General features: G+C 35.9%; 64 protein-coding genes and 2 pseudogenes (1 of these 66 cut by a window edge). 49 read left to right on the top strand and 17 right to left on the bottom strand.

Annotated elements, in window-relative coordinates; genetic code table 11:
- The 7 genes from ACFSCX_RS18185 to ACFSCX_RS18155 all read left to right on the top strand — a co-directional run.
- Positions 1-3382, top strand: partial view of a dynamin family protein gene (locus tag ACFSCX_RS18185; RefSeq protein WP_377929662.1) — the 3' portion only. The gene continues 281 nt to the left of window position 1, outside the view; 3382 of the gene's 3663 nt are visible here — the last part of the coding sequence; the start codon falls outside the window, past its left edge; the stop codon is at positions 3380-3382.
- Positions 3383-3396: 14 nt separating this feature from the next.
- Positions 3397-3591: a hypothetical protein gene (locus ACFSCX_RS18180; RefSeq protein ID WP_377929661.1), complete on the top strand. Its 195-nt coding sequence runs from the start codon at positions 3397-3399 to the stop codon at positions 3589-3591.
- Positions 3588-3854, top strand: coding sequence for a YpbS family protein (locus tag ACFSCX_RS18175; protein WP_377929660.1), 267 nt, complete (start codon positions 3588-3590; stop codon positions 3852-3854). The genes ACFSCX_RS18180 and ACFSCX_RS18175 overlap by 4 nt, the downstream gene beginning before the upstream one ends.
- 1 nt (position 3855) lies before the next feature.
- Positions 3856-4686, top strand: a complete 831-nt coding sequence (locus tag ACFSCX_RS18170) for a sulfurtransferase (RefSeq protein WP_377929659.1) — start codon at positions 3856-3858, stop codon at positions 4684-4686.
- Positions 4687-4828: 142 nt separating this feature from the next.
- Complete coding sequence (locus ACFSCX_RS18165) at positions 4829-4957, top strand: hypothetical protein (RefSeq protein ID WP_377929658.1); 129 nt, start codon at positions 4829-4831, stop codon at positions 4955-4957.
- A gap of 187 nt (positions 4958-5144) precedes the next feature.
- Positions 5145-5750, top strand: a complete 606-nt coding sequence (locus ACFSCX_RS18160) for a hypothetical protein (protein ID WP_377929657.1) — start codon at positions 5145-5147, stop codon at positions 5748-5750.
- A gap of 171 nt (positions 5751-5921) precedes the next feature.
- On the top strand, positions 5922-6794 hold the full coding sequence (locus ACFSCX_RS18155; RefSeq protein WP_377929656.1) for a 5'-3' exonuclease: 873 nt from the start codon (positions 5922-5924) through the stop codon (positions 6792-6794).
- Between the two features lie 19 nt (positions 6795-6813).
- On the opposite strand, the gene sspL is transcribed toward ACFSCX_RS18155, so the two are convergent.
- Positions 6814-6942 carry a small, acid-soluble spore protein L gene (sspL, locus tag ACFSCX_RS18150; RefSeq protein WP_377929655.1) on the bottom strand — a complete coding sequence of 43 codons (129 nt, stop codon included), beginning with the start codon at positions 6940-6942 and terminating at the stop codon, positions 6814-6816.
- A 103-nt stretch (positions 6943-7045) separates the two neighbouring features.
- Here sspL and ACFSCX_RS18145 point away from each other — a divergent pair, with 103 nt between their 5' ends.
- Together ACFSCX_RS18145 and ACFSCX_RS18140 are read left to right on the top strand one after the other, a co-directional pair.
- A complete protein-coding gene (locus tag ACFSCX_RS18145) occupies positions 7046-7507 on the top strand; it encodes a divergent PAP2 family protein (protein WP_377929654.1) in 462 nt (153 codons plus the stop codon).
- A gap of 70 nt (positions 7508-7577) precedes the next feature.
- Positions 7578-7856 carry a DUF6123 family protein gene (locus ACFSCX_RS18140; protein WP_377929824.1) on the top strand — a complete coding sequence of 93 codons (279 nt, stop codon included), beginning with the start codon at positions 7578-7580 and terminating at the stop codon, positions 7854-7856.
- A 54-nt stretch (positions 7857-7910) separates the two neighbouring features.
- On the opposite strand, the gene ACFSCX_RS18135 is transcribed toward ACFSCX_RS18140, so the two are convergent.
- Both ACFSCX_RS18135 and ACFSCX_RS18130 read right to left on the bottom strand, forming a co-directional pair.
- On the bottom strand, positions 7911-8828 hold the full coding sequence (locus tag ACFSCX_RS18135) for a DMT family transporter (RefSeq protein WP_377929653.1): 918 nt from the start codon (positions 8826-8828) through the stop codon (positions 7911-7913).
- A 17-nt stretch (positions 8829-8845) separates the two neighbouring features.
- On the bottom strand, positions 8846-9235 hold the full coding sequence (locus tag ACFSCX_RS18130) for a reverse transcriptase-like protein (protein WP_377929652.1): 390 nt from the start codon (positions 9233-9235) through the stop codon (positions 8846-8848).
- A 155-nt stretch (positions 9236-9390) separates the two neighbouring features.
- Here ACFSCX_RS18130 and ACFSCX_RS18125 point away from each other — a divergent pair, with 155 nt between their 5' ends.
- Positions 9391-10050 carry a ribonuclease H family protein gene (locus ACFSCX_RS18125; protein WP_377929651.1) on the top strand — a complete coding sequence of 220 codons (660 nt, stop codon included), beginning with the start codon at positions 9391-9393 and terminating at the stop codon, positions 10048-10050.
- A gap of 18 nt (positions 10051-10068) precedes the next feature.
- Positions 10069-10245: a zinc-finger domain-containing protein gene (locus ACFSCX_RS18120; protein WP_377929650.1), complete on the top strand. Its 177-nt coding sequence runs from the start codon at positions 10069-10071 to the stop codon at positions 10243-10245.
- Positions 10246-10271: 26 nt separating this feature from the next.
- Here the strand turns inward: ACFSCX_RS18120 and ACFSCX_RS18115 are convergent, their stop codons facing one another.
- Positions 10272-10520 (bottom strand): DUF2564 family protein, encoded by a 249-nt coding sequence (locus ACFSCX_RS18115; protein WP_377929649.1) that lies wholly within the window; start codon positions 10518-10520, stop codon positions 10272-10274.
- A 161-nt stretch (positions 10521-10681) separates the two neighbouring features.
- Between ACFSCX_RS18115 and ACFSCX_RS18110 the strand changes: the two genes are divergently transcribed.
- A complete protein-coding gene (locus ACFSCX_RS18110; protein WP_377929648.1) occupies positions 10682-10933 on the top strand; it encodes a hypothetical protein in 252 nt (83 codons plus the stop codon).
- A gap of 23 nt (positions 10934-10956) precedes the next feature.
- Here the strand turns inward: ACFSCX_RS18110 and ACFSCX_RS18105 are convergent, their stop codons facing one another.
- Positions 10957-12060 carry an MGDG synthase family glycosyltransferase gene (locus tag ACFSCX_RS18105; RefSeq protein ID WP_377929647.1) on the bottom strand — a complete coding sequence of 368 codons (1104 nt, stop codon included), beginning with the start codon at positions 12058-12060 and terminating at the stop codon, positions 10957-10959.
- Between the two features lie 156 nt (positions 12061-12216).
- Between ACFSCX_RS18105 and ACFSCX_RS18100 the strand changes: the two genes are divergently transcribed.
- Together ACFSCX_RS18100 and ACFSCX_RS18095 are read left to right on the top strand one after the other, a co-directional pair.
- Positions 12217-12783: a YkoP family protein gene (locus tag ACFSCX_RS18100; protein WP_377929646.1), complete on the top strand. Its 567-nt coding sequence runs from the start codon at positions 12217-12219 to the stop codon at positions 12781-12783.
- Between the two features lie 71 nt (positions 12784-12854).
- Positions 12855-13703 carry a metallophosphoesterase gene (locus ACFSCX_RS18095; RefSeq protein WP_377929645.1) on the top strand — a complete coding sequence of 283 codons (849 nt, stop codon included), beginning with the start codon at positions 12855-12857 and terminating at the stop codon, positions 13701-13703.
- 578 nt (positions 13704-14281) lie between these two features.
- Here the strand turns inward: ACFSCX_RS18095 and ACFSCX_RS18090 are convergent.
- Both ACFSCX_RS18090 and ACFSCX_RS18085 read right to left on the bottom strand, forming a co-directional pair.
- On the bottom strand, positions 14282-14437 hold the full coding sequence (locus tag ACFSCX_RS18090) for a hypothetical protein (protein WP_377929644.1): 156 nt from the start codon (positions 14435-14437) through the stop codon (positions 14282-14284).
- A gap of 12 nt (positions 14438-14449) precedes the next feature.
- Positions 14450-14674 (bottom strand): DUF3892 domain-containing protein, encoded by a 225-nt coding sequence (locus ACFSCX_RS18085; protein ID WP_377929643.1) that lies wholly within the window; start codon positions 14672-14674, stop codon positions 14450-14452.
- A 120-nt stretch (positions 14675-14794) separates the two neighbouring features.
- Between ACFSCX_RS18085 and ACFSCX_RS18080 the strand changes: the two genes are divergently transcribed.
- On the top strand, positions 14795-15484 hold the full coding sequence (locus tag ACFSCX_RS18080) for a class I SAM-dependent methyltransferase (protein ID WP_377929642.1): 690 nt from the start codon (positions 14795-14797) through the stop codon (positions 15482-15484).
- Positions 15485-15525: 41 nt separating this feature from the next.
- On the opposite strand, the gene ACFSCX_RS18075 is transcribed toward ACFSCX_RS18080, so the two are convergent.
- Together ACFSCX_RS18075 and ACFSCX_RS18070 are read right to left on the bottom strand one after the other, a co-directional pair.
- Entirely contained in the window at positions 15526-16494 is a 969-nt protein-coding gene (locus ACFSCX_RS18075; RefSeq protein ID WP_377929641.1) for a metal-dependent hydrolase, read from the bottom strand.
- Positions 16495-16539: 45 nt separating this feature from the next.
- A complete protein-coding gene (locus ACFSCX_RS18070) occupies positions 16540-17691 on the bottom strand; it encodes a diglucosyl diacylglycerol synthase (protein WP_377929640.1) in 1152 nt (383 codons plus the stop codon).
- 245 nt (positions 17692-17936) lie between these two features.
- Here ACFSCX_RS18070 and ACFSCX_RS18065 point away from each other — a divergent pair, with 245 nt between their 5' ends.
- The 12 genes from ACFSCX_RS18065 to ACFSCX_RS18010 all read left to right on the top strand — a co-directional run bounded on the left by ACFSCX_RS18065 (position 17937) and on the right by ACFSCX_RS18010 (position 29693).
- Positions 17937-19619: a formate--tetrahydrofolate ligase gene (locus tag ACFSCX_RS18065; RefSeq protein WP_377929639.1), complete on the top strand. Its 1683-nt coding sequence runs from the start codon at positions 17937-17939 to the stop codon at positions 19617-19619.
- A 13-nt stretch (positions 19620-19632) separates the two neighbouring features.
- On the top strand, positions 19633-20148 hold the full coding sequence (locus ACFSCX_RS18060; RefSeq protein WP_377929638.1) for a hypothetical protein: 516 nt from the start codon (positions 19633-19635) through the stop codon (positions 20146-20148).
- A 17-nt stretch (positions 20149-20165) separates the two neighbouring features.
- Positions 20166-21395, top strand: a complete 1230-nt coding sequence (locus ACFSCX_RS18055) for a DEAD/DEAH box helicase (protein ID WP_377929637.1) — start codon at positions 20166-20168, stop codon at positions 21393-21395.
- A gap of 44 nt (positions 21396-21439) precedes the next feature.
- Positions 21440-21916, top strand: a complete 477-nt coding sequence (locus ACFSCX_RS18050) for a glutathione peroxidase (RefSeq protein ID WP_377929636.1) — start codon at positions 21440-21442, stop codon at positions 21914-21916.
- A gap of 315 nt (positions 21917-22231) precedes the next feature.
- The gene (locus ACFSCX_RS18045) at positions 22232-25315 is read left to right on the top strand and encodes a GNAT family N-acetyltransferase (protein ID WP_377929635.1); all 3084 of its coding nucleotides are present in this window, start codon (positions 22232-22234) and stop codon (positions 25313-25315) included.
- 2 nt (positions 25316-25317) lie between these two features.
- Positions 25318-26175 carry an amidohydrolase family protein gene (locus tag ACFSCX_RS18040; RefSeq protein ID WP_377929634.1) on the top strand — a complete coding sequence of 286 codons (858 nt, stop codon included), beginning with the start codon at positions 25318-25320 and terminating at the stop codon, positions 26173-26175.
- A 5-nt stretch (positions 26176-26180) separates the two neighbouring features.
- A complete protein-coding gene (locus ACFSCX_RS18035; RefSeq protein WP_377929633.1) occupies positions 26181-26405 on the top strand; it encodes a tetratricopeptide repeat protein in 225 nt (74 codons plus the stop codon).
- A 50-nt stretch (positions 26406-26455) separates the two neighbouring features.
- Entirely contained in the window at positions 26456-26662 is a 207-nt protein-coding gene (locus tag ACFSCX_RS18030; RefSeq protein ID WP_377929823.1) for a hypothetical protein, read from the top strand.
- Between the two features lie 267 nt (positions 26663-26929).
- Positions 26930-28201, top strand: coding sequence for a helix-turn-helix domain-containing protein (locus ACFSCX_RS18025; RefSeq protein WP_377929632.1), 1272 nt, complete (start codon positions 26930-26932; stop codon positions 28199-28201).
- A 21-nt stretch (positions 28202-28222) separates the two neighbouring features.
- Positions 28223-28405, top strand: a complete 183-nt coding sequence (locus ACFSCX_RS18020) for a hypothetical protein (protein ID WP_377929631.1) — start codon at positions 28223-28225, stop codon at positions 28403-28405.
- A 131-nt stretch (positions 28406-28536) separates the two neighbouring features.
- Positions 28537-29379, top strand: a complete 843-nt coding sequence (locus ACFSCX_RS18015; RefSeq protein ID WP_377929630.1) for a DegV family protein — start codon at positions 28537-28539, stop codon at positions 29377-29379.
- 14 nt (positions 29380-29393) lie between these two features.
- Positions 29394-29693, top strand: coding sequence for a hypothetical protein (locus ACFSCX_RS18010; protein ID WP_377929629.1), 300 nt, complete (start codon positions 29394-29396; stop codon positions 29691-29693).
- 3 nt (positions 29694-29696) lie between these two features.
- Here ACFSCX_RS18010 and ACFSCX_RS18005 read toward each other — a convergent pair whose 3' ends face one another.
- Positions 29697-29939, bottom strand: a complete 243-nt coding sequence (locus tag ACFSCX_RS18005) for a hypothetical protein (RefSeq protein ID WP_377929628.1) — start codon at positions 29937-29939, stop codon at positions 29697-29699.
- A gap of 57 nt (positions 29940-29996) precedes the next feature.
- Positions 29997-30221: a hypothetical protein gene (locus ACFSCX_RS18000; RefSeq protein ID WP_377929627.1), complete on the bottom strand. Its 225-nt coding sequence runs from the start codon at positions 30219-30221 to the stop codon at positions 29997-29999.
- A 135-nt stretch (positions 30222-30356) separates the two neighbouring features.
- Here ACFSCX_RS18000 and ACFSCX_RS17995 point away from each other — a divergent pair, with 135 nt between their 5' ends.
- The 6 genes from ACFSCX_RS17995 (at position 30357) to ACFSCX_RS17970 (ending at position 35690) form a co-directional block, all read left to right on the top strand.
- Positions 30357-30998, top strand: coding sequence for an HD domain-containing protein (locus ACFSCX_RS17995; protein WP_377929626.1), 642 nt, complete (start codon positions 30357-30359; stop codon positions 30996-30998).
- Complete coding sequence (locus ACFSCX_RS17990; protein ID WP_377929625.1) at positions 30995-32890, top strand: ABC-F family ATP-binding cassette domain-containing protein; 1896 nt, start codon at positions 30995-30997, stop codon at positions 32888-32890. The genes ACFSCX_RS17995 and ACFSCX_RS17990 overlap by 4 nt, the downstream gene beginning before the upstream one ends.
- 55 nt (positions 32891-32945) lie before the next feature.
- Entirely contained in the window at positions 32946-33548 is a 603-nt protein-coding gene (gene mobA / locus ACFSCX_RS17985) for a molybdenum cofactor guanylyltransferase (protein WP_377929624.1), read from the top strand.
- 634 nt (positions 33549-34182) lie between these two features.
- Positions 34183-34689, top strand: a complete 507-nt coding sequence (locus tag ACFSCX_RS17980) for a CBO0543 family protein (RefSeq protein WP_377929623.1) — start codon at positions 34183-34185, stop codon at positions 34687-34689.
- Between the two features lie 158 nt (positions 34690-34847).
- The gene (locus ACFSCX_RS17975) at positions 34848-35006 is read left to right on the top strand and encodes a hypothetical protein (protein WP_377929622.1); all 159 of its coding nucleotides are present in this window, start codon (positions 34848-34850) and stop codon (positions 35004-35006) included.
- Between the two features lie 180 nt (positions 35007-35186).
- Positions 35187-35690, top strand: a complete 504-nt coding sequence (locus ACFSCX_RS17970; RefSeq protein ID WP_377929621.1) for a hypothetical protein — start codon at positions 35187-35189, stop codon at positions 35688-35690.
- A gap of 203 nt (positions 35691-35893) precedes the next feature.
- On the opposite strand, the gene ACFSCX_RS17965 is transcribed toward ACFSCX_RS17970, so the two are convergent.
- From ACFSCX_RS17965 to ACFSCX_RS17955, 3 genes are all read right to left on the bottom strand, one after another.
- Entirely contained in the window at positions 35894-36172 is a 279-nt protein-coding gene (locus tag ACFSCX_RS17965) for a hypothetical protein (protein ID WP_377929620.1), read from the bottom strand.
- 132 nt (positions 36173-36304) lie between these two features.
- A complete protein-coding gene (locus ACFSCX_RS17960) occupies positions 36305-37009 on the bottom strand; it encodes an ABC transporter ATP-binding protein (RefSeq protein ID WP_377929619.1) in 705 nt (234 codons plus the stop codon).
- Between the two features lie 25 nt (positions 37010-37034).
- Positions 37035-38504, bottom strand: coding sequence for an ABC transporter permease (locus ACFSCX_RS17955; protein ID WP_377929618.1), 1470 nt, complete (start codon positions 38502-38504; stop codon positions 37035-37037).
- Positions 38505-39160: 656 nt separating this feature from the next.
- Here ACFSCX_RS17955 and ACFSCX_RS17950 point away from each other — a divergent pair.
- Entirely contained in the window at positions 39161-39304 is a 144-nt protein-coding gene (locus ACFSCX_RS17950) for a hypothetical protein (RefSeq protein ID WP_377929617.1), read from the top strand.
- A gap of 126 nt (positions 39305-39430) precedes the next feature.
- Positions 39431-40330, top strand: a complete 900-nt coding sequence (locus tag ACFSCX_RS17945; RefSeq protein ID WP_377929616.1) for a collagenase — start codon at positions 39431-39433, stop codon at positions 40328-40330.
- Positions 40331-40546: 216 nt separating this feature from the next.
- Here the strand turns inward: ACFSCX_RS17945 and ACFSCX_RS17940 are convergent.
- Positions 40547-40675: pseudogene (locus ACFSCX_RS17940) on the bottom strand (chromate transporter); the annotation flags it as partial.
- A gap of 152 nt (positions 40676-40827) precedes the next feature.
- Here ACFSCX_RS17940 and ACFSCX_RS17935 point away from each other — a divergent pair.
- From ACFSCX_RS17935 to ACFSCX_RS17890, 10 genes and pseudogenes are all read left to right on the top strand, one after another.
- Positions 40828-41076: pseudogene (locus ACFSCX_RS17935) on the top strand (chromate transporter); the annotation flags it as partial.
- A 273-nt stretch (positions 41077-41349) separates the two neighbouring features.
- Entirely contained in the window at positions 41350-41880 is a 531-nt protein-coding gene (locus ACFSCX_RS17930; protein ID WP_377929615.1) for a hypothetical protein, read from the top strand.
- A gap of 590 nt (positions 41881-42470) precedes the next feature.
- A complete protein-coding gene (locus tag ACFSCX_RS17925; RefSeq protein ID WP_377929822.1) occupies positions 42471-43094 on the top strand; it encodes a TetR/AcrR family transcriptional regulator in 624 nt (207 codons plus the stop codon).
- Between the two features lie 3 nt (positions 43095-43097).
- Positions 43098-44006 (top strand): ABC transporter ATP-binding protein, encoded by a 909-nt coding sequence (locus ACFSCX_RS17920; protein WP_377929614.1) that lies wholly within the window; start codon positions 43098-43100, stop codon positions 44004-44006.
- Positions 44006-45607, top strand: coding sequence for an ABC transporter permease (locus tag ACFSCX_RS17915; protein WP_377929613.1), 1602 nt, complete (start codon positions 44006-44008; stop codon positions 45605-45607). Before ACFSCX_RS17920 ends, ACFSCX_RS17915 begins: the two co-directional genes overlap by 1 nt.
- A gap of 748 nt (positions 45608-46355) precedes the next feature.
- A complete protein-coding gene (locus ACFSCX_RS17910) occupies positions 46356-46928 on the top strand; it encodes an RNA polymerase sigma factor (RefSeq protein ID WP_377929612.1) in 573 nt (190 codons plus the stop codon).
- Positions 46906-47721, top strand: coding sequence for a hypothetical protein (locus tag ACFSCX_RS17905; RefSeq protein ID WP_377929611.1), 816 nt, complete (start codon positions 46906-46908; stop codon positions 47719-47721). The genes ACFSCX_RS17910 and ACFSCX_RS17905 overlap by 23 nt, the downstream gene beginning before the upstream one ends.
- Positions 47705-48589, top strand: a complete 885-nt coding sequence (locus ACFSCX_RS17900; RefSeq protein ID WP_377929610.1) for an ABC transporter ATP-binding protein — start codon at positions 47705-47707, stop codon at positions 48587-48589. Before ACFSCX_RS17905 ends, ACFSCX_RS17900 begins: the two co-directional genes overlap by 17 nt.
- Positions 48576-49682 (top strand): hypothetical protein, encoded by a 1107-nt coding sequence (locus ACFSCX_RS17895; protein ID WP_377929609.1) that lies wholly within the window; start codon positions 48576-48578, stop codon positions 49680-49682. Before ACFSCX_RS17900 ends, ACFSCX_RS17895 begins: the two co-directional genes overlap by 14 nt.
- A 193-nt stretch (positions 49683-49875) precedes the next feature.
- On the top strand, positions 49876-50112 hold the full coding sequence (locus ACFSCX_RS17890) for a hypothetical protein (protein WP_377929608.1): 237 nt from the start codon (positions 49876-49878) through the stop codon (positions 50110-50112).
- Between the two features lie 73 nt (positions 50113-50185).
- Here ACFSCX_RS17890 and ACFSCX_RS17885 read toward each other — a convergent pair whose 3' ends face one another.
- The gene (locus ACFSCX_RS17885; protein ID WP_377929607.1) at positions 50186-50812 is read right to left on the bottom strand and encodes a TetR/AcrR family transcriptional regulator; all 627 of its coding nucleotides are present in this window, start codon (positions 50810-50812) and stop codon (positions 50186-50188) included.
- A 157-nt stretch (positions 50813-50969) separates the two neighbouring features.
- On the opposite strand from ACFSCX_RS17885, the gene ACFSCX_RS17880 reads away from it, so the two are divergent.
- Entirely contained in the window at positions 50970-53195 is a 2226-nt protein-coding gene (locus ACFSCX_RS17880) for an MMPL family transporter (protein WP_377929821.1), read from the top strand.
- 480 nt (positions 53196-53675) lie between these two features.
- Positions 53676-54602 (top strand): aminoglycoside phosphotransferase family protein, encoded by a 927-nt coding sequence (locus tag ACFSCX_RS17875; RefSeq protein WP_377929606.1) that lies wholly within the window; start codon positions 53676-53678, stop codon positions 54600-54602.
- A gap of 146 nt (positions 54603-54748) precedes the next feature.
- Here the strand turns inward: ACFSCX_RS17875 and ACFSCX_RS17870 are convergent, their stop codons facing one another.
- Positions 54749-55747, bottom strand: a complete 999-nt coding sequence (locus ACFSCX_RS17870) for a C40 family peptidase (RefSeq protein WP_377929605.1) — start codon at positions 55745-55747, stop codon at positions 54749-54751.
- A gap of 209 nt (positions 55748-55956) precedes the next feature.
- Here ACFSCX_RS17870 and ACFSCX_RS17865 point away from each other — a divergent pair, with 209 nt between their 5' ends.
- Both ACFSCX_RS17865 and ACFSCX_RS17860 read left to right on the top strand, forming a co-directional pair.
- Complete coding sequence (locus tag ACFSCX_RS17865) at positions 55957-57072, top strand: conserved virulence factor C family protein (RefSeq protein ID WP_377929604.1); 1116 nt, start codon at positions 55957-55959, stop codon at positions 57070-57072.
- 70 nt (positions 57073-57142) lie between these two features.
- Entirely contained in the window at positions 57143-57580 is a 438-nt protein-coding gene (locus ACFSCX_RS17860) for a BrxA/BrxB family bacilliredoxin (protein WP_377929603.1), read from the top strand.
- The last annotated feature ends 91 nt before the right edge of the window (positions 57581-57671 follow it).

Here is a 57671-nt window from a genome sequence, read left to right as displayed (position 1 = left end):
GATTGCAAGAGTATACCTTTTCAATGGGGAAGTGTTGGAATTTCCGGCACCTTATGATTTGAATGAAATCAAGAAATTTTGCATGGATGGAGACGAAGTGGAATGGATTGAGATTAGTACAGCATCCTCTTACATTCCAGATGGAGTAACCATCTTAGATACTCCTGGAATTGACTCAGTCGATGATGCACATAGAGTTGCCACTGAATCTGCGCTTCACCTGGCAGATATCATTCTCTATATGATGGACTATAATCATGTTCAATCAGAAGTAAGCTTTCATTTTACAAAGAAGCTACAAGAAATGAACAAGCCCATTTATTTGGTTATTAATCAAATTGATAAGCATCAAGATTCAGAGCTTCCTTTTAACGAATTTCAACAAGGTGTTATTCGTTCATTTAGCGATTGGGGAGTTCATCCTGAAGGTATATTTTATACAAGCTTAAAAGATGAAACCAGTCCAAATAACCAGCTAAGTGATTTGAAATCTCTATTATCCTTAAAGTGGGAAAATCGTGATGAGGCTCTATTAGAGGGCGTGCAACATTCAGCTTCAACCTTAATAATGGAGCATATACAACGGCATGCTGAAGAAAGAACTACTGATTCAGAAAAGTGGTTAGAAAAAATAGCTCATTTAACAAAAGAACAAATAGACGAGCTGTCTAAAACAGTATCTTCTCTCCAGAAACATATTGTTGAAAAACGAGCAACTGTTGAAGAGGCTAAAATTTGGTTTAATAAAGAGTTAACAAAACTACTAGAAAGTGCTTATGTCATGCCATTCCAAACACGCGAGTTGGCAAAATTATTCCTAGAATCCATTCAGCCAGAGTTTAAAGTCGGATTTATATTTTCTAAGCAAAAGACAGAGACAGAAAGACAAGACCGATTACAAGCATTTTATGAAGATTTAATGGAAAAAGTAGAATCTCAAATTAATTGGCATGTAAAGGACCTTTTATCCACTTTCTTATCTAACTATGATTTAGAAGGAACATTTAGTACAGAACTTCATGATTTAAAGGTAGAAATGACGAAAGCAGATTTACACAATCTCGTAAAAACAGGTGCAAAAGTAACAGGAGACACCGTACTTCATTTTACAAACGATGTAGCAAATGAATGTAAGAAGCGATATAAGCATGAAGCTCACAAAATACTTGATACCTGGCTTGATTTTCTTCAGAAAAAAGTGGAAGCTGAGCTGCACGAATCAGAACAAGAGCTAAAAAAGTATGATGAGTATGTAGACGCTGTTCACTACTTAAATAATGTGAGAAGTGAATTAACCTCTCTAGAGAATCGCCTAAAAACGATACTGATGGAAGGACCCATGTCTGATGTACAGGAGGTAAAGCAATCACTACTTCATGCATTCAACGAAAAGAAGGCTACACAAGTCGTAGGGAAATATGAAGTCAAGAAAGAAAAGCCTAAAGCTCCCATTGCTTTAGAGGATAAACAGAATTCTTCAACTTTAACAAGAAATGTTGATCCGATGAAAATGGTTGAAAAAATTGAAGTGGTAACCTCGTCACTTAGAGGGTTAAAAGGTACTCAAACAATTGTTCAGCAATTAACCGATAAGGCAAATCGTTTAAAACATCAATCATTTACCATTGCATTGTTCGGGGCATTTAGTGCGGGCAAATCATCCTTTGCAAATGCATTAATGGGAACAAAATTATTACCTGTATCCCCAAATCCAACAACTGCAACCATTAATAAAATCAAGCCGGTAACAGATGAAATTCCGCATGGAACTGTGAAAGTCCAAGTAAAAGATCAAGAGCAGCTAGAAAAAGATTTACAATTCTCATTAAAATTCTTTGATCTTGCCTTCCACTCTATGCCAGAAGCTCTTAAGCTGATTGAAAAAGTATTACACCTGACAGACATTGAGCCACGTCAAAAACCACATTACAGTTTTTTAAAGGCTGTTCATAATGGTTATCATCAAATGAAAGACCATCTCGGTCAGCTATTATTTGTCGGTCTTGAAAAATTTGAAGAATTCGTGGCAAATGAAGAAAAATCATGTTTTGTGGAGTGGATAGATGTCCATTATGATTGTCCCCTAACGAAGCAAGGAATTACATTAGTTGATACCCCAGGGGCAGATTCTATAAATGCTAGACATACAGGGGTAGCCTTTGAGTATATTAAAAATGCTGATGCTATTCTCTTTGTAACCTATTATAATCATGCCTTCTCAAAGGCTGATCGAGAGTTCCTTATCCAGTTAGGACGTGTGAAGGATGCGTTCGAACTTGATAAAATGTTCTTTATGATCAATGCTGCTGATTTGGCCGCTTCTGAAGATGAGTTATTTCTTGTTACAGATTATGTAACAGATCAGCTTATGAGTTATGGTATACGTAACCCAAGGATTTATCCATTATCTAGTCAGCTTGCCTTAAAGGAAAAAGAAGGGGAGCCAATACATCATTCCGTATTAAAAAGCTCTGGGATAGCTCAATTTGAAACAGAGTTTAAGGATTTTATTAAGTATGAGTTAACGGAGCTTACTGTCGCTTCCGCAAGGTTAGATTTAAAGCGTGTAGAGCATATCATTAGTGAATATATTGAAACGGCTTTAATCGGTAATGAACAAAAAGAGCAACGAAAAGAAAAGTTAGAACAAGATTTTTCTCATATATTAGAATTGATACAGTCTATGTCGACTCAATCGTATGAACGTGCACTTGAGAAAGAAACAAAAGAGCTTGTGTATTACGTAAAGCAGCGAATATTTTTACGTTTTACCGACATGTTTACTGAATCGTTCCATCCATCAGTTTTATCTGATGAATCAAAGAACATTAAAAAAGCATTATCTCAATGCTTAGAGGAATTATTAGAATTTGTAGCATTTGATTTAGCACAGGAATTGCGTGCGACTAGTGTTCGATTGGAAGGCTTCATAAATAAACAGCTAACATCCATTCATCATTATACAAACGAAGAGATTTTAAAGTACCATGAATCATTGCAGCTTTCTTTCGTCGAGGGCGAAAAAATTAAGACACTCGATATACGAAGTGCTCTTCCGAATATAAATCGTGATCCTATTAACAAGGTGTTATCTTCCTTTAAAAATCCAAAGTCTTTCTTTGAAAAGAATGGGAAGAAACAAATGAGAGACGACCTCGAATCTGCTCTACAAAAGCCAGTTACTGACTATTTAGAAGAACGATCTCTAGAAATGGCACAATTTTATAAGGAAGAGTTCTTGAATAAAGTTAAAAACTGGCGAAATCATGGAGAGATAGAAGTTCAACACTATTTTGAAGGTCTTTTTGATATTTTATCTGAGAAAATGGATATTGAAGAGCTCAGAGGAATTCAAAGTAAAGTTTCAAGACTCATCCAATAAAGGGGGAAATGGATATGAACCCTTTTCATGCATGCGCAACTTGCATTCATTATCGTGTGGAAAAAAGTGAAAACTCATCTATTTTTACTTGCTCCCGTTTAGGATATGAAACAAAACCAAATTTTAAATTTAACTGTTGGACACCGAAGGATAACGTATATAAATTAATGGTAAAAAGAGGCATTATAAAGGAAGGAGAATCAATATGAGTGTTCATAAGGAAATAAGTGCTCATTCAAGAAAGCAGCATGCAATCTTAAAGGACTTTCTAAAGCTTGACGCATTGAGAGAAAGTTATATTGAAGAGGCTGTTGGAAGATGTAAGCAAGGATTAGCGTTTTCAACAACGAAAATTAATGAAGTGACAAACAAAATCAATGAGCTCGCCAAACAAGGTGTTGTACCGCAGCGTCAGTTAGTGACTGAAGAGATGATCATAGAATATGTAGAACGTGTAAAAGCAGGAAGCTAAGATGAAGTATATTAAATCAATGGATTGGCTGCTGTCCCATAGAAATGATGAGAGCGTTAGAATTGTCGATTGTCGATTTCAATTAGGAAAAAAGGATGCAGGTTATCAAAGCTATCTTGATGACCATATTGAAAATGCTGTTTACTTAGACCTTGAAAAGGATTTATCAGGTCAGGTTAAGGAGCATGGAGGAAGGCACCCTCTTCCCAATCTAAAAGAGCTTTCTCAAAAATTGGGAGAACTAGGAATTAGTAAGGATATTACGGTTATTGCCTATGATGATCAAAATGGCGCGATGGCATCGAGATTATGGTGGCTGCTTCAATATATCGGACATTCCCAATCGTTTGTCCTAAACGGAAGCTATTCCTTGTGGAAGGATAGGGGATATCCCACTAGCAATCAAATTCCTTCGTTCCAAAAGCATGAATTTATTCCGGTTATACAACCACAGTTACTCGCTAGTGTTTCAAACGTTCAAGGTAGTATAAACTCAAAGGACATCAACATCATTGATTCAAGAGAAGAAAGACGCTATTTAGGAATAGAAGAACCGATTGATCCTGTTGCAGGTCATATACCAGGCGCTAAGCATGCTTTTTGGCTAGATGGTTTTGAGCAAAATGGGTTATGGAAAGATACAGCTTCACAGCAATCAAGATTTTCAAATGTAGAAAAAGAGAAGCCAATCATTGTCTATTGTGGTTCAGGTGTAACTGCTTGTCCAAATGTATTAGCTCTTAAGGAAGCTGGCTTTGAGGATGTGAAGCTTTATATAGGGAGCTGGAGTGATTGGATTAGTTATCCTGATAACCCTATTGAAAAAGAATGAAGAGCTTTTTGGGGAAAATAGCCAAGTAAAGGCGAGACAAGAACCTTATTCACGATAAGGTTTTTTGTCTTTTTTCACCATTCATAATTCGTTCTTCAACAACTCAAACTATAAGGGTAAATAGCAAAAGGAGTTGAATATAATGGGTAGAACGAAGAATGCGAATGCAAATGCACAACGAAATGATAATGTGAAAAAAGGAAATGGACGTGAATTTGCTTCTTATGCAGAAGTTGAAGCTGAAAAAGCGAATGCTAAGGAAAAGCGTTAACTTTATCAACCTCCTGCAATGTTTGTGATTGGATGAATAAGAACAGATGATAACACGGCATTTGTGGGGGAAATTGTACAGAACTGGTCTTGCCGGTGGGCAAGGCTTTTTTTATTTGTAAAAAAATACTGACTATTCCCATTTATCTGTTAAAATGAAAGTAATGAATTTGGAGGAGGATATGGAAATGTATGGGTATACCATTACAAAGCGGAAACAATTTGATAGTACAAAATTCTTAATTTCACTTTCATTTATTTTAATATTATCGTGTTCATTTCTTCCGTTTGTGACCATTTATTCCTATCAAGATATTTTTATTAATCAAGGAGAATCTTGGTTCTTTGGAACACCTAATCAAAATTATCTATATTTTGCGGGTGCATTAATTTACTTTTCAATTTTAATCTTTGTATTCTTATTTTATCGAAATCGAAATTTAATGAATGATAAAAAGGTAAGGAAATTTCCATTTATTATATTATCACTTCCTGGATTTCTGCTCATGTTTATGACGTGTTACCATTTTTATTATTTTAATGATGAAGGGATCTATGTGAGTCCATTCTCACAACTCCATGTCAACCATTACGCATGGGATGAAGTGGTGGATGCTACTCAAATGCAAGAGGTGAGAAACGGAGTTATGTATGAAGCTGATCTTATGTTTACGTTTGAGAACGGTGATATTTTTAAACTCCCCGTTGATAGCGAGGTAAGGCTACACAAGAAACAAATCTATCAAAAGTTAAGGAAGCAAGGTATTGAGGTAAGGCGTGTTATTTCCCAGTAAGAGCAACATACATTAATGGATCTAACTATCATTTTTCTAAAGACCAAAAAAAGCAAAGTACCGAACGTCTAAGTGACGAGGTGAGCTTTGTTTTTCTTATTTTAATTGGACAACCTGCTTTAAGCATTTATGGTATAATAATGAAGCATTAATTTTGTAAGGAGTGTTAGTATGAATGATAAAAAGAATAGCATCCTACTTGTTGATGGGATGGCACTTTTATTTCGAGCATTTTATGCTACAGCGATTAATAACTACTTTATGATAAATAGTAAAGGAATTCCAACTAATGGTGTTCACGGCTTTGTCAAACACCTTTTCTCAGCCATTGATCACTTTAACCCAACACATGTAATTTGTTGCTGGGATATGGGAAGTAAGACTTTTCGAACTGAACAGTTTCCTGAATATAAGGCGAATCGTTCTGAGCCACCTGTCGAATTAATTCCTCAGTTTGATTTAGTTAAAGAGGTTGTGGAATCACTAGATATTCCTAATGTCGGACTTCACGGTTATGAAGCTGATGACTGTATCGGAACACTTGCCAAACAATATGCAACTGACCACTCTGTCATAATTGTGACAGGTGATAAAGATATACTTCAGCTATTGGAAGAAAATATTTCAGTTGCCATTGTCCGAAATGGATTTGGAAATTATGATGTATATGGTCCAGAAAGACTGTTTGAGGAGAAAGGCATAACTCCAAGACAGATGATTGATTTAAAGGCCCTTATGGGTGATCCGAGCGATAACTATCCAGGTGTAAAGGGTATTGGTGAAAAAACGGCGCTAAAATTGTTAATTGAATATGGAAGTGTTGAAGGAATTCTTGAGAATCTCCCAAATCTTACAAAATCACAACGCGGAAAAATTGAAGATGGTCTAGAAATGCTTCAATTATCACACCAACTTGCTCGCATTCATTGTGAAGTACCTGTTGATTGTGCATTAGAAACAGCAGAGTTTAAGGTCAATAAAGAAAGAGCGTTAACTACCTTTAAAGAACTGGAGTTTAAAGGACTCGATCGCTTAATCGGTTAAGGAATGGGGAGACCCATTCCTATTTTGTATTCGTCTTTTTGGCAGCCTCTTCTAAAGTTGATTTAGGATCAGGAGTTGGAACATCTTGGGCAAAACCTTGAGGATTTATTCCGTGCGGAACTTGACCACGACCAGCTTTCTTACTCATTAGTATCACCTCCATTTCATATTGTTTGAGCATGTATTAGCAATTATGTAATATGTGAATAGTTTCTTTCTTCATCTTGAAAACTAACAAAGAGGTGAAGAGAATGAACAAAGGAGTTATGACCGCCCTAACAACAATCGGAATCGCACAATTTCTAAAGATACCTATAAAAAAAATAAAGACAGGTAAATGGGATTGGAAAACATTTACTGAAACAGGAGGCATGCCAAGTTCCCATTCGGCAGGAGTAACATCTCTTGCAACTTATATTGCGCTAGAGCGAGGAACACCTACAATAGATTTTGCATTAGCTTCTGTTTTCGGTCTTATTGTCATGTATGATGCACAAGGAATTAGGCGTCAAACAGGGGAGTTGACGATTGCTGTTAATCAACTTGATGAAAAACTTGAACGTATTCAAGGAGAACGAGAAACTCATCAACATGACAGAAGGCAAAGAAAGTTAAAGGAAATGCTTGGGCATCAGCCTGAAGAGGTAGTGGGTGGAGCATTGTTAGGTGTGTTAGCAGGTGCAATTTCTCACATTTTGACAAATAAACGATAGTCAAAATGAAAATTAACTTGTATCATAAAATAAGAAACTTGTCGAAATAAGGGATGGGGAAACGGTGTCAGTGAAGGTAAAGCAAACAGTGGAAGATTACATTGAATTTTTACAGCAGAAGGGGTTTCATTTTGGGGAAGAAGAGTTAGGATTTATTTCGTTTGGCCAAATGTATTCTGGTACTATGGATGAACAAGTGATTGCAGCAATTGAAATCACGTTAAAAGGACAAAGGTATTTTGATGGAAGTTATTTTATTGCCTTGCTCGAACAATTAAAAGAACATAATATTATTCACAAAAACGATGCATTTCAATATGCCATTCAAAGAGGCATATTCGTAGAATAAATACCCGCCAAGCTAGGCGGGTATTTATTTGCTTAAAGTGGTTGATATTTGCGTTTATGAAGCTTGATGGACCACATTGCTTTTTCGTTTCTTCTTTTCAGGTAATTCCGCAAAAATCATCCCACAGAAGATAAAGATACATCCTACCAATGCCATTATTCCTAATCGTTCGCTTGCCCAAAAATAAGCAGTAACTGCAGCAAAGACAGGCTCAGTTGCAAAAATTAACGCAACTCGTGTTGGAGTGGTGTATTGCTGTAATTTCGTTTGAGCAAAGAAAGCAAAAGCCGTTGCTAAGAAAGATGTTACAAGTAAAGCAATGACAACTTCTTTTTCAAATATGATTTGAGGGTTTAAGGCTAGTTTCCAGTCTTCAAATAGTAATGAAAAAATTATGGACAAAATAGATACAGCTAGAATTTGTCCTAGTGTTAGCAAAAGTGTAGGAAAAGCATTCGTATACTTACTAATTAAGATGATGTGCATAGCAAAAGCAACAGCACAGCCTAAGACAAGGATATCACCCATATTAAATGAAAAATTATCACCAATTGTCAAAAGAAACAAACCAATAACTGCTATAACTGAACCAACAATCGCAACTAATCTAGGTTTTTGTTTCAAAAGAACAAATGCAAATAAAGGAACTAATACAACACTCAAGCCTGTGATAAACCCTGCTTTTGAAGAGGATGTATAGAGTAATCCAAATGTTTGTAAGGCATACCCTAAAAATAAACTGGTCCCAATCACGATACCGGCTAAGAAAAATGGTTTGTTGATAGCTTTTAATTGTTCTCTTTTAAAAAGCAGTAACCAAATGAGTAATAGAAGAGATGCTATTGAAAACCGGATTGCATTAAATGTAAACGGCTCTAAAAATGAAATAGCTTGTTGGACAAGAACAAAAGTTGCCCCCCAAATAAATGCAACAAAAAGTAAAATACTGTCTGCTAGTAGTGCCTTTTTCATGGTTTGTTTCCTCACTATCATTTATTTTGCCTAATGGCTTCCCTTGCGAGTTTATCAGCCATTTGATTTTCTTCACTAGGTATCCATTTGATAAAAAATAAATCAATTTGCTTGGAAAGCTCCATCGCTTTTTCTAGCAATGGAATGAATTGTTTATTTTTCACATATTCTTTTTCCATAGCACGATCAACAAGCTGAGAATCCGTTCGAAACGAGACAAGATGAAACTTTCGAACAATACAAATCTCAAGTGCTTTGATTAAGGAGTAGTATTCTGCTTCGTGATTCGACATAATGCCTAAAGGAATAGAGTGCTTTTCTAAAATGCCATTTCCCTTTATATAAATACCAGCTCCAGATGGACCTGGATTACCTGCGCTAGCACCATCTATATATACTTCAATCAATAGAAAACCCCCTCATTTATTGATTCATGAGTCATACTATAACATTGATTTTATTTTGAGAGAAGAGGAATAATATTATGCCTTGCAGAATTTTGAATAAGCATATGAAAGTAAGGAAAAATGAAAGTACGAAGTTTTTTGGAGGCTGAAGTGGTATGAATGTATATATGGAATGGACATATAAAACGACTAAAAACGTAGAGATTGTTTTAACATCTGACCTCGTACCTGCCAAACAGGCGTTAATCATCGCAAATGATTTTATGAAGACAGGTAGAACAAAAGAACTTTACTTTTATGATGAGAACGATACAAAGTGGTCGAAAAAGGAATTTGAGAAACTCCTCGAAGAAATTGTAGAAGAACCTCATGATATCGAGGTGTATTTTGATGGGGGATATGATGTCGACTCCCAAAAAGCAGGAGTCGGAATTGTTATTTATTACTCAAGAAACAATCAGGATTTTCGAATTCGCTCAAACAATGTTCTCGATCAGTTAGATTCTAACAATGAAGCGGAATACGCAGCTTTTTGGGAAGCTGTGTTGCAGTTAGAGGAATTAGGTGTTCAAAACATTTCGGTGCATTTTAAAGGAGATTCGCAAGTGGTGCTAAATCAGCTCTCTGGCGAGTGGCCATGCTTTGAGGATGAATTTACAAAATGGTTAGACCGAATTGAAGAAAAAATAAAAAATCTTGGTATCAAACCAAAGTACTCCGCGATCTCTAGAAAAGAAAATAAAGAGGCTGATCAACTTGCTTCCCAAGCACTACAGGGTATAGAGGTTACCAGCCATCTGAATCTATCTGAATAAAGAGAGGAGATAGGGGAGGTGGAGCAAAAAAAAGTTTTGCTAGAAGTTAACCATCTACTAGACACTTATTGTGAGCAATGTTTTCTTAACTCCTATTTTAAAAAAGAGTATGGAAAATGCTATGCTCAACGTTTTTGTATTCATGAGTGTACAGTAGGTCAAAAATTAAAAAAATATGGTGAAAAGTTATCATAAAAAAGGAGTGAATTGAATCACTCCTTTTACTGTTTTGCTTCATTCAGTTGTTCTTCGATTTGGGTTAAGAAGGTCTCCTGCTGTTGTAAAAATTCCTCATCAACACCAGTGCCATTGTTCATTGCGTCACGTAATTGCTGCCTGGCATCCGCAATTGCTTGAGTGGCATCAGATAGTTGCTCCTTGTCCATGCTCATTGTAGCGGAGCCAACCATTTTTTGAGCGGCGATTACTGACATTTCTACTTGCTTTAAATCATTAAATGGTTCTGACATTACTTTAGCTCCTTTCGAATCATCAAAATTAGAATCACCCAAAATATTATTTATATTCATTAGAAGGATTTAATATATTCACTAAGATAAAACTGCCTTATGCAGAATACTCTATTATTCTCTCACATAATATGGAATAAATGTATGATGGGAGTGGGAAGATGCTACAAACTTCGATAAATGGCATTCCAGCTGTAATTCGGTTTTCCCTACAATTTATCGGCAAGGACTCAGTCACGACAGAAGAGGTATTGCAAATAGTTAGCCGTGTGAATGTTTTAAATTACAAAAACGAATGCTTTGCGATAAAGGACCCATCCATTGGAATGATTGTCGTATATGTACACGAAGGACAGGACGTTTTAGATGTTCAAATATTACAGGTCATCAAATTAGAACATATCGTAGAGTAGGACGGTGTGTAAGCCGTCCTTCTTTACATACATGATTTCAGTATGTAATCAGCGGGACTCGTACTACAAAGCGAGTTATGATAGTTCTCATAAGAAGTATTTAGTGTAGTGGAGTGAATAATTTGCTTAATTTGTTGTTCCAATTGTGTATAGGAATCAGCTTCATTCATTAATGTAATTAATTTCTCTTGTACAAGAGCGTCCACATTTATTTTCTCTTGCCCGGGTAAGTGTCCATAAACAAGAATCGGTAACCTTTTATGCAAGCACTCACTCAATGTTACTCCTCCGGGTTTTGTTAAAACAGCTTGTACCTGATTGTATAAACGATTTAATGATTCTTTTGAAGAGATATAGGAGTATGGTGTAATTCTTGGATGAGATCGTTTCTTTAATTGGTCGTGGAGACCGGTATTTTTTCCACATAACACGTGAAAGTGTATATCTGCATCATAGGGAACGTTAGAGAGTAATTTATGAATATTTCCAACACCTAGGCTCCCTCCAGAGACAAGGACAGAAGTAATAGAGTTTGAAGGAACATCTGTTTCTCGTTTTACATACTCTTTGTAAATGGGGTGAATCGGTATACCTGTTTGGTAGATTTTTGTTTCATTTACACCCTTTTTCTGTAAAAAATATCTCATGGAATTTAGAGAAATAAAGTGTGCATCTACCTCCTGTATCCCCCAAAGATGATGGATGAAATAATCTGTATATATGTTCACGATTTTACAGGTGCAATATCCTTCCTCTTTCAATTTACAAACTAAGTAAGAAGGTAAAGCGTGTGAGCAAACGATAATATCTGGCTGCTTTTCCTCAAGAAGTCTTTTCATATACGGAATAAACAAAACTTCATATGTACGGAACGTTTTTACTAAATCCAGTTTCGTATATACAGATTTTTGATAGATCCAGTGATACACAGACGGAAAATAGTGGATCCATTTTAAATATAGGGCGGACACGATTGGCTCTATAAACTTGTAGGAATAACTGAGAATATCAACCTTTTCACAAGTTGTTTGTTTATCTCTCATTTTTAATTCATCCATTATGCTATGTGCAACTTGATGGTGCCCTGAGGAAATTTGTAATAAAGGTAAAAATAAAATCTTTGCCATTCACATCACCTAAGGAGAGTATTTTTTATTAGTATGAAGAATTCCTTTACTGTTATGTATGCTTGTTTTTCTCAACCATATATTACCTAACTAAAGTAAAATGGTTTTGGTGAAAATGTTAGTGAAATCGAAATGTTGAAAGAAGGATGAATGGATATGACAAATACATTGCGAGGTTGGTTTGTCTTCTTATGGTACCTCCTGGACCCCATTTATTATTCCTTAACTAGATTGAAGTATGTTAAAGATGAAGCCAAACAAAACTTGATATTTAGGGTTCGATTGACGACCTACAAAGGTAGGCAAGTATTATTATCTGATGGTACTCTCATAAACAAAAATGATAAATTGATTAAAATTCACCTGCATAATGCCAGGTTGTTAAAGGAATTAATGGATGTTCCAAGTGAAGTATCAAGAGCGAGGATTATATTTCAAAAAGTTCTTGAAGGATTACCTGCTCTCGCGGAATATATTGAACAACATCCCGACAAAAATGAGATAAAAGGCATAATAGGGATCACAACGTTACATCGTGGTTGTAGCCGCTTAGGATTTGAAACGGTTCATCTTAGTAACCAAGTGTATAAATTCATCAAAACCGTAACATTTTTGAGCATTTGGTTTCTTTCTTCCAATCAGTTTTCTTTAAAACATTTTTTTAAGCAACAACCGAAATATTTATTTATGTCAAAAACATCCTTAAACAATCGTTATAGGTAATGTTAACAACAACTACCACTATTAATCTCTAAATCCTTTCCCTATAATGGGACTTAAGGAGGGGATATAATTTGGTAGTTGTTTTATTATTGCTTGCCTTACTTGCCTTACTGATTTATGGTTATCGACTAGGGAACCGAAATACTAGTGATATTACCATTCAACATATAAATGCACTAACCTCTGAATCTACTAATTCTCTAAACCTATCTGTTCTTCACCTTTCTGACTTACATTTAGAAAACATCTCCATTACTCCAGACGAGCTATATGAAAAAGTTAAATCAAAACCCGTCGACTTAATTGCTTTAACAGGTGACTTCCTTGATCGTACGAGAACGATTCCAAAGCTAACAGCTTATCTTGAAGTTCTAAAAAGATTAAACCCAACTTACGGAACTTATGCAGTTTTCGGAAATCATGATTATGTGTTACGAACTAAGTCTTTTCAGAAGCTTCAACATTTGCTTGAGGAATACGGTTGTAAAACATTAAAGAATGAGTCCATTGAAATCCAAACAGATCAAGGAATGTTACAAATCATCGGAATCGACGATTTCAGTACGAACAGAAGTGATATAAAATCATCATATAAGAATGTTGGAGAAGGATTTAAGCTCGTATTAACTCATGATCCTAATGTAGTAATGCATATGAAAGACTATCATTTTGATTATTTATTATCAGGTCATTTCCATGGTGGTCAAATTTGTTGGCCAAAGCCATATCACCTTGTGAAGATGGGAAAACTCGTTCGTCTAAATATGGTAAAGGGATTGCATTATTATGATGGGAAGCCATTCTATATAAGTGAGGGTCTTGGACAGACAGGTGTTAACATTCGAGTAGGTAGTAGACCAGAAATTACGTTCCATACATTGCCTGTATCAGAAACAAGAACACTATCGTTTTCTTCTTAAAGCTGTGCTGATGCGCGGCTTTTTATTTTAGTAAGGTTTTGAATAGACCTCATTTGCTCTACTTAGCGAATGATCCTCACACTACAAAGTTGCTGATAATAAGTCAAGTAGATATTACTAGAAAAGATGATAGCCCGGTCGAGTTGATATCGAATAGAAGAGTTGATGATACCAAGTTCAAGGTTGATGATAAAACAAACATAGTTGCCGATAAAAAGGCTAATGTTGATGATAAACAAAAAAGTTGCTGATAAAATTAAAAAGTTGATGATAAACCATCGTAGTTGCTGAAAAAAAAGACAAAGTTGCTGATAAAATTACTAGAGTTGCTGATATAGAGTTCAAACATAAAAAACTAGTTCATCTTTTATACCAGAATGACATAAAAATGAGCACAATTTTTCCCTCTCCATTAAAAAATGGCTATTTTTCTTCTAAAAAAAATAAAAATAGAGCCAGAATTTCATTAAAATCATGGCAAAATCCAATGTCTAGAAATTCTCCAAACAACACTGAAACCTACATAACAAACAATAACTAAACCGAGTGAACTACAAGTATCACTCGGTCGTTAAGACTTATTCTTCTGGGTTTGTTTTATCACTTTTTGCCTTACTGCGCTTGTTTCCTTTATTATTATCGCCAGGGATCTGTTCAGCACTAAACTCTTCTAAATGATTGCCACGCTTTGGCGAATTTTGATTTTCGCTCCCTTTGTTAGGTATCTTGGTCATATGAAACACCTCCTAAAAAGTTGGTAATTGATCCAGATTGTTTAACTTGTCATGGTCAGGGTTGCTTCGGATATACGTATCTCCGTCTCTTCCCTCAAACGTATTAACGCCATCAATGGAACCTGATTGAACTTCCCATACGGCATCATCATAAGGTAGTATGCGCCCCGAGGAAGTTTTAAATGCTATTATATCTCCGTCACTATTTTTTTGAACGGCAACAAATGTTTCACTCATCATAACAATCCTCCCTTATCCATATCTTTACCAGCAATGACAAGATTATGAATAGGAACTACCGAATACTAATATAAGATGAGATAATAGATGAGGAAGAGAAAAGGGAGGTATACATATATGTTTGAATGGCATAAAGAAGCACAAAAAAAATGGGATGATCGTGCTGACTATTGGAACCAAAATAGTCAGGAAATGTGGGATGAAGGAAGTAGAAGCACAATCCTTCCTTTCTTTAAGAAACATGTTCAATCCCCATGTAAAGTATTAGATGTTGGGTGCGGAGACGGATATGGCTCATACAAGCTTAATCAAAATGGATATTATGTAACAGGTCTAGATATATCAGGTCAAATGATAGAGAAGGCAAAAACCCGTGGTGAGACGAATAAATTAAATTTTGTCCAAGGTGATGTAAGGGAGCTAGCTTTTTCCAATCATGAATTTGATGCCATTATGGCAATAAACTCTCTTGAATGGACGGAAGTCCCATTAAAAGCACTACTAGAGTTAAAGCGTGTAGTAAAACTAGGAGGCTACTTATGTATTGGATTGCTAGGTCCTACGGCAATGCCAAGAGCGAATAGTTTTCCAAGATTGTACGAAGAAGAGGTCATTTGTAATACAATGATGCCTTGGGAACTGGAGCAGCTTGCAACTGAGAATGGGTTGACCGTGATTGATGGTCATGGTGTATATAAAAAAGATGTGACCACAAGGCACTTAGAAGGTCTTCCTAATCAAATGAAACAAGCGTTAACGTTTATGTGGGTGTTCATGATGAGGAAGAATGAAGCTTTGGAGAAGTAGGAAATAGGCTACTTAGGAGATCGTAGCCTTTAAACGTTTTTTTATATAGATAACTTTTTCCCGACTTCATTGGGTTGGTGAACCCATCCCATATACGAGGTTGAAATCTCTAGATTTTGGTTTAATTTTACCGAAGCCATAAATGGATAATGGTTTCTTGACCGAAACCGTAAATCGAACCAGCGGACTTCATAACCATTTGGTTGATTGATAACCAAAACATGCGCATAATTAGTACTAGATAGAAAATCGCGTACTTTTTTGTCCTGCCGAGCGATTTGGACCAGTTGGTGATTGGTTATCTCATTGTGAAATGTATGTTTGATTGAGACTACTTTGTTTTTTATTGTCCCCACATAACTTTTGGAATTGGTTTTAATAATAAAATCCCAGTTCACCCATGATTTGGTTGGGATCACTGTATAATGGCCATCAATCCTGCAGTGGGATTGTAAGAATTTGATCGTTCGTTTCATACTTAAATATCTCTCTAACAGATAGATAAACAAGACAATGTATATTGTTAAGAAGGTGAGGCCAGGGTTTAAACCATTCAACCACAAGACGAAGCCTGCGATATGTATGATCATAATGAACGGATCAAATAAAGGAATGCAATTTAAAGCTAACCATTTTCGATTCCATGGTCTTGCTGCTTGCGTTCCATAAACATTAAATACATCGAAAAGCACATGAAGGATGACACTTAGCATTGTCCAAGCAAATAGATGAAAAAAACTTATATCAATAAAGAATAGCCAGACTATACTTGAAATAGCAATCGCCCATAAAGGTAATGCCGGCAAGGTGTGTGATAAGCCCCGGTGATTTCGGTAGTATGCACTATTCCCTTTTAACTTATAAACGAAATCAAAATCAGGGGCATTTGATCCAACTACAGCTCCAATTAAGACTGCATTTGCAAGTTCTGGGTTACTTGAGACAGCGGGGTCTAGGTAGGAAAGAGCTGCTAGGCCAACCCCCATGGTTATGTGTGTACTTGTATCCATTTTCGGCCTCCCGTATGATAGGATGAAAGGGACAATGTCATCAAACTATGAATAAATTGACTGAAGAAGCTCGTTTCGAGTAAACATTTTACTTTCTAGTAAGATGTCATCAATGATTGATTGAGCAGCGTTCTCTTTATGAATTTGTTTCATTTGGCTTTTCATATATAAGAGCTTTTGATCATTCGTTAGAAGTTTTCTAGTTTCATCAATTACTTCTTCTTGTCGATTTACGATAATAGCAGCACCTTTTTTTTGAAAATATAGGGCGTTTTCTTTTTCCTGACCAGGAACAGGCCTATATAAGATAACTGGTAAGCCCATAGCCGCAGCCTCACTTAACGTAATACCGCCAGGCTTCGTTATCATACAAGTTGCCATCCTAAACATTTCATCAACTCGTTCAACATAACCAAATATATGAAGTCTACCTGAAAAATGTGGCTTGATCTCTTCTAAATCTTCTTTAAGAGATTCATTTTTGCCACAAATCACTAAGACTTGTGTAGTTGGATCTGATAGTAGACCTTTACAAAGCTCTTTTGTGTTTTTTAATACGCCATGAGCTCCAGCCATCAATAGGACTACCTTTTTAGATGGATCAAGTCCATATTTTTTATATAAAACTGAAGGCTTTAATTGTTTCTCAAACGTTGATCTGATCGGGATTCCACTAACGAAAACTTTAAAGGAAGGAACTCCGAATCTAACCATTTTTCGTTTTAGATCTTCGTTAGAGACGTAATACTTATCAATTGCATGATGTATCCAAATACGGTGCAAACAAAAATCAGTCAGAACATTAAAGGTGGGAATTACAATGCCGGTGTTGTTCCTAAATTCGGGGACGACGTTAATGGGAAAAGTATTAATAATAATATTAGGCTGCTCTCGCCCAATAATGTGCGTTAATCGCCTCATCCCAAAATTCTTATACCAGCTAGATACTTTCTTATTATGGAATCTTTCAACACCGTAATAAAACATACGGTAAAATTGGGGACCAATCGTAAAACACTTTAAATATAGATACTGGGTAATGTCAGTCATGATTGGATATGTTTCTGCAAAGAAATCACAGATGGTGACATCTCGTATTCCCTTTTCAAAGCATATGTTTTGTAATGTTTTTGCAACTTGCATATGACCATTTCCATAACTTGCGGTGAGAATTAAGATTTTAGGACGATTACTCACTTCGTTCACTCCTAACAAAAAGTTTGAACCTGCAAACCGGCATATCCACGATACCTCATAAGTTAACATATGATTGTAAGGAGAATATGAAAGGACATTGCGAAAATATTAAGAAATGGATAAAATTTTCTTAAATTCATTTACAAATCAGTCATGTTGGTAAATAATACAAGCTCTTGCTTGTATTATAGAAGCTGTTGCTAAAGATTCACAATATAAACTTAGTAAAAGTGAGGAGAAAAACGATGAAAAAACCTGTTCCATCAGATATTGAAATTGCGCAAGAGGCAAATTTACACAAGATTTATGACATAGCTGGAAACATCGGTGTTATGCAAGAGGAGCTAGAGCCTTATGGACATTACAAAGGAAAGCTTTCCTTGCAAATCATGGATAGACTAGCAGCAAATAAAGAGGGAAATCTCGTTTTAGTGACAGCCATTAACCCAACCCCTGCTGGTGAAGGTAAATCTACTGTAACAGTAGGGCTTGGACAAGCATTAAATAAACTTGGAAAAAGGGCAGTTATAGCAATGAGAGAGCCATCACTTGGACCAACGATGGGTATTAAAGGTGGCGCAACAGGTGGAGGATACTCTCAGGTAATCCCGATGGAGGATATCAACCTACATTTTACCGGTGATATTCACGCTATTACAACTGCCAATAATGCACTGTCGGCGTTTATTGATAATCACATCCATCAAGGCAATACGTTAAACATTGACCAAAGAAGAATTACATGGAAGCGAGTAGTTGATTTAAATGATCGTGCATTAAGACAGGTTATTGTTGGATTAGGTGGACCGTTGCAAGGAGTTCCAAGAGAGGATGGCTTTGATATTACGGTTGCTTCTGAGATCATGGCTGTTTTATGTCTTGCCACAGATCTTGAGGATTTAAAACAACGTTTAGGAAGAATGGTGATTGGATACAGCTTTGAGAAAAAGCCAATCACCGTTTCTGACCTTGGAGTAGCAGGAGCACTAACAATGCTCTTAAAGGATGCGATTAAGCCCAACCTCGTCCAAACGCTTGAAAATACCCCAGCTCTTATTCATGGCGGTCCTTTTGCAAATATTGCTCATGGTTGTAATAGTGTCATTGCGACGAAGCTTGCATCCAAGCTAGGAGATTTTGTTATTACAGAAGCTGGATTTGGTGCAGATCTCGGAGCAGAAAAATTTTTACATATAAAATGTCGTGCGGCAAATTTTAAGCCTAGTGCTGTTGTCATCGTGGCTACTATTCGTGCGCTTAAAATGCACGGTGGACAAGTAAAAACCGAATTAAAAACTGAAAACGTAGAGGCATTACAACTTGGTATCCAAAATCTAAAGAAACATATTGAAACGATACAAGCTTTTGGACTTCCGTTTGTAGTCGCCATTAATCGATTCATTACCGATACAGAAGCTGAGATCAATTGGCTATTAAATTGGTGTAATGAAAACAATGTTAGGGTTGCTTTAACAGAGGTTTGGGAAAAAGGAGGAGAAGGTGGAGTAGAGCTTGGAGAACAAGTGTTATCTGCCATCGAAAATGATTCAAATCATTTTAATTATTTATACGATGTGAACGACTCCATTGAAAGTAAGATTAACACGATCGCCAAGAAAGTGTACGGTGCTACATCTGTCGAGTTCAGTCCATCTGCAAGGAAGCAAATGGTTCAATTTGAAAAAGAAGGTTGGGGTCATTTACCAATATGTATGGCAAAAACTCAATACTCCTTGTCAGATGATCCAGTCAAGCTTGGAAGACCAGAAAACTTCTCTATTACGATTCGTGAGCTAAAGGCATCTGTTGGTGCTGGGTTTATCGTAGCTCTTACTGGCACTGTGATGACAATGCCTGGATTACCAAAAGAACCAGCCGCATTAAAAATGGATGTAAATCAAGACGGAAAAATTGTCGGTTTATTTTAAGGAGTGTTCGTGAATGTTTGACCCTACTATTTTTGATAATGTCAAAGTTGTCATGGAGGGTGCTGTTTACGATAAAGATTTAGATGGAGTATTAAACGTAATTGATCGGAAAGATTTCGTAAATCTTGCTGAAATGTCTAGACACTATTCCATTTCCTTTGCAATATATGATCATCCTTCATCTTATTGTAAGTGGCAGCTATCATCTGATGTCCGTCAATTATCGAATGAAATACTGAGACCGTATGATAAATCCGAACAAGGATGTTTAACAAGTATTGAATTCTCCATACTAGTAACAATGAATGAACAAGAATGGAAGGGAATCGAAGAAATCATCTCCAACCATTGGAAGGGGCGGAATATCTCGCTAGAAATCCGGATTCCCTATCCACTTGAAGAAAACGTACGATTACATGCAACTGTTCATTTTGACCGTATTATTATGGAAGAAGATATTGATGACTTAGTTGAAATGCTAACATTCATGTTAAACACCCTTCATAGCCTAAGGGAGCATGGGTATTAATGACAAGGAGATTGGATATGGAATTAACGATTGAACAATTCAGGGAATATATCATTGAGGCATGGAAAATAGCAGGATTTAGTACATTTACAGATGTACAGCAAAAATCGATTCCACTCATGCTCCAAAAGAAAGATGTGATCGTGGAATCGCCTCCTGGAACAGGTAAAACATTAGGTTATCTTCTTCCTATCATGCAGGAGCTTGATAAGGAAGCAAAACATCCCCAAGCAATCATTGTTTCCCCTACAAAGGAGCTTGTCATGCAAATTCATGATGAGGCGACTCGGTTTTTACAGGGAAGTGGGTTCTCTTCGGCGACCTTTATAGGTGGTGCTGATCTAAAGAGACAAATTGAAAAATTTAAAAAGCATCCGCAAATCGTCATTGGAACACCACATCGACTTGTGGAATTAATTGAAATGAAAAAATTAAAAATGCATGAAATCAAAACCATTGTATTGGATGAAGCGGATCAAACCATTAGTTCAGGGATGACAAAAGAAGTTGACCGGATCATTCAAGCTACCCTTAGGGACAGACAATTGGTTGCGTTTTCAGCTACCGTTCCAGATCAGACCGTTGAAATGTTAGAAAAACGGATGAATCAGCCAACAAATATTAAAGTAGAATCATCGGTTGAATTAAAGGAAAAGGTAGCCCACCTTTATGTTGTATGTGAACGAAGAGATAAAATTGATTATTTAAGAAGAATCTTACATACTGAACCTGGTATGAAGGCTATTGCATTTATTAATGATGCCTTTCATCTTGAGGGGCTTGCTGCCAAAATGGCTTACAAGAAAATTAGTGTAGGAATTCTATATAGTCAGTCTACACAAGCAGAAAGAGAAGCTACATTAAAGAAATTTAGAGCTGGTAAGTTTCAATTATTACTCGCAACTGATGTTGCGGCAAGAGGGTTGGATATTGAAGGGATTACGCACGTCATACACTTAGACTTACCAGAAGCCATTGAGTCTTTTGTTCATCGCTCAGGTAGAACGGGAAGAATGGGAGCAAGTGGAACAGTTGTTTCAATTGTCACTTCAGGAGAGGAAAAGCAGCTTAAACAGTTTGAGCGAAAACTGGGAATCACGATGCAACAAGTGACATTGTTTAAGGGGCAGTGGACAGAAGATAAACAAGTTCGTTCTAATCCAAAGAGTCCTACTACTGGTAGCAAAAAGAAAAATTCCTCTAAAAAAGGTACTCATGGTGCTTTTAAACGACCAAATAAGAAGTAGATGGGGATATTCACCAAAAGTTGAAGATAAAGGGGGAAGAGTGAATGTCTATATACCAATTTTCTGCTACGACTATACAGGGAGTGGAACAATCATTAGATCAATATGAAGATCGAGTATTACTGATTGTGAATACGGCAAGTAAATGCGGTTTTACCCCGCAATACAACGAATTGCAGGAACTGTATGAATTGTATAAGGACAAGGGTTTTACTGTACTTGGTTTTCCTACCAACCAATTTATGAATCAAGAACCTGGAACCAACCAAGATATTCAAGAGTTCTGCCAATTAAACTATGGAGTATCATTCCCAATGTTTGAAAAAGTAGATGTGAACGGTAATCAAGCTCATCCGTTGTTCAACTATTTAACCGAGCATGAAAAAGGTTTTCTTGGCTCGAAAACGATTAAATGGAACTTTACAAAGTTCTTAATTGATAAACAAGGGGAAGTTGTTGGTCGATATGCACCAACCACAAGCCCACTTTCTTTAAAAAACGATATAGAAAAATTATTGTAGCCCACATAAGAGTGGGCTTTTTTTTCGTTCAGAATACTTTAATAAACCAAAGAATCATGGTGTTTTATAAATTCTGAAAATTCCTTTACATATCAAGTAAAAGTCAGATATAGTAGAGTTATGGTTATTTAACCATATTTTTCTAGTAGAAAATGGCTGAGGAAGCCTTTTTTGTTTTGGTCATGGACTACTAGAAGGAGTCATATAAAAAAGGAGGAGAGTAGTATGAGTAAAGTGAATAATTGGCCAAGAGGATTTGATGGGAATAGGATTATTGAGACATAGAAAAGAAGAACGAGAGACGGAGGATTTTTAATGGTACAGACAAAAAATCAAATAAAGATTATAGAATATCATGAAGGACTAGCTGCCGAAGTTGCGAAAATGTGGAATTTAAGCCGTGACGGATGGGGCGGGGATGCACATGTCACGACGGAAGAAAAGGTACGTGTACAAGAAGCCAACTCTGGAAATATAAATCTTTATTTGGCAATGGACGGAAATGAGGTAGTTGGGTACTGCGGATTATGTGAGTACCGTGAGGATGAGGGTGCTCTATATATTCCATTATTGAATGTTCGGTCAGACTATCATGGTAAAAAGATCGGAAAACAGCTCGTACTTAAAGCATTAGAGCGTTCAGTAGAGCTTGATTGGCCGAGATTAGATTTATATACATGGCCGGGAAATACAAAAGCTGTACCACTCTATAAAAAATGTGGTTTTTTCTGGGAAGACCGTGATGATACCACTCACTTAATGAACTTCATGCCTACCGTATTAAATACAGAAGCAGTACGTGAGTTTTTTAATGAAGTAGATTGGTATGATGCAAGTACAAGAGTAATAGAAGTAACGCCTGATGGTTATAAGGATAAGGAGTTTACGTACTTTGAATACAAATGGGAAAAAGACAATCGGTCATTAAGAATGGAGTTTGAAAGAACAGGTAGAGGGTTACGACTTGTCGAAACAGACGATTATCTTGTATCTGCGTCGGTTGAGGATTTTAAACTCGTTTGTAATAACGATTATCAAGTCCGATATTTTATTAAAAATAAATCGGGTCTACCACTTAAGGTAGAGTTGTGTGGAGAGAATCACCAAATTGTTTCCTACGAATATCAAAATGTTGTAACAGTAGAAGATGAGCTCACTGTAGAGTCCACCTTTACATTAGAGCAGCTTCAAGAAGAACAGAGTAATTGGAGAACACATCCTTCCGTTGTAACGAATGTCTTGATAAACGGGAAAAAGGCGAAATTCTCAGTTGGAGTTTTACCAAAGCTACCGGCTAACATTACAGGAGTTGTCCCGATTGCTCAAGGTTATCTTGGCGAAGAATCTATTTTTTACGTTGATCTAGAGAACAATTTTAAGGAAAAGACAACCTTTACATTACATTTTCCAGAAGATCAACTTTTACGTTTAGCGAAGTCAACGTTTGAAGTTACACTGGATTCAAAAGGAAAGGAATCTATACCAGTTCCTCATAAGCTTGTTAAGTATGGCTTTTATTCCCCAGTCCTAAAGGTTCAAGCGGTAACGGAGAGTGGAACCTGCCATACGTTCACAAAACAGATAGGAATTGGTTTTAAAGGCTTAGGAGCAAAGTTCAGCGGAGAATGTGATAAATATTGGCACATTTATAATGGCCTTTATCATATGTATCTAGACAAATTTGATAATGACCTACTTCCTGGTAGATTAACAAAAGGAACACAAAAAACGATTGGTTTGTTCCCCAAGCTAGGGAAGCCTTACTCGAGTGAATTTTCTAAAAGAAAACCATCCAAGATTGAGTATACGGAACAAGATGGAGCGATGGCTCTTTATGCAACTTATGTATCTGTCGATTTTCCAGGAACAGAGCTAGTAAGTGTATCTAAGCTTTATGCAGAAGGATTGTTAGAGCAATCTTATATTGTGCGGAATAATAATAAGGATTCGTCACCTGAACCGGTTTGGGTCTACCAACCAATTTATCATGAATTATATAAACCTGTTTTTGTGATGAATCAAAAACTAGTGGAAGTGAATGAACAGGCAAGTGTAGATTATGGTTTGTGGAATAGTCAAAACATTACAGAAAATTGGCTATTTTCACGTTATCAACCATATGCCCATGGAGTATGCTGGCCAAAGGATGTAAAGGTGAACTTTGAGAGTTGGTATATGTATGTAGAACATCATCTAGGCAAGATATCTGCCAACACAGAAGTTGAAACAAAACCTGTTTTCTTTTCATTTGGTGCGTATCAAAGCTATGAGGACTTTAGAGAATTTGCAATTAAATCAAGCAGTAAACACAATGATGTGGTTGAAGATCTCTCAATCTCGATTTCTAAGCAAAATGAAGAAGAATATGAGCTGCGTCTTGATGATAAGAAGGCAAGCTTTTTCCAAGGGTCCGTGCAATTTTCCAAAGAAGGAAGAGCTGAATCTTCTCAATCTTTTTCAGTTCAAGATGAAAAACGTGACGCTACAACAACCATTAAGTCTCTTGATCAATCCATGTTTAATGTGGATGTTGATGTGGAATTAAATGGTGTGATACGAAAGAAACGTGTTCTTTTGTTGAATCCAACTCATGGTGAGGTTGCCATTCAACAAGAGAGAAAACAGGATAAAAATGTATGGATCGCTTCCAATGGATTGATGTCAATCGAAGCTTCTGAGGAATTTTTCCCTGCTATTTATTCACTCAAAGCTAATGGAAAAGAATGGCTAGATACAACATTTCCTAAACTAAAGCCAAAGGCTTGGTGGAATCCATGGAGCGGGGGAATTCGATCAGGCTTCCATGGAATAAATCATAAATCCTTTACCAAAGAGAAAACAAGGGTAGGGGAAGCAGGACTAATTGATCAGTTTGGGCATGTATGGAAAGGATTAAAAATTTCGACCATCCTTGAAGAGAATGAAAAGTACCGAGGACTAGGTATTGAGCAATTTTATGTCATGCTGCCAGGAATTCCAATTGTTGCGTATGTTACGAAATTTTCGCAAAACACTGGGACGTATCTTCATTTCCAAAAATGGTTCTCTGAATGTGCTTTCAATCCTGGCTCTAGCCTGGAGCAGGGTTTCATAAAGAGTAAAAATCAAGAGACGAAGTATATGGCAGGAAGAACAGAGTTTATGACTAGTTTAGAAGAACATGTCTTAATTGGTTCAACTGAGGAGGAAGATGTGCTTCAAGTTATTGCAGAAAAGTCAGCGAGCGATATTGAAGCTTACATGAATAAGGAAATTCTATCCCTTGCGATATGGAGAGATATTCACTTACCGAATGGAGCGGAATTCCTTTCTTCCCCTATGTTTATGATTGCTACCGACCGAATCTTTACAGATGATGAAGTAAAACAGCTTCAAAGTATGACATTAAACGAGGGATAAACATGAAAATTATTGATGCGCATATTCATTACTCAAACATAAAAAGCTTTCATGAAACAGCCCATTCCATCTCGAAGGTTGACTATTCATACGAGGGCTTACAAAACGAATTCAACGATAATAATGTTGTTCTTGGAATTGCCATGGGGGTTACGGAGACAGATGGAGAAGGGTTCCCTGACTCCGCTTCTCCCTCTCCTATGGGGATTGATTTATCCGAACAATTACCTACTAATGTTGTATATTGTGCAGGGATTAATCCATTTAAACTAGATGAATTCGCTTTAAAGCAATTAGAGTTAGATGTTCAAAAGCCTGATTGTGTAGGGATAAAAATCTACTTGGGTTATTACCCGTATTATGCGTACGATGAAGTATATGAGCCTGTTTATAGAATTGCGAAAGAGTATCAAGTGCCAGTTGTTTATCATACAGGTGATACGTATTCTGAACGAGGTAGACTACGTTTTTCGCACCCTCTTGCCATTGATGAGGTCGCTGTAAAGCATCGAGACATGACCATAATGATGGCTCATTTTGGAGATCCTTGGGTGTTAGATGGGGCTGAGGTGGTCTATAAAAATTCGAACGTTTATGCCGACCTCTCTGGACTTGTTGTAGGAGCAAATGGTGATATAAAAAAGCTGCAGGACACAAGATTTTTTGATCACTTATTACACGCCTTAACTTTTACGAACAATTATGAGAAATTTTTATTTGGTACGGATTGGCCATTAACACCTATTAAACCATATATCCAATTCATTCAAGACATTATTCCAAAGGAATATCATCAGGATGTTTTTTACGAAACAGCTATTAAAGTCTTCCCTAAAATAAAGTCGTTGATTGGTGAGTAGTAATCATGGATAAATTCGAAGAAGCCCAAAAATTAAAGGAGCTAGGTGAATTAACGCAATCCATGGAGCTTTTTAAAGAACTAGTCTGTGAAGCTCCTGATAATGCAAGCTACCAATATCATTGTGCTTGTGCACATGACAGGTTAGGATTCGAACGAGAGGCAGTACCCTATTACGAAGCAGCTTTACAGCTTGGATTACACACTGAGGAAAATAGGGGGCTCTTTTAGGCTTAGGGAGTACATACCGTACTCTTGGTGAGTATGAAAGGTCAAAAGATATTCTAGAAAGAGCAATAAGGGAATATCCAAATGCATTAGAATTCCAGTCATTCTTTGCCTTAACACTTTATAACCTTAAAGAATATGAACAAGCTTTTGGTATCATGGTTCGACTCTTAGCAGAAACATCGAGCGATAAAGGGATCGAAAGATATAACAGATCTTTGATGTTTTATTCTGATAAATTGGAACATATTTGGAAGTAATATAAGTCGATAGTCATGAATTATATTTTTTTCTATAATTGGACAATAACAAGGTTCATTTTCACAAGTTTTACTAAAGAAATATTTAAGATAGCTCTATTATTAATTAGAGCTATCTTTTTTCTGTTATGTTGGGAAAGTTGGTACTAAAAAATGCGGATTATTCACTAAAATTTGCAGTAACTTTCCCAACATGCCCTTTAGCAGGAAAATCGCAATATTTAAAGAATTTATACATTGTAGTAAAATTGACGCAGGTGGGGGGACATGATGAAAATAGGAGATCGCATTCGATTCTTTCGAATACAACAAGGAAAAACGCAGGATGAGCTAGCAAATGGAATCATTTCTATCTCTTACTTATCCAAAATTGAAAACAACCAGAGCCTACCAAGTCTTGAGGTTGTCGATATGCTGTGTGAGAGGCTAGGAATTCGTTTTCTAGACGAGGAAGAACCCACCCTTTTAGAGGAGTTGATGGTTTGGTATAAACGTCTTGTTCACGGTGAAATTGAAGCTGTAAAGTCCACATATCCCATTTTAAAAGACAAAGTTATTAGCTCAAATGATTCCACAACTCTTATACACTTTATCCTTTTTGAATTCCGATATTTTTTACATATCGGTGAAAAAGAGGCAGCTAAGAAAACATTAGAAAAGATAACTCAAATATCAGATATTTTCACAGACGATTTAAATTATTACTATCATAAATTTATTGGCCTTCATGAATATATGCAGGAACAATATAGTTACGCTTATGATAGTTATAAAAAAGCAGAGGGTATCTTGCTTAGAAATGTTTTTGAGAAATGGGAAGAAGCTGATTTGTATTATTCACTTGGGTTAACAAGTAGTCGACTTTGGAAGGTTACCCTATGTTTAAATTATACAAATCAAGCATTAGCTATTTATCAAGCACAATATAATTTTAATCGAAGTGCAGAATGTCAAATATTGTTAGGTATCTCTTATAGACGAACAAACGATTTAAAAAAAGCCGAGGAGAGTTATCTCCTTGCTGACAAAATAGCCACCACCTTGAATAATTCTAGTTTTAAAGGTTTCATACACCATAATCTTGGATACCTTTATACCATAGAAGGAAAATCTGAACTTGCGATTAAACATTATGAGAAAAGTATTTTATTTCATGAGCAGCATAACTATAAAAAAACCTTTCCATCTATTCATTGTATTATTATGGAATACTTTAACAAAAGTGACTATTCAAATGGTTTGCGATGGGTAGAAGTTGGCTTGAACAAAATACCTGATTCAATGGACTCTATGGAATACTACTATCATTTTAAGACTTATCAACATCTCATGAGTAATGCAAATGAGGAAAGTAGTGAAATGGAGTTTTTCTTAAAGGAAAAAGTAATACCGTATTTTGAGAGTCATAATAACTACAAGTATATTGCTGAATATTCAGAGATGTTAGCAGGATATTATGAAAAACATTTCAAATATAAAAACGCAAGCTTATTCTATAAACTATCTAATAAATCGTTAAAGAAAATAAATAATATTTAATAGGAATTGGAGTGAAGTATGATGAGTAAAAAGTTAAGTTATCTTTTAGTTGCACTGGTGATCACTTTTAGTTTGTTAAGTATTAGTAACCTTGTATTTAATGTTGTTGCAGGAGAACAGGAACCTGATCCGATTGCAAAACAAGTACAATTTGCAGCAGAACAAGAGCCAGATCCAATTGCAATGCAAAGTTATTTAGTATAATCAATTTTATAAGATTTTGTTTAAAAGCTGTCAAACTACAAGACAGCTTTTTTCTTTTTTGTACTATTATGAAAACATAGATGAATATTTCAAGAAAATTCCGTATAATTTTGTACAAAGGGGGAATACAGATGAAGATTGCTTGGGTGACAGATAGTACGGTTTTTCTGGATGAAGCGTTACAAGGACATCCCGATATATATACGATCCCGATGCTGATTATGTTTGAGGGTGAGGAATATAGAGATGGGGTTGATTTAACTCGAGAGGAATTTTTTTTGAAGCTGGAAGATTCAAAGAGTTTACCAACATCCTCTCAACCATCAGTAGGAACGTTCTTGGAATTATATGAGTCATTAAGGAATCAGTATGACGCGATTATATCAGTTCATGTTTCTAGTAAATTAAGTGGTACATATTCGACAAGTACGCAAGCGGCTAAAATGGTAGATTTCCCAATTGAGGTGATTGATTCTAAAATCTTATCGTTGCCGATGGGGAAGATGATAAGAAGAGGGATTGACTTACAAGCCTCAGGTGAATCGTTCGAAACCATTGTCCATAAGGTACGAGAAATGGCAGACGATCATGAGACATACGTAATGATCGGTAGTCTTGAACAATTACATAAAGGCGGAAGAATGTCAGGGGCACAATTTTTTATAGGATCCGCCCTTAAAATAAAACCAATCCTTGCACTAGAAAATGGAGAATTGCAGACGTTTGAGAAGATTAGAACCGATAAGAAGGCTGAACAGAGAATGATAGATCTATTTAAGGAAGCGCTTACAAACAATCCATCAATTAAAGAAGTGTCTATTTTATATGGAAGGATACCTGATTTAGCAAATGATTGGAAAAATAAACTTAAAGCCTTTAATCAATCCTTGAAAATTGATGTATGTCCACTTGGTTCCGTTATTGGTGTCCATGCTGGTGAGAAAACAATTGGGATTAGCTGGCTTACAAAATAAGTAGGTGAGATTCGATGTCCATAATCCAGGAACATTTTGAAACGGCTCTTGAAGCCTGGTCCATGATGCAAAAAACCACTGATGACGAAGGAGCTGAATGGGCGGAAAGATTTGAAAGGTATTTTTATGAATTTAGTAAAGAGTTAAAAATATGGATTAATAACCTTGATGTTAAACCCACTAGTCTTGAGGAAGCAGAGGCTCTCCCTGAAATTCAATACTGGATGGATCATTTACCAGCACCTGTTCAGCTTAATCTTTTAACAGAGCTAGAAGAAATAATAGACGGAATTGAGACAAAACGGTTTGATTAATCCTTATTTAAATAAAAGATAGTGAATTTCTTTTGGAGGTACAAAGTAGGCTCCGATGATAGAATAGCCAATGCTTACAAAGCGTGCTAGTGTTTCAGCACAATTGTTGGATGGTGGTTCAACCGGTGCATGATCACTTTGATGCATGCCTAAAAATTGATTGGTTGTGGGCTGACAGCGAACGATCACAATATGCCTTCCATACCATGCAGTGCCAATTTCCCGGATTGGAAAATGAGAATTCATTGATTACACTCCTTTTTTTAGGAAAGAGAACATCGTTTCTCTTTCCTTAGTATTTTATTAATAGAACATTTCATTTGCTTCCCATGACTCAACGATTCGATATGGACGATGTGATTCATTATTCGTTCCACCTATAAGTTCACTTAACTGCTTATGCATCCCCATTAATGGAGTATGTGACATTCCATACAGTATATATGGATGAAGGCCTGCTTCTTGTATAATCGGATAAAATAAGGTTCGATTGTAAAAGTACGGCATCAATGAATAAGGAACGTTCATCATATCCCCTCCACAGAATATTTCAACATCAGATTATGTCAAGTACCCAGTTTTGCGATTTGTCCAATAAGAAATTCCACGAATGCCTATTAAAAACATGCTACAATACAAGGGAGTACTTCAAAGGAGAAACCGATGAACCAAACAATAGATCTAACAAAAGACTTTGTAAAAAAGCAATTGGAGAAAGATGCAAGTGGTCATGATTGGTGGCACATTGTGAGAGTCACCAACATTGCAAAGGAATTAGCATTAAAAGAAGAAGCTGATCCATTTATCGTCGAGATGGCAGCCCTTTTACACGACATTGCAGATGAAAAACTAAATGAGTCAGAAGAAATAGGGCTCAAAAAGGTTGATACTTGGCTTACACAATGTAACGTTGACGCCATAGAAAAGGAGCATATCCTTTCTATTATAGGAAGTATGTCATACAAGGGTGGCAATAATCTGTTAATAGATACAATTGAAGGAAAAGTGGTACAGGATGCTGACAGGCTGGATGCAATAGGAGCCATTGGTATTGCTCGTACATTTGCTTATGCTGGTTCTAAAGGGGATATTATGTATGATCCGTCTCTTCCTGTTCGTGAAACGATGACAAAAGAAGAATATCGAACAGGCAAATCTACCCCTATCAACCATTTTTATGAAAAGCTATTGAAATTAAAAGACTTAATGAACACTGAAACCGCTAAAGACATGGCAAGCAGGCGGCATCTGTATATGCTTGATTTTTTAAATCAGTTTATGAAGGAATGGTATGGACAATCATGAAAATGATCACAATTGAGAATGTAACAAAGAGTTATGTTGAAAAAAACTTATTTCAAGATATTTCATTTAGTATCACTGAACAAGAAAGAGTTGGGATTATCGGGATCAATGGAACCGGTAAGTCGACGCTATTAAAAATTGTCTATGGAGTCGAAGTCCCGGATGAAGGTCAGATTGTTACCTCAAAGGACTATTCCATAAGTTACTTATCTCAGCATCCTGTCTTAAATGAAGGTATGACCGTATTAGAGCAGCTGTTTTCAACAGAAACCCCAGTGAATAAATTACTAAAGGAATATGAAAGAATTCTTCGAGAAATTGAATTAAATCCGACAAATGAAGCTCTTCTCACTAAATTGTACCCACTGCAGCAGCAAATGGATGTTATGAATGCATGGGATGCTAGTTCAAATGCAAAGGCTATTTTAACAAAGCTCGGTATCATCAATTTTAATCAACACATTCATGAATTATCGGGTGGTCAAAAAAAACGTGTGGCCCTTGCGCAAAACTTAATCGATACACCTGATTTACTCATACTTGATGAACCAACGAACCACTTAGACGCAGAATCGATAGAATGGTTAGAGGAATGGCTAAGTAAATATACGGGCTCATTATTATTTGTTACCCATGACCGATATTTCTTAGACCGTGTAGCGAATCGAATTATTGAATTAGATCAAGGTAAACTTCACACATATAAAGGAAACTACTCAGCATTTATCGAAGCAAAGGCCATCCGTCTTGAAGAAGAACAAAAATCATGGCATAAGCATCGTCAATTGTATAAGCAAGAATTAGAGTGGATGAGAAAAGGCGCAAAGGCAAGGACAACAAAACAAAAAGCTAGAATCCAAAGATTCGAGGAGCTTGAACAACTAGATGGTCCTGATCACGTAGGAAAAGTAGATGTTAGCTTAACGGCAAATCGACTTGGTAAAAAAGTAATTGAGCTTATTGACATCTCTAAGCAATTCGATAATAGGAAACTAATTAGTCATTTCAGTTATTTAATAAAGCCTCATGATCGTATTGGAATAATTGGAAGGAATGGGACAGGGAAATCAACCTTGTTAAATATTATTTCCGGGAAGTATACTCCAGATCAAGGTGAAATGGAAATCGGATCTACGGTACGAATAGGTTATTACACACAAGAAAATGAAGAGATGAACCTGAGTAAACGAATGATTGATTATATTAGAGAAACGGCATCAGTGGTCCATACAAAGGATGGGTCCACGATCTCCGTGTCTCAAATGCTTGAACGTTTCTTATTCCCACCATCAACCCACGGTACTCCACTTGGAAAACTATCAGGTGGCGAAAGAAGACGATTATATTTATTAAAAATCCTAATGGAAGAACCGAATGTACTATTACTTGATGAACCAACAAATGATTTAGATACCGAAACATTAACGGTACTCGAGGATTATCTTGAAGAGTTTCCAGGTGTAGTGATTACTGTATCACATGATCGATACTTTTTAGATAAAGTAGTGGATCAGCTGTTAATTGTAGAAGGTGAAGGGATGATCTCTACCTATGTTGGTAGCTATAGTGACTACTTAGAAAAGCAGAAGCTGAATGAAAAAGCACAAGCCGAAAAAGAAAAGCAAGCATCTGTAAAAGTGGAACGTGAAGAAAAGCCAAAAAAACGTAAATTATCCTATCAAGATCAAAAAGACTGGGACACAATTGAGGATCGAATTGAAAAGTTAGAAAATAAACTATCATCTATAACGAATCAAATTGAACAAGCTGGTTCTGATTTTGTGAAAATATCTTCCTTAATGGAAGAGGAGAGAAAGGTTAAGGAAGAACTTGAATTGGCAATGGAACGTTGGACCGAGCTTTCACTATTAATTGAAAAAATTGAACAATAAATCGTGCAAAAGGACTTCTTTAGTTGAAGTCCTTTTGTATCATAGAGGTGATGACATGAATGAAAAGATCTGCGGTGTTATTTTAGCAGGAGGAGAATCGAGACGTTTCGGGTCTCCAAAAGCATTTGCTTTGTATGAGGGCAAACCTTTTTGGAGACATTCCTATCATGCATTACGGGATGTAACGTCTTCACAGATCATCGTGAGTCATCCAAGCTTGAAAGTGGAGTTTGAACAAACAACAAACCTTCCCGTTATCTTAGATGAGGAAACGATTAGAGGGAAAGGACCTTTAGCGGGTATATTTTCTGCCATGAATTCTATTGAGGCAGAGTGGTATATAACCCTGTCATGTGATGTTCCTAAAATTACATCCTCAATAATAGAAACCCTACTTTCTTATATTTCATCTGATTTTCAAGCGACTATCCCAGTGATTCATGGCAAAATGCAGCCATTAATAGCAGTTTATCATCGATCCGTCTTCCCACTTATTAAAGAGCTATTAGACAATGACATTTACAGAATGACAGCGCTTTTAAATCAAATAGATACCTTATATCTCTCAGAAAAAGATCTTAAGGTGGATGGTATTTATTTTGAAAATATTAATGACAAAGAATCATTGAAGGATTTAGTGGAAAAGGATAATAGCTAGGAAGAGAAATTAGCGAAAGAAGGTATTGTATAATTATGGTAGTAGGACAGAAAATTTTGTTCTTTTAGAAGTGGGTTCGACCCCGACCACCGGTATCTTTAGGTAAAAATGAGATAAGTTAAGAAACGGTAGAACACTCACAAATGTTGATAAATCAACGTTTATGAGTGTTTTTTGCTTTTTTTTGAGAAAAAGGCTGAAAAAGGTAGGTTTTGAAATCATTGTACACATTTTTTACACAGCAATTTCATAAGAAAATGCTAATTTTTAGGGGCTATATGATAAATAAGTAGCTTTAAATTCGCTAGTTTTTATGTGTAATCGGGCTAGGTTTTGAAAGAACACTTACAAGGAATTTATTTTAAGTATAATATAAGTTGTGAAGAAATGCATTTAACGATCAAAATGCGGATAAGAAAATTGTCACTCCTTAATACGTAGTAGACTTTATACTACGCAACAAGAGTCTTTAATTTTAGTAACTTGTGAAAAAATGCACTTAAACTATAGCATTCATCACAGTGGAAGAAGCTTTTATTAAATATTAGGATATAAAAATTATTATGTAACCTAAATTATAACTTTGTGTGATTTGGAAAGGATAGGTAATACTAATATCCGAAGGAATGGTTACATGTACATTTTAATTAATGCTTTGTATCTTATAGCAGGATTTACATGGGGAGATTGGAGAAACTGGAAAAAGTATTACCCAACTATCCTTTTCTTAATCACTGGAGATTTTTTATATAATTTTCTACTCTATAACAAATCCATGTGGCTTTTCCATGATTTAATCTTACCTAATCATACATTGATTACAATTTTAGCGATGACTGTCTCTTATACTGCAACAGTATTAATTTATCTGGGAAGGTTTCCTGAAGAATGGAAGAAACGTTCTTTATGGTTTTTATTATGGTTTGGAATATATATAACTATTGAGTACATAAACAGTAAATTAGGCTTTATCACATATCATAATGGTTGGAATATGTGGTGGTCTGCCATATTTACAGGGATTATATTTTTTATTTTGCCTATTCATCATAAAAGACCGTTGCTAGCTTGGGGTATTTCAATTGGTATTATAATATCTCTGTTAAGTATTTTTGATGTGAACATAAGTTATATGAAATAGAGTGATTTTATTTTTAAGAAGAAGTATATTTCACATGATAACGGATGGACAATGGGGTGATTGTTTTTATTTAATATGTTCATTTTTGTGGAATATGTTTGAATGAACTTTGATAACATAAAATAAATAAAATTCAGGTGTTTATCAGGAGATTAATTATGCTTTATTTTTTAATGACCATCGTAACATTAACTTGGATTGTATTTTTAAAAAAGGGAACTAATCTTTCTTGGCATTTTCTAATAAATACATATGCAATTGGTGTAATGTTTGTTGATATTGCGGAGATTACTTTTAATCAATTTATGGGATTATAAAAATTCCCAACTAAATTACTATCAGATCCCCTAAAAGATAACCAGTTAGGGGTACTTTTCAGTGATGTTCTTATTTTACCTTTCACTTCTATCTTATTTATTTATTACGCATCTAAATATAAAAAGTGGAAAGTGGTACTTCTATTTACGGTTATTTATATCATAATAGAAATGATATTTTTGAAAACTGGTTATTTAGTCTATATGCAATGGTCTATTTGGTTTTCATTCTTTGCTTACCTTCTTGGTTTTTCTTTATTTTCTTTATATTCAGATCGTCTTCTTTATTACAAGAATCCTTTACCTTACCGTTTTCGACTATTCTCAGTAGTTTACAGTATAACTGCTATAATTGGGGGAGCATTAGGAGGTGCATTAATTGAGCTTTATCAATGGATACCAGGTATATTCGAATTTCCACCTGCCGACGACCGATTTGTCGATCTCGGTTTAAGTTTAGTTTTAGGGGTTTTGATTGGAACAATTATTCCAATCTTTTCATTAAAATATAGACCACTGATGTTTATACTTATTACATTATGCATAATTGCTTTTTCAATATATTCTTCTTTTCAAGGTTGGCTTATTTATCATAATTGGAATCACTTTCTAATGGCAATAAAGTGGTTAGTCCCAATATTCATAGTTGTTTTTTACGATCGTTGGGAGTCAAGGGTTGAATAGTTTAGATATTCAACTATCGGTAGCTTATTTTAAAGATGAATAATAACACAAGAAAGTCATTGTTGCGCAGTACAAATATACTGGTAACTAAATAAAAATCGATAAAGACGATCACTCTTTAAGGGTGATCGTTTCGTCTTATTTGACAACTTATGAGACAAAAAAGGGCAAATAAATGCCCTCAATAAGATTAAATCTGCTTATTATTCTTTATATTTTAAGTAATTAAAGTTTGAAGTTGGAACTTGTTTTAATATGTTTCCTTCCTTATCCTTATAAATTTCATACTCTCTGTAGGTTTCAACAATAAATCCGTCAACTTCTTTGTCTTGATCTTCCTCATGCAAGTATTCCAATTCAATAATGATGGAGTCTAAGTTTTCATCATATGTTTCGGTATCTTGTTGAACAGAGACATTAGTTTCTATAGACCCATTGATAGGAGGGGTTGGTTTTGGACTTAGAGCATTGGCATATACCATGAAAATACAAATCATCATTAGACCAAAAAAAAACAAATAATTGTTTCAACATAATCTACCCCTTTAGGAAAGTTACATTTAACAATATGCTTGTACACAAATTGAGTAGACAAAGGTCTTATCAAGTTTAATCTACTTTCCAGCGAGGGATAAATTGTCTGTCATGTTGTCTGTTAACGTAAGGTTTCCTTTAGATAGCTTAACAATCTTATCTGACTTACTTGCAATCGTTTGATCATGGGTTACAACAATTATACATTTTCCTTCGTTATGTGCTAAAGATTGGAGAAGATCGACAATTTCTTGTGCAGTGTTTTCATCCAGATTACCTGTTGGTTCATCTGCTACAATTAAATCTGTATCTGAGCAAAGTGCACGCGCAATGGAAACACGCTGCTGTTGTCCTCCGCTCAGTGTTAATACTTTCTGGCGAGCTTGTTCAGATGAGATACCCACCCGTTCGAGCATTTGCAGTGCGAACTCCTTTTTATTTTTATGTTTTGTTCCTTTTATTTCAATACCCGTAATGACATTTTGCAAAGCCGTCATGTAAGGTAACAGGTTATACGACTGAAAGACAATTGAAACATATTTGCTTCGGAATTTAGTTAAGCCAATTTTTTTTATTTCTTTCCCTTCATAGAATATAGAACCTTCCTTCGGCACATCAAGTGCACTTGCTAGTGCTAGAAAGGTTGTCTTACCTGAACCGGAAGGACCTACAATCGTATAAAACATACCTCGTTCAAAGCTGATATTGATTTTTTTTAGAATATCGTGTCTTTTATTTTCATGTTTATACCAATAGCTAACATTGTTTAATTCAAGCAACGTCATTTTGTAATCATCTCCTTTTTGAAAATTAATCTTGTCTGCTCAGAATTGTTTTCGGTTGAAGTCTTAACACCGAGAACGTTGGCAGAAGAGAAGATAAGATTGCGATAAGTATTCCAATTAAGGCTAATAATCCTAAGTCATCAGCAGTTACACTCACGTCTAAGTCTTCGATTGTCTCGACTTGTTGAGTTTGTCCTGCTTGCAATCCTGCCATTCCTCCTCCGAACATTCCTCTACCTCTAAATGATGCTGGTGTATTTGTCTGTTCCGCTGTCTCTAATTCTTGATTTAACAACTGATCGCTTACTTGGTTAGCAACGGCGTTACCACTGAATGTTGCAATTCCGAAAGAGATTGCCGCCACAATTAAAATTTCAACAATAAACTGACCCACAAGCTTCCAACGTTGTTCACCGATTGCTAAAAGCACACCCATTTCATATTTTCGTTCACGTATTGACATCATGATAATTAAACCTAAAATAATTGCGCCGGCTATCGAGACAAGATAAACAATGTTATTTGAAAAGCTAGCCACATTATCAATCGGACCAACCATCTGTTGATAAAGTTGATCATTAGCATCTAGTTTGAACGTATCAAAATCAATGCTACTTTCTAGTTGAGCTTGATTTATAAAGCTATCCATTTCTGCAGGATTTTCAATGTAATAAATAGCACTATCAATCGTTCCTTCATATTCCGTTCCTTTTAACGTAGCTGCAGTCGTATACGGAACATATATTTTGTTGTATGGAATTAGTGCAGTAAAATTCATTCCTTGATCCGAACCAACTGAGGTTGTAGAATAAATTCCTTTTACTAAAAGTTCTACTGTAATTGAGTCGTCCAAAGGATTGGTAACCGTTATCGTGTCGCCAACTGTTAAATCATTCTCTTCCGCAAGAGTCTGTTCAATAAGAGCCACATTTTTTCCTATATCTTCTTCATTAATGTGCTCGCCTTCTTCTAAAGTCGATGTTCTGTCCATAAATTCTGTAGAGGAGTCTGTATACGTAACACCCTGGATTGAAATATCACCTTGAGCCATTCCTCTAGACCTACCTTGACCCTGTGTCACATTACTGTCGGTACTTTCATCCGTTGATTCCACAGTTTCTTCGGCACTTTCAATCGGTTCAAAAGTTGTAGCCAATGCGGTTGTGGAAGAGTAAAAATTGTACCCCTTAATTTGTGAAAATGAGGTTAATTCCTCTGCTGAGTTTATTGGAATAGGTGTAGATTGGAAACGTACTCGTTCACCTGATGATTGCTGTTGCGATTGCATGTTCTCCCGTAGTTTCTCCATGTCTACTTGAAGAGTGACATCCGCTCCAAGCTTTTGTCTGGCAAGCTCCCCAGATTTTTGAGCCGCCGTTTGAATAGAAAGACCAGCTAGTACCAAAACACAAATAACAGAAAACACGAATATCTGTAGTAGGCTTTTTCCTTTTCTCGCTTTTACACTCAACAAAGCTCGTTTAATAAAATTCATCCTAGACTCCTCCTCCTGACAGGGAGCACCTCCCTTGTCACTTAATATTTTCTTTATTGGACTGTGAGGAAGGTCGCTCATATTTTAGTGTGTCAGATAACCTATCTCATTGTCCCAATGAATATAGACTACTGGAAATTCATGTCCAAATTATGACGTAAATGTTTCTTTAGTTTTAACAATTTAGGATGATTAATAAATGAAGGTGTAACACTGATTCCTCGAATAGAATGCAAGTTTGGATGGGAATATCTTTATCTTGTTAAAAGCAGAAAATTTAGCAGAAAATGAGATATAAAAAGACGACAAAATAATAGGGTCATGCTGCACAGTACAAATATACTATTCAATAAAAAATATACTCAACACTTGGTGCGATTGTGGAAGAAATAGCCTAACTCCTCGGTAAAGATAAGGGGAATTAGGCTTTTTTTACTTCAAAACCGCTAATATTCTACCATCGGTAACGCGTAAACAGGAAATGGTAATATCGTGACTGTAATAAAAGCTCTGAGCTTACATATCCTCAAAAGTATCCACCGTCTTTTGATCATCTTCTTCCAGCAATTCTTTGACAATGATAGCCTCTAAGCGAAACAATAAGCGTATATTAAAGCAATTAGAAATCGAAGAGCAGGATTTGGAGGAATTGCGTATTGGCTAAGTTAAAGCGACTTGTGATAAGTGAGGATGCAATTGTTGATGTAGTAGTTCCTGTTACCGATGAAGAGTTAAAAGACCGCCAAAAGCAATACTTTCCTCAATTTTTTAAGGAATTATGTAATTTAATATTAAAATAATTGTATGAATAGTTGTTCTGCTTTTTAAAATAACGGGAGGTTTCTTCAATTAGGACAAATGATTTACAATGTTGTTAATATTCTCTTGCTAATCTTGTAAGATAGGCAATAAAGGTAGGTTTAGAAATGAGGAAACCATTAAAAATTTTATCTATTATTTTTTTAATTGTATTTGTAATCTTGTTATCACTAGCCTTTGTAGTGGGTGTTTTTATAAATAAGACACTGGAGAAGGAAACGAATGAGGATTTACCCTTTTTTCAATCTATTAAGATGGCTTTAACATTAAATTTTGAAGGTGAAAATGAAAGACAATTAAAAGAAAATAGGTTGAAAGAACAGCATCATCATATCTCTATTTATTACCCAGATGATTTTTCAGAACTTATTCCAGTTACAAAAGAAACATTAGATTGGGCAATAAATAAAAACGAAGAAATTTTTGGAACAGTAAAAGTAAAAGCTGTTGATTTAATTGTGTTTAAAGACAAGGATGAATTAAATGAGTTATCAGAACTTATAGATATATCAGGATTTTATTCAGATTTTGACAAGTTATTATCAATTAGGTACAACTATAAAGAAATGATTCTAGAAAAAAAAGAGACACCGCTTTATTTTTTCCAAAAATCTATCTTGCACGAATATACTCATTATACCTTCAATCGAATGGTTGAAGGTTCGGAATTTGGTACTTCTGTTTATCCAATATGGTTTCAAGAAGGAATATCTGAATATATAGGGAATGATAAAGCAATCGTAGAATATTCTGATTTTAAATTAGTACCATTTAGTCAGTTAGTTAACGGAGAACAATGGCAAACCGCAAGATTTCAAGAAGGAGCAAATGTTTATAGACAAAGCTACTTTGCAATTAAATATTTGATTGATATATACGGAGAGGAAGTTTTAGGTAAAATTATTAAAGAATCAAATAGTACAGGCGATTTTGAAGGAAGTTTCATTCAAACAACGGGTATTAGTATTCAAGATTTAGAAAACGTTTTTTTGAATTCGTATAAGTAAAAATATACTATTTTCTTTCTTCAACAAACGAGATGTGTTAGTTGAAGAACAGGTCATTAGATTATAAAAAACGCAGAGGATGCTAAAACCTCTGCGTTTTTCTGTGTGATTTTGTTGTCTAAAAGTATGCGATTTCCCTTGATATTAGCCTTGTCAATTCGGTTTTTCTACTTCACAACCGAACTAGTTGTGAAAAAACACTACTACTTTTGTATACTAAATCAATGATAATAGAAACCCACCGATAGCACCAGTTACAACGATTACCCAAGGTGGTAATTTCCAATAAACTAACATGCTAAATAGGAGTGCTGCGAAGGCGAAATCAATTGGAGTAAAGATTGCTTAACTTTATTCTTTGGGTTACTTATATCCTCCCTATTATTAAAGAAGCAGAGCGATAAAAACTATCAAACATTGCGATCCAATTTATCGCAGTACCATAACCAGCTAGAAACTCCTCTTCGGTTAACCAGCCAGTTGGAATAAATTCACGCCATGCAGTTCCTGGTCCTTTATTTACATTTGCGGTTTTTACATCGGTGCTGTCATAGGTGGTTGGCAAGGTGGATTATTAGCTACAGTAGCAATATTCCTACCAGCATTCCTACTTATTCTAGGGACTTTGCCTTTCTGGGGAAAGTTTACGCCGAAACACGAAAGTAAAAGGCGGATTAATGGGTGTAAATGCCGCAGTTGTTGGTATATTAATTGCTGCTCTTTATCACCCAATATGGACTAGCTCCGCCTATGCTTTATCGTAACCAAACAATCGACAACGCTGAAACACAGGGGTAGCATTTCCAATAAGCCGTAGGTTTGGGTATACCCAGCTATTATAATGATGGCTACTTGAGTGATGGCATTTGCAGGTAATGATATTAAAATGGAATTTATGGAATATTATGTTAAAATATAGATAAATGTAATTCAATTATCGAGGTATATAGAAGGCTTTGGAAAACACTGTAAAGTTTTTTTAGTCTTTATTATATATTTTATAAATAAGGGGGGAGAAGATGAAGATACGTTTAATGCTCTTGATTGCCTTATCTAGTATGTTGTTTGGTTGTTCATTAACTACTGAAAAATTCGAGTTTAGTTTTCAAAATGTAAAAGAAAGTTACCCTGAAATAATAGAGAAAATCGAAAAGTTAGAAAGAGAAAGAATTGCTCATGTTAAATTCCCAACTAATATTCCTTTTGAAGCAAAAGATATTTATTTTACAGCTGATGACGTTGTTCAAGAAGGAATAATTGATATTATGAGCTTTCGAATATATGGTGAAGATGAAATCCTCCATGTTACAACAGAAAAATCTACCTTTGAAGGTAACATCTATGAAGAAGTCAAATTAAAAAACGGCATAACCGCTAGTTTGTTAGAAGATGATGATCGCTTAATATTAAGATGGATCGATAAAGAAAAGGAAGTTTCATATGGGATTATGTTAATGCCCAAAGCAGAAAAAGAGTTTAAATACAAGAAAAGAGACATTTTAATGATTGCTAATTCTTTGGTAAACATTCGTGATAATGACGCATCATAATTGCTGTGTTGTTAAAGATTTAAGTTCTCGATAAAAAAATAAGTTCGACTCTCAACAAGGAGAAATAAAGACATCGCTAAGACAGTTTCGTTTTTTACTTAAACGAAATACACACAACCAAGATCTTCGCTAAAACGGGTTTCTCGAATGTTGGAAATAGTTCGGCTATATTTGATTTCTTTGCAAGCTTTAATGAATTGTTTCTTTTCTTCTTCAGGTAAGTCAAAGTAATTTTCGTAAACGTCTATCCACACTTGGGAAATGTACCGCGCGTATGTTCTTATATATAGTATGCGGAATTTGAATAATATCCACAATAATTAAGAAAACAGGCACTATTTAAAATTCCCTTTAGGAATCTTCCTATCCTATGGTCTAGTGAACCAAATTTCTTAGACTTAAGCTCCTTATCTACTTGCTGAAATATCCCCCGTGTCTATCCAAGTATACCCATTTAATTTTACATATCCCGACAAATAAATGGAATTGTTTAGAAAAATGTTGGTTAATACTAATTGACCAACCTGGTCATTTTGTGTTAATTTAAAATTGACCACATTGGTCATTTGTTTTGAAAGGAGTTACGAACCATTAATTCAAAATTTTTCAGTCTGAAACCCGAAAAACAAGAACTTATTATCAATGCTGCATTGAAACAATTTGTAAAAAGTGGTTATGAGAAAGCTTCAACAAATGAAATTGTGAAGGAAGCACAAATTTCTAAGGGGTCATTATTCAACTATTTTAATAATAAAAAAGATTTGTACCTATATTTGATTGATCACGCATGTAACGTGATTGAGTTAATTTATGACAAGATAGACATGAATGAAAGGGACCTTTTTAACCGAATTAATCAGGTAGGGTTTATTAAATTAAAGGTACAACAAACATATCCCTTAGTATTTGACTTCCTAATAAAAATTGGGGAAGAACAAGCATCAGAAGTCAAATCTGATGTTGAGCAAGTAAAAGCCAACATGCTTAAATATGGTTTGGATAGAATCTATGAAAATATAGATTGGTCAAAATTTCGAGAAGATATCGATCCTGAAAAAGCACTCCATATCATTAATTGGACAATGATTGGCTTTGCAGAGGCTCAAAAAAAGAAAATAGTGTCTTTTGAAAATGTTGGAATCGAGCTAATCAACGAATGGAATAGCTATTCAGAGATTCTGAAGCGTTGCTTCTATAAAGAGGGGGAGGAATGAGCGATGAGCTTATTAAAAGTGACGAATTTAACTAAAAAGTTTGGCAAGTTTACTGCGTTAGACGGCGTTAATTTTGAGGTGAATAAGGGAGAAGTAGTGGGGTTTATCGGACCAAATGGTGCAGGTAAATCAACCACGATTCGAGTGTTATTGGGAATATTAAAAGCAACGAGTGGAGATGTTAAAATTTTCGATAAGGATGCTTGGCAAGATGCTGTAGAGATACATAGACGTATTGCTTACGTACCTGGAGATGTGAATTTATGGCCGAACTTAACTGGTGGAGAGGTCATTGATTTATTTGTGAAATTAAATGGTACTACGAATAAATCGAGACGCGAGGAGTTAATCAAAAAATTTGATTTGGACCCATCCAAAAAATGTAGAACGTACTCAAAAGGAAATCGACAAAAGGTTGCTTTAGTGGCTGCTTTTTCATCGGATGCCGATCTATATATATTAGATGAGCCAACGTCTGGGCTTGATCCTTTAATGGAAAAGGTTTTCCAGGAATGCGTGATGGATGTAAAAAGGCAAGGGAAAAGTGTCCTGTTATCCAGTCATATCTTATCAGAGGTAGAAAAGCTGTGTGACAGAGTCAGTATCATAAGACAAGGTAAAATCATTGAATCCGGAACTTTAAGCGACCTTCGTCATTTAACACGAACCCAAATGCTCGTTGAAACAAAACAACCTATTTCGGGGTTACATGAACTGCAAGGAATTCATGAAATGGAAGAAACTAAATATGGTATATCGTTTCAGGTGGATAGTGAAAAAATGGATGTTGTAATAAAACATATTAGTCAATTTGGAATCGTTAAGCTTGAAAGTGCCCCGCCAACGTTAGAAGATTTATTTATGCGTCATTATGAGGGAGCGAAGGATACAGGAGTTGGAGGTGAACATTGATGGCTAGCAATTTAGGAGCTAAAACTGGTTACCTATCTCGTTTCATTTTCCGACTTGATCGGGTACGAATCCCAATTTGGATCATTTCCCTTACTTTTTTTACAATAATCGTGCCAACCGCTTTTATGGATTTGTACAGCTCAGATCAGGAAAGAGAAGCTATGGCACAGACGATGGCAAACCCTGCGATGACCGCCATGACTGGTCCAGCAAATTTAAGCAACTATACACTCGGTGTCATGACCGCGCATCAAATGTTGCTTATGACAGCAGCAGTTGTGGGATTAATGAGTATCCTGCTTGTCACTCGTCACACCCGAGCGGATGAAGAGGATGGACGTCTGGAAATGGTTCGTTCACTACCAACTGGGCGACTTTCGTATTTGAATGCAACTTTACTTGTTGTCTCGGTAGTATGTATTGGATTAGCGTTGATTAATGGGTTCGGGCTCTATGCACTTGGGATAGAAAGTATGGATTTGGAAGGTTCCTTACTATATGGTACAGCATTAGGTGCTACTGGGCTATTTTTCGCTGGGGTAACAGCCATCTTCGCCCAGCTGTCGGATAATTCACGCGGAACAATTGGATATTCGATTGCTATACTTCTAATTGCTTATCTATTTAGGGCGATTACGGATGTTAGTAATGAAGCCTTATCATGGATTTCACCACTCGCATGGGTAACAAAAGCGAAAGTATACGATACGAATAATTGGTGGCCCATTGTATTAATGATTGTTGCTTCATTGGTACTTTATATCGTAGCGAATTATTTGAATGCCATTCGTGACTTAGACCGAGGCTTTTTACCTTCCAAGCCTGGTAAAAAATATGCATCTCGCTTTTTGCAAAGTCCAATTGGTCTTGCTTTACGATTGCAACGAGTAGGAATCATATCATGGGCAATTGGAATGTATGTATTAGGCGTTTCATATGGCTCTGTTTTAGGTGATCTTGAATCTTTTTTTTCCGATAACGAAGCAATGAAACAGTTGCTTCAGCCTGCTGAAGGAGTATCGTTAGTAGAGCAATTTATTCCGATGTTGATGATTGTCATTTCGTTACTAGCAACAATTCCACCAGTTATGGCCATGAATAAGCTTCGTGGTGAAGAGAAGAAGGAACGCATTGTTCATCTGTTAGGGAGAACTGTTTCACGGACAAAACTAATAGGAAGTTACTTCCTCATATCAATTATCAATGGCTTTGTTATGATATCGCTTGCTGCACTAGGACTATGGTCGGTGGGAACCATAACGGTTGAGGGCGGATTGGCCTTTGAGATGATCTTCGGCGCTGCATTGTCCTACTATCCTGCTATGCTTGTCATGATTAGTTTAGCCGTTTTACTGATTGGCTTTTTCCCAAAGCTCACAATCTTTATATGGCTTTATATTCTTTATTCCTTTTTGGTACTGTATTTAGGAGGACTATTCCAATTCTCCGATTGGATTGGCAACATTTCTCCATTTGGTCACGTTCCACAAACACCAATTGAGGACTTTTCATTCACACCACTCTTACTATTAAGTATGATTGCGATAGTGTTGACAATAATAGGGATTATAGGCTTTAATAAACGGGATATTGAGATGTAACGAAAAGTGCCTCCAGTAAAGTGACTTACTGGAGGTTCTTTTTAATGAATAAGAAATGATAAGTTTTTGATTGTATCTTATTACGATATGTTTAGTAATCCAGCTCAAATCGCTTAGCCAAGATGAAATGGCGACGATTTTTGCCATTTCATCCTACTCTAGGTCAGATACAGTGAAACGTGGGTTAGTTGACCAATCCCACTCCAACTGGCGGTTTTGTTCTTTACCGCCAGTTGGAGTGGGATAAGCCTTAATGAGTAAAAAGGAAAAATACCCCTTTTTCTCATTAAGGAATTTGCTTTGCCTTAGGCTAAACGGGGCGCTAGCACCTCTTGTTCTCAATTGCTTACTAGTGTAAAATTCCTACCATTAAAACAAGGCCATTGATAATGGAGTATCAGTATCAATGGCCTTGTTTTAGTTGAATATTATTGGGTAATCTCTAAGATAAAAAACCAACAATCAATTTTGTCGCGATCGCTATAAGGTTTCATTGGAAAGAAGTATAGTAGTTGGTTGTAGTCGTACAATGTTAGATATTTCTCATGGATAAAGTTCATCTATTGATATCTGGAAATTTATAATAAAAATAAAAAAGTTAAATCTTTTTTAATACTATTTCGTCTTAATGGGTGGGCTAATGAAGATTCCTAGGTTTAAAGAAAGAGATTTCAGATTAAAGTTAAGGTGGCCGGCTGGAAAAATGTTAAGACAATAATACTATTTAATCATATAGCGGAGTGAGGTGATGGAATTGGTGGATGATCAGCAGTTAATTAAAGAAATAAATAACGGAAGTGAAGCAGCGATGGAAGTGTTGACGAGAAGGTACTATAAACCAATTTATGGATTTATCTATCGAAAAGTGGGGAACAAAGAAACAGCATATGACCTGACTCAGGAAATATTTATTAAGGTTATCCAAAGAATTCCATCTTATTCCCAAAAAGGAACTTTTAAAAGCTGGCTCTTTTCCATTGCGGTAAATCATTGCCGGGATTATTGGGGGAGTGCACATTATCGGAATAGCTTACAGCATATTGAATTACCGGAATCGTTAGAAAGTAATGGTAGTAGTGTTTCCTATATCTTTGAACGAAAGAAATCAAGGGATCAAGTAAGGAGTGCCATACAAAGCCTTCCAGAGTATCAGAGGGAAGCTCTTATTCTCAAATATTTTCACGATATGAAAATAAAAGAGATTGCAGTAGTCACGAACGCGAGTGTTCCAACAGTAAAATCGAGATTGAAACAAGGACTTGGTAAGTTAGCGAATCTATTAGAGAGGAGTGGGGAAGATGAGCAAGCAAAAGATCAATAAAAATGAATGGGAACTTGATGATGATTTTGAGGAAGATTTAGAACGTTCATTGAATAAGCTTGAATTCACACTGGATGACTATGATATTGAGTATCCGAGTGAGACAGAGATCATGAAGACGATTGATACGCTGAGACCGTATGTTCCAGTCAAAGTAAATAAATGGGAACACTTTAAAACCTATGTCTCTCTAATAGTGAAGCAGTCTTTAACTGAAGTCTATTATATGAGTCCCCTCTTTTGGTTAACGAATGTTGTATTTATATTAATTGCTCTTTCTGCAGTGTATCTATCAAAAGAAAGCCCATACACAGTAATCTTTTTTCTAGCTCCCATTCCAACCTTAACAGGGTTAATTGAAATATTTATAAGTCGGAACAGAGGTATGGCTGAAATTGAAATGTCGTGTAAATATAATTTACAGGAAGTAATTCTGTCGAAAATGGTGGTAGTCGGGGGATTAAACTTACTAGTTAATATAATATTAACCGTTATTATTTCCTTATTTATTCGAGATGCACTAGTTTGGGAATTAATGCTGTATTGGGTTACGCCTTTCACTGTAATTACCTCGATTTCACTAGCGGTTGTGACTCGATTTAGGCAGACCTATACCATAACAATAGGGCTTATCCTTTGGATTGCAATGGGGAGTATCTTAAGCCAAGTATATATTGTGGAAAGGGTACCGGTCCTTTTTTATTTGATTGTGACTGTCCTCGCAGTTGTCGCGATTGTAATACAAATGAAAACTATATTAAAAAGGGGAATTTCGTATGAATTTAACCATTGATCATGTATCAAAAAGGTTTGGGAATAAAATTGCACTCGAAGAAGTGACATTAGTGTTAACAACAGGTGTTTACGGAATCCTCGGCTCAAATGGATCTGGAAAAACGACGCTGATGCGTATCCTTGCAAGCGTCATGAAACCAACTACTGGTACTGTTTATTTAAACGGTCAAGATATTGTTCAAATGGATCATCAGTACCGAGAGTTAATAGGGTATTTACCTCAGCATGTCGGACTTTATAAAAATTTCACGGCTGAGAAGCTATTAAAATATACTGCCGCGTTAAAAGGGCTAGCCAAAGAGGAGACAAACAAAAAAGTTGCGGAAGTACTAACATTAGTTGGTTTAAGTGATGTCAGGAAAGGGAAAGTGGGTAAATTTTCTGGTGGAATGAAACGTCGGATTGGAATTGCACAAGCATTACTTAATGATCCGAAAATATTAATTGTCGACGAACCAACAGCAGGACTTGACCCTAAGGAAAGGATTCGTTTTCGCAATCTATTATCTCAAATTTCGAAGGATAGGATTGTCTTATTGTCAACCCACATTGTGTCAGATATTGAGTTTATTGCAAAAGAAATATTGATGCTGAAGAACGGGAAAATGATTTCACAAGAAACGCCGCAAACATTATTGAAGGGGATTGAAGATAAGGTATGGTCTGTTTTAGTGACTGAAGAAGAAATGCTTTATTACCAAAATAACTTTAAGGTTGGGAATATTAACCGCGTACAGGATAAATGTAATATACGAATGGTAAGTGACTCAAAACCCCATGAAACTGCAGTTCGTGAAGTACCAAATCTAGAGGATTTATACTTGTATTATTTTGATGAGGAGCAACCGGAACATGCAACTACTTAAATTTGAACTCTATAAAATTAGTAGACAAACAAGTATTTGGGTTACATTCATTCTCCTGTTGGGTATGTCGTATTTATCATTAAATTATCCCTATGAGTCCAAATTAGAAAAAGAGATCTATAAACAATGGGAAGGTCCACTTACAGTGGAAAAATTAGAACAAGCCACGACTGAGTACATGGAATTGATGAAGAAGGAGGAACGTGTAAATAATAAGCAAGACGTCTTTACAGATTTCGAGACAATGCAAATCTGGATGTATCAAAAGTTAGGATTATCAAAGCTAGTGAATGAAAATATTGACAAGAAGCTAGGTGAGTTAGAAACAAGAAATACTGTTGCAGCTGAAATGGAAGCTAATATGATTGAAGACATCCGATTAGATGAGTTTTCACATCATACAGGACCGTCTCAAACTGTTGCTTTTGTAGAATTTGGCTCTTTTCTTGTCCTCGGTGTGATGTTAATACTTGGCCTTTCCCAAATCTATTCGAAGGAATATAGTTCTGGTATGGATAACTATTTATTTAGTTCAAAAAATGGCAGAAAACCATTGGCTTGGGCAAAAATGGGAGCATCGCTCATTTACACATTATTTGTTGTTATTGGATGGGAGTTCTTTAACTTATTAGTAAATTTCATCCTCCATGGCAACGAAGGATGGGGAACACCTATTCAATTCTATACACTCTATATGAACCCTGCCTATGCAGAGTCACCGTACGCATTGACGATGCTTGAATATCACTTGATCCAACTCGGAATTCATTTGATTGCAGGAATGTCCTTTGCGTTATTCATTGTTCTCATTTCTTCTTTGTGTAAAAATGCGCTGATCACGTTCTTTGTATGTGCTGCTGTTTTTATTGTACCAGAGTTTTTAGGGATGGTAGAAAGCATACGAAACCTTTTATCCTTTGCTTATATTAACGTTGCAAGAGTGGAATTTCTGTTTAATGATTTTAAAATCGTTGAACTTTTTGGTTATCCTATATTGTATCCAATAGTAGCCTGTCTTTTTATGATTCTTTTAGGAGCTATTTGTGTTATAGGTGTTTTACAAATGATTAAGAAAAGAGAAATAGCCTCTTAGGGACGTGCCAATTAATGCGTTGTACCAGTAAATTATGAACTAAGTTCAAGATAGAAACGATTCGATGGAGTGCAGAGTCAAAAAAATTCAAAATTTTTTTACTCTGTTTTTTGTTTGAACATAACACTTCTTAACCTGAATGAGTAACAACTGCCATTCCGGGTCAAACTAGTAAAAAACGAGGTGAAAAGAGATGAACCACAATCAAGACTATGATCGTGATGGAGCTATGGATGATGTATTAAACGAGAAAGAGTTAATGTCAGTATTAAAAGAATCCTTTGAAACTGAAAATGAACTTATGAGAACATATATACATACCGCGGAAAGAATACATGATAATCCTGTATTGAAGGATAGGCTACGAAATTTTGCAGAAGGAAATGCAAAAAGAACGAAACAGCTACAAGACGAATTAAACTCATTGTAGTCATCTTGCATACAAAAAAACAGATCAAATCACATATTGTGATTTGATCTGTTTTTTCTTATAAAAATAGAAATCAATGATGCGCAAAAAGTCCATTCCAGAAAAAATCTATGATTTTATCAGTTGTCTCCTCGACGGATGAAAAGATTGGCGTTTGATCTAGGTTCCGATAATTTCCGATTTTTAATAAAGCTAAATAGCTGTGAGTCGCAAATCTTGTATTAACTTTTGGAATTTCTTCTTTTGCTATCGCTTCTATAAATGCGTTTTCAAGCAAATCAAACATTTGAATCTCAGCATTTTGCATTTGTAGAAGTTGTTCTTTTGATAAAGTGTTTTTTGTTTCCCTGAGAAATCCATCTAAATCAATGTCAAAAGTTGCTTTTAAATGTGCCATTGTAATTTTATGAAGTCTTGACCGGAATGGTTCATCCTCTCTTAATATGGACTCCATATAATTACGAATTTGTACCATCATTTGAACCATTGCTTCTGTAAATAAGGCTGCCTTGCTTTCGTAATAATAATAGACGGTTGCTTTTGTTACATTACATTCCTTGGCTATATCATCCACTGAAACATCCTGAAAGCCGTTTGTTAAAAACAAATGGGTCGCCCCATGGAGAATGATTAGGTTAGTTGGCTTTTTTTGTTCACTTAAAGGGGGTCTACCTAGTAAACGTTTATTTTTTGCTTTCAAGCTTTCTCTCTCCCTTATGATAATTCGTATGTATTATAGCATAAGCACCAATTGAAATTGCATAATTAACTGACTGGTATATATAATTAACTACAGAGAACTTATGTACATCGTTGTATGAATGGTTGAAAAATGAATTCCACCTATAAGGAGGGAAATTATGAGATCTATATTAAATAGATTTGGGGGATTTGTTGCAGGGCATAAAAGCAGATGGATAACCTTAATCGCTTGGGTGTTAATTGTAGTTTTACTGTCATCAATATGGCCACAGGTAAATGATGAAGAAACAAATTCAAGCAATTTGCTCCCTGATACGGCTATGTCAGTTGAGGCAACAAATATCGCAAATGAGCAGTTTCCAAATGAAACAGGGGTACCTTTATTGCTTGTTTGGTATCGTGACGGGGGCTTAAAGGAGCAGGATTTTCAATATATCCAGGAGCTATATCGTTCTATTCAAGGAGAGCATTTTGGGCCAATTACTATGGTTCCGGATTTTTCGAACTTGCCGATACAGGTCTTGTCGCAATCAGTATCCGAAACTGGTACGACTATTACCACACCCGTTTTTTTTGATTCCGATGCTTCCGTTGATCAATTGCAAGAATCATTAATTGCTTTAAAAGAAAAGATTATTAGTATTACTGAAAAAAATCCATTTGAAGATCTCTCTGAAAAAGGTTTGTTTGTTCGATTTACTGGTCCGGTAGGGATACAGACTGATGCAACTGAATTATTCAGTCAAGCTGACTTCACCTTACTTATTGCAACTGTATTGCTTGTTTTAATATTACTAATCGTGCTATACCGTTCTGTTATCTTAGCGCTAGTTCCGTTAATTGGAGTAGCTTTTGCTTATGGAATCATTAGTCCATTGCTAGGTTTTATGGCAAGCAAAAATTGGATTATCGTAGATGCACAAGCAATATCAATTATGACTGTACTCCTTTTTGGAGCGGGTACGGATTATTGTTTATTTCTCGTTTCGAGATATCGAGATGAATTACAGCTTGAACCGAATCAATATAAAGCGCTTCGGTTGGCAATTGCAAATTCTGGTGGAGCTATTATGATGAGTGCCTTAACCACAGCATTAGGATTATTTACATTGGGCCTTGCTCAATATGCTTCGTATGATCGGTTTGCTGTCCCATTTAGTTTGGCCATTATTATTATGGGGATTGCTGTCTTAACCTTGTTACCTGCAATCCTTGCTCTGTTAGGCCGAGTTGCCTTTTTTCCGTTTATTCCAAGAACGGAAAGCATGATAAAAGAATTGGAACAAAGAAGAGGGAAGCCTGTCCGAAGGTTTAAAAATCGAAGCCGCTTCAGTAAAGAAGCAGGGCGATTAGTAACTGAAAAACCGTGGCCAATCATCATCATTACCATTGTCTTTTTAGTAGGACTGGCAGCTTTTGTACCAAAAATTGAGTTTACTTACGGGTTGTTTGAATCATTTCCAGAAGATATGCCATCCCGTGAAGGATATGCAATTATTTCAAAGCATTATCCAGTTGGTGAAATTGCACCAGTTCAATTGATTGTTGATACTAAAGGTAAGGACCTTGCTATAGAGGAGGAACTACTATCTTTAACTTACGTAGAAAATGTCAGCCAACCTAAGACAGGACAAAGCAATCCAAACATAAAGGAATATAGTGTAGTTCTTTCGATTGATCCCTACTCTTCGGAAGCAATAGAGAAAATTCCTGAAATTCATGAGAAAGTAACGGATGTTCTTATTCAAGCTGGTGTAAAGGAATCTAATAAACTAGTATGGTTAGGTGGAGAAACAGCGACGTTATATGATACAGAGAAGATTACAAGTCAAGATCAAAATCGTATCATTCCTGTTGTCCTTATCATTATCTCGATTTTACTTGTTGTCTACTTACGCTCATTCCCTGCTATGATTTACTTATTAGCAACAGTTGTACTGTCATTCTTGTCAGCACTTGGTTTAGGCTGGCTTATTATTCATTACGGAATGGGTGTTGATGCCATGCAGGGATTAATCCCACTTTATGCTTTTGTATTCTTAGTAGCATTAGGAGGGGATTACAACATTTTCATGATTTCAAGAATTTGGCAGAATCGAAGAAAGTTGCCTTTGAAAAAAGCTATTGCCGAAGGAGTAGAAGAAACGAGTAGCGTCATTACTTCAGCTGGGCTTATTCTAGCAGGGACGTTTGCAGTTTTAGCTGTTCTGCCACTTCAAGTATTGGTTCAATTTGGGACGGTCACGGCAATTGGCGTGTTGTTAGACACATTTATTGTTAGACCACTTCTCGTTCCAGCTATTACTACAATGCTTGGGAAGTATTCTTTCTGGCCAGGTGAACTTTGGAAACAAGAAGATGTAAAAAATCAAGAAGGTTAAATAATATATATGCTTGCTCGGAGAGTCTATATGATAGCTAAACTTTTTTCGTATTAGTTTCATCCCACTCCTTTTTAAAAAGTCATATAAACTCTGGATTTCTTTCTTTATGATAAACGGAATCTTGAACTATGTATGTGACAAAATTTTAGTAAAAGAAACGAGAGCTCAATTTAGTAGCAGGAAATATCCTCTAAGTAACGAATGTAATTAAAACCTTACTTCTCTATATGAAGTAAGGTTTTAATCTGTTTGAAACATTACATTATCATTTAGGAGGGAAATAATACAAGTTTTCATTATCCCCTCATCAAAAAAATGAACGAATGCTATTCAAATTAAATTCTGGCCAACTATTCATGGAATTGAGCTAGAGAGCAGATAAGAGTATGACTATTGTAACTATCCTTCAATAAGCAACAATTGGGTCTAATCATAGTGGGGGAAGATGTTGTTTATGAATTGAGAGGGGGAAACATTGTGGAACTACAAGAACACTTTGTTCAATCTGTTCGATTATATTTTAAGGAGCAAGGTGAAGAGTGGTTAGTTAAATTACCACATATCATTGACTACTGTGAAAACAATTGGAGTTTACGCATAAAAGCGCCATATTCACTATCTATTAATTATGTTGCACCCGCAATAATGCTTGATGGCAGAGAAGTTGTGGTTAAACTCAGTATTCCTGGAAAAGAATTTCTAAATGAGTTAAAAGTATTACAGCTATTGAATAGTAAGGGGATTGTCCAACTTATTGATTATAATATGGAAAAGGGGATACTCATTCTGGAAAAAATAACTCCAGGATACACATTAGCAGAAATGACAGATGACGAAGCGGCGTGTGTAATCGCAGCCGACGTTGTAAAAAATATATCCATGCCAGCACCAGATCATACAGAAATTCCTACTACTAAGGAAAGGGAAGAGAGTCTAAGAAGGCAATTTGAGAAACATAATGATAGTGGTCCCATTTCAAAACAGTCGTTTGAAAAGGCATTAAACATATTTGCATACTTGAATCATACAATTGAGCAACAAATGCTCCTACACGGAGATTTTCATCATTACAATGTGTTAGCTTCTAGTGATGGAAAATGGATAGCAATTGACCCTAAGGGATTAATCGGTGAGATAGAGTATGATTTAATTCAATATTTGTTAAATAAACTTCCTAATGAAGATGCATATAGAGTTATTGAAAGAAGAGTAAATATTTTTACGAGAGAGCTTCATCTAAATAAAAAGCGACTATTACTTTGGGGATATTGTCATGCAGTATTAGCGACTTCATGGACCATTGATGAAAACCAAAACTATGATGAAAGTTTTTATCAAGGTATTGAAATTTTTGAAAGACTTTATGTGACTAATTTCGGAGAAATTAGTAGTCTATTTAAGTAAACAGTGTTACTTACTCAGTAAGATTAAAGAAACAATTTTGAAGCTCAAAGGAAAGGGACCAAGCTATACAGGTTAAATCCTAAAAAAACAAAGCTTGGAGATTACCCAAGCTTTGTTTAGGAACATGATTCTTACCATATTAAGTACTACTTAAATTGAACCAACCTTTTGGCTCCGATATATCGGTTGGACCAGTAGGACGAGCTCATTTTACTAATTGTTACTCCACTAGACGTCCCAGCATGTACAAACATCCCATTACCTAAGTAGATTCCAGCGTGTGAAGGCCCTTTTTTATACGTTTGGAAAAAGACAAGATCTCCAATACTTGGTTTGGAAACGGACACTCCAAAATTCCAAATGTCACTAACGGTTCTTGGTATCGTGAAGCCTTTCTTTGAAAAGACATACTTAATAAATCCACTACAATCAAAACCATTTGGGGAAGTTCCTCCCCACTTATAAGGAGTACCAATTAGTTCCTTCGCATGTTTTACAATCGATGTATCCACAGAAAAAGAGCTTTGAGTCTTTACATTTTTTGATACGATTGTTTTTCCTTTAACATTTTGATTCATAAATAAGTGTTTTAATGTTTCTGGACCTGCAATTCCATCTACCTGTAAGTTGTACTTTTTTTGGTAGTTCCTTACTGCCTCTTTTGTTAATGGGCCAAAAATCCCATCCGAACTATACGAATAGTACCCAAGCTTTTTTAGTTTTTCCTGTAGCTGGCGAACTTGTTCACCCTTATCACCGCTTAAGAGCTTCGTTGTGCTGAACTCTTGATAGGATTTTACCACGTTGGATGTGAATAATTTTTTTAATGTATTAGGTCCTGCAATTCCATCTACTTTTAAATGGTGAATAAATTGGAATTCCTTCACTGCTGCTTGTGTTTTGGGACCATATAATCCATCAACATTTGAGGAATAAAAAGATAATGCTTTTAATTCTAGCTGTAACGTTTTTACAGCATGACCTGCATAGCCATATCGAATTGTTTGATTTGTATCGAAACCTTCTTTACTTTCAATGAGAGGATACGAGTCATTTGCCTTCACATGATCCGGTGTATATAGGACAAAGCCTGCCGCCATTGAAGTAAGGAAAAGGGCTTCTCCAACACCATTGCGCCTTTTCATGGTTAAACACCCTCCTAGATGTTCTTCTTGATGTAAGGATTATCCACGCGCTTATTTAATCGATATTGTAGAAATGAAAAATTATGACATAATTTTTATGTTGATTAAAAATTAGTCGTAAATACGTATAAATCAGCTAAATGGAAACGCTATTTCTAGTGTGATACTATGGATGATAAGAATGGAAAATAGCGAAAGGAGCTAAACTTATGAATATCAAATCAATTGAGCCCACGCCTAGTCCAAATACAATGAAAGTATTATTGGATCGAGAACTCCCTTCAGGAGAACGTAATAATTACACAAAAGAAAACTGCCGGAATGCTCCTTCAATCATTAATGACATCCTGAACATAGATGGTATAAAAGGAATCTATCATGTTGCAGACTTTTTAGCCATTGAACGTAACGCTAGGTACGACTGGAAAGATATTTTGGCAAAGGTTAGGGAAGTCTTTGGGGAAAAACAAGGGATGGATAACAACACTGGCGAACTCATTGAAAGCTACGGAGAAGTAAAGGTATTTGTGCAAATATTTCGAGGGATACCGATGCAGCTAAAGATTTCAAACGGCGAAGAAGAAATTCGAGTAGGCTTACCGGAAAGGTTTAAGATCGCTGCTATGGAGGCTGAAACTTCAGCTTCAAATGTAGTCGTTGAGAGACAATGGAAAGAGCAAGGTATTCGGTATGGTAGTATAGAGGAAGTAGGTAAAGAGGTTGCAGAGGAAATGGAAGCAGCCTACCCAAAAGAGCGTTTAGATCGCCTAGTCTTACAATCACAAAGTAAAGATACGACGACTAAACGTCAAAGCTACACGGTGACACTTACTATGCTTAAAGAAGAGGATTGGACAAAAAGATATGCACATCTTGAGCAAATGACGCCCACAGAAGATGATCTTCCGGTTTTAGAATTAGCCTTAAAAGATGAAAAGCCCTCAATTAGAAGGTTAGCAACCGTGTACCTTGGAATGATTGAGAGTAAATCTGTACTCCCTCTATTATACAAAGCATTAGAGGATAAATCCGTAACAGTTAGACGTACAGCTGGGGATTGCCTTTCTGATATAGGAGATCCTGATGCGATTGTACCTATGGTGAAAGCATTAAAGGACCCAAATAAATTAGTACGCTGGCGTGCCGCTATGTTTCTTTATGAGGTTGGAGACGAGTCAGCTCTATCTGCATTAAAGGAAGCAGAAAACGATCCTGAATTCGAAGTTAGTATGCAAATTAAGCTGGCGATTGAGCGAATTGAAGGCGGGGAAGAAGCGAAAGGTTCAGTGTGGAAGCAAATGACAGAGAGCAGAAAGCAAGATTAATGATTGCGAATTTAATTCGTGCATAGTTTGATTTTACCAAGAATTTTCTTTTTATAGGAGTGATGGATCTATGTCAATGGCATATGAGGAATATATGAAGCAAATGGTTAAACCAATGAGACAAGAACTCGTTAATGCAGGATTTAATGAGCTTACAACAAGTGAAGAAGTAGAGGAATTTATGAAACATACTTCTGGAAAAACACTCGTTGTGATTAACTCAGTTTGTGGCTGTGCGGCTGGACTTGCTAGACCTGCTGCAACACAGGCAGTTCTCCGCTCAGAAAAGAAGCCAGATCATCTAGTGACCGTATTTGCAGGGCAAGATAAAGAAGCAACAGCTACAATGAGATCTTACTTTGATGGTATTGAACCTTCTTCACCATCAATGGCTTTGTTAGACGGTAATAAAGTCGTTCATTTTATTCCAAGACATGAAATTGAAAGCCATGCCATGGAAGATATTATGAATAACCTGTTACATGCATTTGAAGAACATTGTGAATAAGGATGCCTCTAGGCGTCCTGTTTTTATAAGGTAACAAAGTATAAGTTTCTGGTGTTTAGTTTATACAATGTTACGGCTAAATCTAGCTCCT

Source organism: Bacillus salitolerans, assembly GCF_042680805.1.
Taxonomy (GTDB): domain Bacteria; phylum Bacillota; class Bacilli; order Bacillales; family SA4; genus Bacillus_CJ; species Bacillus_CJ salitolerans.
This window is presented reverse-complemented; position numbering and strand designations above follow the sequence as displayed.

What these genes read in the sequence shown, in the direction of transcription:
- ACFSCX_RS18180 (WP_377929661.1), top strand. Translation starts at nt 3,397, where the DNA reads ATGAACCCTTTTCATGCATGCGCAACTTGCATTCATTATCGTGTGGAA.
- ACFSCX_RS18175 (WP_377929660.1), top strand. Translation starts at nt 3,588, where the DNA reads ATGAGTGTTCATAAGGAAATAAGTGCTCATTCAAGAAAGCAGCATGCA.
- ACFSCX_RS18170 (WP_377929659.1), top strand. Translation starts at nt 3,856, where the DNA reads ATGAAGTATATTAAATCAATGGATTGGCTGCTGTCCCATAGAAATGAT.
- ACFSCX_RS18165 (WP_377929658.1), top strand. Translation starts at nt 4,829, where the DNA reads ATGGGTAGAACGAAGAATGCGAATGCAAATGCACAACGAAATGATAAT.
- ACFSCX_RS18160 (WP_377929657.1), top strand. Translation starts at nt 5,145, where the DNA reads ATGTATGGGTATACCATTACAAAGCGGAAACAATTTGATAGTACAAAA.
- ACFSCX_RS18155 (WP_377929656.1), top strand. Translation starts at nt 5,922, where the DNA reads ATGAATGATAAAAAGAATAGCATCCTACTTGTTGATGGGATGGCACTT.
- sspL (WP_377929655.1), bottom strand. Translation starts at nt 6,942, where the DNA reads ATGAGTAAGAAAGCTGGTCGTGGTCAAGTTCCGCACGGAATAAATCCT.
- ACFSCX_RS18145 (WP_377929654.1), top strand. Translation starts at nt 7,046, where the DNA reads ATGAACAAAGGAGTTATGACCGCCCTAACAACAATCGGAATCGCACAA.
- ACFSCX_RS18135 (WP_377929653.1), bottom strand. Translation starts at nt 8,828, where the DNA reads ATGAAAAAGGCACTACTAGCAGACAGTATTTTACTTTTTGTTGCATTT.
- ACFSCX_RS18125 (WP_377929651.1), top strand. Translation starts at nt 9,391, where the DNA reads ATGAATGTATATATGGAATGGACATATAAAACGACTAAAAACGTAGAG.
- ACFSCX_RS18115 (WP_377929649.1), bottom strand. Translation starts at nt 10,520, where the DNA reads ATGTCAGAACCATTTAATGATTTAAAGCAAGTAGAAATGTCAGTAATC.
- ACFSCX_RS18110 (WP_377929648.1), top strand. Translation starts at nt 10,682, where the DNA reads ATGCTACAAACTTCGATAAATGGCATTCCAGCTGTAATTCGGTTTTCC.
- ACFSCX_RS18105 (WP_377929647.1), bottom strand. Translation starts at nt 12,060, where the DNA reads ATGGCAAAGATTTTATTTTTACCTTTATTACAAATTTCCTCAGGGCAC.
- ACFSCX_RS18100 (WP_377929646.1), top strand. Translation starts at nt 12,217, where the DNA reads ATGACAAATACATTGCGAGGTTGGTTTGTCTTCTTATGGTACCTCCTG.
- ACFSCX_RS18090 (WP_377929644.1), bottom strand. Translation starts at nt 14,437, where the DNA reads ATGACCAAGATACCTAACAAAGGGAGCGAAAATCAAAATTCGCCAAAG.
- ACFSCX_RS18085 (WP_377929643.1), bottom strand. Translation starts at nt 14,674, where the DNA reads ATGAGTGAAACATTTGTTGCCGTTCAAAAAAATAGTGACGGAGATATA.
- ACFSCX_RS18080 (WP_377929642.1), top strand. Translation starts at nt 14,795, where the DNA reads ATGTTTGAATGGCATAAAGAAGCACAAAAAAAATGGGATGATCGTGCT.
- ACFSCX_RS18075 (WP_377929641.1), bottom strand. Translation starts at nt 16,494, where the DNA reads ATGGATACAAGTACACACATAACCATGGGGGTTGGCCTAGCAGCTCTT.
- ACFSCX_RS18065 (WP_377929639.1), top strand. Translation starts at nt 17,937, where the DNA reads ATGAAAAAACCTGTTCCATCAGATATTGAAATTGCGCAAGAGGCAAAT.
- ACFSCX_RS18060 (WP_377929638.1), top strand. Translation starts at nt 19,633, where the DNA reads ATGTTTGACCCTACTATTTTTGATAATGTCAAAGTTGTCATGGAGGGT.
- ACFSCX_RS18055 (WP_377929637.1), top strand. Translation starts at nt 20,166, where the DNA reads ATGGAATTAACGATTGAACAATTCAGGGAATATATCATTGAGGCATGG.
- ACFSCX_RS18050 (WP_377929636.1), top strand. Translation starts at nt 21,440, where the DNA reads ATGTCTATATACCAATTTTCTGCTACGACTATACAGGGAGTGGAACAA.
- ACFSCX_RS18045 (WP_377929635.1), top strand. Translation starts at nt 22,232, where the DNA reads ATGGTACAGACAAAAAATCAAATAAAGATTATAGAATATCATGAAGGA.
- ACFSCX_RS18040 (WP_377929634.1), top strand. Translation starts at nt 25,318, where the DNA reads ATGAAAATTATTGATGCGCATATTCATTACTCAAACATAAAAAGCTTT.
- ACFSCX_RS18035 (WP_377929633.1), top strand. Translation starts at nt 26,181, where the DNA reads ATGGATAAATTCGAAGAAGCCCAAAAATTAAAGGAGCTAGGTGAATTA.
- ACFSCX_RS18025 (WP_377929632.1), top strand. Translation starts at nt 26,930, where the DNA reads ATGATGAAAATAGGAGATCGCATTCGATTCTTTCGAATACAACAAGGA.
- ACFSCX_RS18020 (WP_377929631.1), top strand. Translation starts at nt 28,223, where the DNA reads ATGAGTAAAAAGTTAAGTTATCTTTTAGTTGCACTGGTGATCACTTTT.
- ACFSCX_RS18015 (WP_377929630.1), top strand. Translation starts at nt 28,537, where the DNA reads ATGAAGATTGCTTGGGTGACAGATAGTACGGTTTTTCTGGATGAAGCG.
- ACFSCX_RS18010 (WP_377929629.1), top strand. Translation starts at nt 29,394, where the DNA reads ATGTCCATAATCCAGGAACATTTTGAAACGGCTCTTGAAGCCTGGTCC.
- ACFSCX_RS18005 (WP_377929628.1), bottom strand. Translation starts at nt 29,939, where the DNA reads ATGAATTCTCATTTTCCAATCCGGGAAATTGGCACTGCATGGTATGGA.
- ACFSCX_RS18000 (WP_377929627.1), bottom strand. Translation starts at nt 30,221, where the DNA reads ATGAACGTTCCTTATTCATTGATGCCGTACTTTTACAATCGAACCTTA.
- ACFSCX_RS17995 (WP_377929626.1), top strand. Translation starts at nt 30,357, where the DNA reads ATGAACCAAACAATAGATCTAACAAAAGACTTTGTAAAAAAGCAATTG.
- ACFSCX_RS17990 (WP_377929625.1), top strand. Translation starts at nt 30,995, where the DNA reads ATGAAAATGATCACAATTGAGAATGTAACAAAGAGTTATGTTGAAAAA.
- mobA (WP_377929624.1), top strand. Translation starts at nt 32,946, where the DNA reads ATGAATGAAAAGATCTGCGGTGTTATTTTAGCAGGAGGAGAATCGAGA.
- ACFSCX_RS17980 (WP_377929623.1), top strand. Translation starts at nt 34,183, where the DNA reads ATGTACATTTTAATTAATGCTTTGTATCTTATAGCAGGATTTACATGG.
- ACFSCX_RS17975 (WP_377929622.1), top strand. Translation starts at nt 34,848, where the DNA reads ATGCTTTATTTTTTAATGACCATCGTAACATTAACTTGGATTGTATTT.
- ACFSCX_RS17965 (WP_377929620.1), bottom strand. Translation starts at nt 36,172, where the DNA reads ATGGTATATGCCAATGCTCTAAGTCCAAAACCAACCCCTCCTATCAAT.
- ACFSCX_RS17960 (WP_377929619.1), bottom strand. Translation starts at nt 37,009, where the DNA reads ATGACGTTGCTTGAATTAAACAATGTTAGCTATTGGTATAAACATGAA.
- ACFSCX_RS17955 (WP_377929618.1), bottom strand. Translation starts at nt 38,504, where the DNA reads ATGAATTTTATTAAACGAGCTTTGTTGAGTGTAAAAGCGAGAAAAGGA.
- ACFSCX_RS17945 (WP_377929616.1), top strand. Translation starts at nt 39,431, where the DNA reads ATGAGGAAACCATTAAAAATTTTATCTATTATTTTTTTAATTGTATTT.
- ACFSCX_RS17930 (WP_377929615.1), top strand. Translation starts at nt 41,350, where the DNA reads ATGAAGATACGTTTAATGCTCTTGATTGCCTTATCTAGTATGTTGTTT.
- ACFSCX_RS17920 (WP_377929614.1), top strand. Translation starts at nt 43,098, where the DNA reads ATGAGCTTATTAAAAGTGACGAATTTAACTAAAAAGTTTGGCAAGTTT.
- ACFSCX_RS17915 (WP_377929613.1), top strand. Translation starts at nt 44,006, where the DNA reads ATGGCTAGCAATTTAGGAGCTAAAACTGGTTACCTATCTCGTTTCATT.
- ACFSCX_RS17910 (WP_377929612.1), top strand. Translation starts at nt 46,356, where the DNA reads ATGGAATTGGTGGATGATCAGCAGTTAATTAAAGAAATAAATAACGGA.
- ACFSCX_RS17905 (WP_377929611.1), top strand. Translation starts at nt 46,906, where the DNA reads ATGAGCAAGCAAAAGATCAATAAAAATGAATGGGAACTTGATGATGAT.
- ACFSCX_RS17900 (WP_377929610.1), top strand. Translation starts at nt 47,705, where the DNA reads ATGAATTTAACCATTGATCATGTATCAAAAAGGTTTGGGAATAAAATT.
- ACFSCX_RS17895 (WP_377929609.1), top strand. Translation starts at nt 48,576, where the DNA reads ATGCAACTACTTAAATTTGAACTCTATAAAATTAGTAGACAAACAAGT.
- ACFSCX_RS17890 (WP_377929608.1), top strand. Translation starts at nt 49,876, where the DNA reads ATGAACCACAATCAAGACTATGATCGTGATGGAGCTATGGATGATGTA.
- ACFSCX_RS17870 (WP_377929605.1), bottom strand. Translation starts at nt 55,747, where the DNA reads ATGAAAAGGCGCAATGGTGTTGGAGAAGCCCTTTTCCTTACTTCAATG.
- ACFSCX_RS17865 (WP_377929604.1), top strand. Translation starts at nt 55,957, where the DNA reads ATGAATATCAAATCAATTGAGCCCACGCCTAGTCCAAATACAATGAAA.
- ACFSCX_RS17860 (WP_377929603.1), top strand. Translation starts at nt 57,143, where the DNA reads ATGTCAATGGCATATGAGGAATATATGAAGCAAATGGTTAAACCAATG.